At 41.8% G+C, this 57,671-nt stretch carries 47 protein-coding genes and 2 pseudogenes (1 of these 49 running past the window's edge); 33 read left to right on the top strand and 16 right to left on the bottom strand.

Annotation, left to right across the window (positions count from 1 at the left end):
- Positions 1 to 231: 231 nt before the first annotated feature.
- A complete protein-coding gene (locus KSK37_RS04415; RefSeq protein WP_217199686.1) occupies positions 232 to 981 on the top strand; it encodes a hypothetical protein in 750 nt (249 codons plus the stop codon).
- Between the two features lie 936 nt (positions 982 to 1,917).
- On the top strand, positions 1,918 to 2,340 hold the full coding sequence (locus KSK37_RS04410) for an META domain-containing protein (RefSeq protein WP_246566219.1): 423 nt from the start codon (positions 1,918 to 1,920) through the stop codon (positions 2,338 to 2,340).
- A 487-nt stretch (positions 2,341 to 2,827) separates the two neighbouring features.
- Here the strand turns inward: KSK37_RS04410 and KSK37_RS04405 are convergent, their stop codons facing one another.
- The gene (locus KSK37_RS04405; protein ID WP_088360230.1) at positions 2,828 to 3,271 is read right to left on the bottom strand and encodes an endonuclease domain-containing protein; all 444 of its coding nucleotides are present in this window, start codon (positions 3,269 to 3,271) and stop codon (positions 2,828 to 2,830) included.
- A gap of 663 nt (positions 3,272 to 3,934) precedes the next feature.
- Here KSK37_RS04405 and KSK37_RS04400 point away from each other — a divergent pair.
- Positions 3,935 to 5,644: a hypothetical protein gene (locus KSK37_RS04400; protein ID WP_217199682.1), complete on the top strand. Its 1,710-nt coding sequence runs from the start codon at positions 3,935 to 3,937 to the stop codon at positions 5,642 to 5,644.
- A 61-nt stretch (positions 5,645 to 5,705) separates the two neighbouring features.
- On the opposite strand, the gene KSK37_RS04395 is transcribed toward KSK37_RS04400, so the two are convergent.
- Positions 5,706 to 5,894, bottom strand: coding sequence for a hypothetical protein (locus tag KSK37_RS04395; RefSeq protein ID WP_217199680.1), 189 nt, complete (start codon positions 5,892 to 5,894; stop codon positions 5,706 to 5,708).
- A 143-nt stretch (positions 5,895 to 6,037) separates the two neighbouring features.
- On the opposite strand from KSK37_RS04395, the gene KSK37_RS04390 reads away from it, so the two are divergent.
- The 8 genes and pseudogenes from KSK37_RS04390 (at position 6,038) to KSK37_RS04355 (ending at position 14,492) form a co-directional block, all read left to right on the top strand.
- A complete protein-coding gene (locus KSK37_RS04390) occupies positions 6,038 to 6,280 on the top strand; it encodes a hypothetical protein (RefSeq protein ID WP_217199679.1) in 243 nt (80 codons plus the stop codon).
- A 121-nt stretch (positions 6,281 to 6,401) separates the two neighbouring features.
- A pseudogene (locus KSK37_RS04385) lies at positions 6,402 to 6,566 on the top strand (helix-turn-helix domain-containing protein); the annotation flags it as partial.
- Between the two features lie 126 nt (positions 6,567 to 6,692).
- Positions 6,693 to 7,886, top strand: coding sequence for a DNA (cytosine-5-)-methyltransferase (gene dcm, locus KSK37_RS04380; protein WP_217199676.1), 1,194 nt, complete (start codon positions 6,693 to 6,695; stop codon positions 7,884 to 7,886).
- A 3-nt stretch (positions 7,887 to 7,889) separates the two neighbouring features.
- On the top strand, positions 7,890 to 9,200 hold the full coding sequence (locus tag KSK37_RS04375; protein WP_217199675.1) for an MvaI/BcnI family restriction endonuclease: 1,311 nt from the start codon (positions 7,890 to 7,892) through the stop codon (positions 9,198 to 9,200).
- Between the two features lie 17 nt (positions 9,201 to 9,217).
- The gene (locus KSK37_RS04370; RefSeq protein WP_217199674.1) at positions 9,218 to 9,643 is read left to right on the top strand and encodes a very short patch repair endonuclease; all 426 of its coding nucleotides are present in this window, start codon (positions 9,218 to 9,220) and stop codon (positions 9,641 to 9,643) included.
- A gap of 364 nt (positions 9,644 to 10,007) precedes the next feature.
- Positions 10,008 to 11,066 (top strand): DNA cytosine methyltransferase, encoded by a 1,059-nt coding sequence (locus KSK37_RS04365; RefSeq protein ID WP_217199673.1) that lies wholly within the window; start codon positions 10,008 to 10,010, stop codon positions 11,064 to 11,066.
- The gene (locus KSK37_RS04360) at positions 11,063 to 13,165 is read left to right on the top strand and encodes an ATP-binding protein (RefSeq protein ID WP_217199672.1); all 2,103 of its coding nucleotides are present in this window, start codon (positions 11,063 to 11,065) and stop codon (positions 13,163 to 13,165) included. Before KSK37_RS04365 ends, KSK37_RS04360 begins: the two co-directional genes overlap by 4 nt.
- On the top strand, positions 13,074 to 14,492 hold the full coding sequence (locus KSK37_RS04355) for a hypothetical protein (RefSeq protein WP_217200089.1): 1,419 nt from the start codon (positions 13,074 to 13,076) through the stop codon (positions 14,490 to 14,492). Before KSK37_RS04360 ends, KSK37_RS04355 begins: the two co-directional genes overlap by 92 nt.
- A gap of 247 nt (positions 14,493 to 14,739) precedes the next feature.
- Here KSK37_RS04355 and KSK37_RS04350 read toward each other — a convergent pair whose 3' ends face one another.
- The 3 genes from KSK37_RS04350 to KSK37_RS04340 all read right to left on the bottom strand — a co-directional run bounded on the left by KSK37_RS04350 (position 14,740) and on the right by KSK37_RS04340 (position 18,167).
- Positions 14,740 to 16,653: an ATP-binding protein gene (locus KSK37_RS04350; RefSeq protein ID WP_217199670.1), complete on the bottom strand. Its 1,914-nt coding sequence runs from the start codon at positions 16,651 to 16,653 to the stop codon at positions 14,740 to 14,742.
- Positions 16,654 to 16,775: 122 nt separating this feature from the next.
- The gene (locus tag KSK37_RS04345) at positions 16,776 to 17,453 is read right to left on the bottom strand and encodes a DUF6904 family protein (protein ID WP_217199668.1); all 678 of its coding nucleotides are present in this window, start codon (positions 17,451 to 17,453) and stop codon (positions 16,776 to 16,778) included.
- A gap of 192 nt (positions 17,454 to 17,645) precedes the next feature.
- Positions 17,646 to 18,167: a helix-turn-helix domain-containing protein gene (locus KSK37_RS04340; protein ID WP_217199666.1), complete on the bottom strand. Its 522-nt coding sequence runs from the start codon at positions 18,165 to 18,167 to the stop codon at positions 17,646 to 17,648.
- A gap of 849 nt (positions 18,168 to 19,016) precedes the next feature.
- On the opposite strand from KSK37_RS04340, the gene KSK37_RS14140 reads away from it, so the two are divergent.
- The 5 genes from KSK37_RS14140 (at position 19,017) to KSK37_RS04320 (ending at position 27,155) form a co-directional block, all read left to right on the top strand.
- On the top strand, positions 19,017 to 19,148 hold the full coding sequence (locus KSK37_RS14140; protein ID WP_281418147.1) for a hypothetical protein: 132 nt from the start codon (positions 19,017 to 19,019) through the stop codon (positions 19,146 to 19,148).
- 1,210 nt (positions 19,149 to 20,358) lie between these two features.
- On the top strand, positions 20,359 to 20,511 hold the full coding sequence (locus tag KSK37_RS04335) for a hypothetical protein (RefSeq protein ID WP_179209411.1): 153 nt from the start codon (positions 20,359 to 20,361) through the stop codon (positions 20,509 to 20,511).
- Between the two features lie 774 nt (positions 20,512 to 21,285).
- Positions 21,286 to 22,575 (top strand): TlpA family protein disulfide reductase, encoded by a 1,290-nt coding sequence (locus KSK37_RS04330; protein ID WP_217199664.1) that lies wholly within the window; start codon positions 21,286 to 21,288, stop codon positions 22,573 to 22,575.
- Positions 22,576 to 22,588: 13 nt separating this feature from the next.
- Positions 22,589 to 25,801 (top strand): SusC/RagA family TonB-linked outer membrane protein, encoded by a 3,213-nt coding sequence (locus tag KSK37_RS04325; RefSeq protein WP_217199662.1) that lies wholly within the window; start codon positions 22,589 to 22,591, stop codon positions 25,799 to 25,801.
- 10 nt (positions 25,802 to 25,811) lie between these two features.
- Positions 25,812 to 27,155, top strand: a complete 1,344-nt coding sequence (locus tag KSK37_RS04320) for a RagB/SusD family nutrient uptake outer membrane protein (RefSeq protein WP_088360249.1) — start codon at positions 25,812 to 25,814, stop codon at positions 27,153 to 27,155.
- Between the two features lie 50 nt (positions 27,156 to 27,205).
- On the opposite strand, the gene KSK37_RS04315 is transcribed toward KSK37_RS04320, so the two are convergent.
- The 3 genes from KSK37_RS04315 to KSK37_RS04305 form a co-directional block, all read right to left on the bottom strand.
- Positions 27,206 to 27,529, bottom strand: a complete 324-nt coding sequence (locus KSK37_RS04315; protein ID WP_217199660.1) for a hypothetical protein — start codon at positions 27,527 to 27,529, stop codon at positions 27,206 to 27,208.
- Between the two features lie 181 nt (positions 27,530 to 27,710).
- Positions 27,711 to 28,169, bottom strand: coding sequence for a MauE/DoxX family redox-associated membrane protein (locus KSK37_RS04310; protein WP_217199659.1), 459 nt, complete (start codon positions 28,167 to 28,169; stop codon positions 27,711 to 27,713).
- A 175-nt stretch (positions 28,170 to 28,344) separates the two neighbouring features.
- A complete protein-coding gene (locus KSK37_RS04305) occupies positions 28,345 to 29,139 on the bottom strand; it encodes a hypothetical protein (RefSeq protein WP_217199658.1) in 795 nt (264 codons plus the stop codon).
- 650 nt (positions 29,140 to 29,789) lie between these two features.
- On the opposite strand from KSK37_RS04305, the gene KSK37_RS04300 reads away from it, so the two are divergent.
- The 3 genes from KSK37_RS04300 (at position 29,790) to KSK37_RS04290 (ending at position 33,035) form a co-directional block, all read left to right on the top strand.
- A complete protein-coding gene (locus tag KSK37_RS04300) occupies positions 29,790 to 31,475 on the top strand; it encodes a helix-turn-helix domain-containing protein (RefSeq protein WP_217199657.1) in 1,686 nt (561 codons plus the stop codon).
- A gap of 89 nt (positions 31,476 to 31,564) precedes the next feature.
- Positions 31,565 to 32,167, top strand: a complete 603-nt coding sequence (locus KSK37_RS04295; protein ID WP_217199656.1) for a hypothetical protein — start codon at positions 31,565 to 31,567, stop codon at positions 32,165 to 32,167.
- Positions 32,168 to 32,393: 226 nt separating this feature from the next.
- Positions 32,394 to 33,035 (top strand): hypothetical protein, encoded by a 642-nt coding sequence (locus KSK37_RS04290; protein ID WP_217199654.1) that lies wholly within the window; start codon positions 32,394 to 32,396, stop codon positions 33,033 to 33,035.
- Between the two features lie 248 nt (positions 33,036 to 33,283).
- Here the strand turns inward: KSK37_RS04290 and KSK37_RS04285 are convergent, their stop codons facing one another.
- Together KSK37_RS04285 and KSK37_RS04280 are read right to left on the bottom strand one after the other, a co-directional pair.
- Positions 33,284 to 34,390 (bottom strand): IS91 family transposase, encoded by a 1,107-nt coding sequence (locus KSK37_RS04285; protein ID WP_425513997.1) that lies wholly within the window; start codon positions 34,388 to 34,390, stop codon positions 33,284 to 33,286.
- Entirely contained in the window at positions 34,374 to 35,243 is an 870-nt protein-coding gene (locus tag KSK37_RS04280) for a tyrosine-type recombinase/integrase (RefSeq protein ID WP_425514004.1), read from the bottom strand. Before KSK37_RS04280 ends, KSK37_RS04285 begins: the two co-directional genes overlap by 17 nt.
- A 369-nt stretch (positions 35,244 to 35,612) precedes the next feature.
- Here KSK37_RS04280 and KSK37_RS04275 point away from each other — a divergent pair, with 369 nt between their 5' ends.
- Entirely contained in the window at positions 35,613 to 36,008 is a 396-nt protein-coding gene (locus tag KSK37_RS04275) for a hypothetical protein (protein ID WP_217199650.1), read from the top strand.
- 12 nt (positions 36,009 to 36,020) lie between these two features.
- Positions 36,021 to 36,131, top strand: a pseudogene (locus KSK37_RS14190) (Fic family protein); the annotation flags it as partial.
- 487 nt (positions 36,132 to 36,618) lie between these two features.
- Here KSK37_RS14190 and KSK37_RS04270 read toward each other — a convergent pair.
- Entirely contained in the window at positions 36,619 to 38,334 is a 1,716-nt protein-coding gene (locus tag KSK37_RS04270) for a T9SS-dependent choice-of-anchor J family protein (RefSeq protein WP_217199648.1), read from the bottom strand.
- Between the two features lie 469 nt (positions 38,335 to 38,803).
- Positions 38,804 to 39,820: a T9SS type A sorting domain-containing protein gene (locus tag KSK37_RS04265; RefSeq protein WP_217199646.1), complete on the bottom strand. Its 1,017-nt coding sequence runs from the start codon at positions 39,818 to 39,820 to the stop codon at positions 38,804 to 38,806.
- Positions 39,821 to 40,228: 408 nt separating this feature from the next.
- On the opposite strand from KSK37_RS04265, the gene KSK37_RS04260 reads away from it, so the two are divergent.
- Together KSK37_RS04260 and KSK37_RS04255 are read left to right on the top strand one after the other, a co-directional pair.
- Positions 40,229 to 40,777, top strand: a complete 549-nt coding sequence (locus KSK37_RS04260) for a dihydrofolate reductase family protein (RefSeq protein WP_217199644.1) — start codon at positions 40,229 to 40,231, stop codon at positions 40,775 to 40,777.
- A gap of 207 nt (positions 40,778 to 40,984) precedes the next feature.
- Positions 40,985 to 41,683 carry a DUF1826 domain-containing protein gene (locus tag KSK37_RS04255; protein ID WP_217199642.1) on the top strand — a complete coding sequence of 233 codons (699 nt, stop codon included), beginning with the start codon at positions 40,985 to 40,987 and terminating at the stop codon, positions 41,681 to 41,683.
- 83 nt (positions 41,684 to 41,766) lie between these two features.
- Here KSK37_RS04255 and KSK37_RS04250 read toward each other — a convergent pair whose 3' ends face one another.
- Complete coding sequence (locus tag KSK37_RS04250) at positions 41,767 to 44,517, bottom strand: T9SS-dependent choice-of-anchor J family protein (protein ID WP_217199641.1); 2,751 nt, start codon at positions 44,515 to 44,517, stop codon at positions 41,767 to 41,769.
- Positions 44,518 to 44,970: 453 nt separating this feature from the next.
- On the opposite strand from KSK37_RS04250, the gene KSK37_RS04245 reads away from it, so the two are divergent.
- Positions 44,971 to 45,423, top strand: coding sequence for a VOC family protein (locus KSK37_RS04245; RefSeq protein ID WP_217199638.1), 453 nt, complete (start codon positions 44,971 to 44,973; stop codon positions 45,421 to 45,423).
- Positions 45,424 to 45,498: 75 nt separating this feature from the next.
- Here KSK37_RS04245 and KSK37_RS04240 read toward each other — a convergent pair whose 3' ends face one another.
- Positions 45,499 to 45,960: an Lrp/AsnC family transcriptional regulator gene (locus tag KSK37_RS04240; protein WP_217199636.1), complete on the bottom strand. Its 462-nt coding sequence runs from the start codon at positions 45,958 to 45,960 to the stop codon at positions 45,499 to 45,501.
- Positions 45,961 to 46,116: 156 nt separating this feature from the next.
- Between KSK37_RS04240 and KSK37_RS04235 the strand changes: the two genes are divergently transcribed.
- The 4 genes from KSK37_RS04235 (at position 46,117) to KSK37_RS04220 (ending at position 51,015) form a co-directional block, all read left to right on the top strand.
- Positions 46,117 to 47,334 carry an aminotransferase class I/II-fold pyridoxal phosphate-dependent enzyme gene (locus KSK37_RS04235; protein WP_217199634.1) on the top strand — a complete coding sequence of 406 codons (1,218 nt, stop codon included), beginning with the start codon at positions 46,117 to 46,119 and terminating at the stop codon, positions 47,332 to 47,334.
- A gap of 247 nt (positions 47,335 to 47,581) precedes the next feature.
- A complete protein-coding gene (locus KSK37_RS04230; protein ID WP_088360442.1) occupies positions 47,582 to 48,370 on the top strand; it encodes an SDR family oxidoreductase in 789 nt (262 codons plus the stop codon).
- 525 nt (positions 48,371 to 48,895) lie between these two features.
- The gene (locus KSK37_RS04225) at positions 48,896 to 49,267 is read left to right on the top strand and encodes a hypothetical protein (RefSeq protein ID WP_217199631.1); all 372 of its coding nucleotides are present in this window, start codon (positions 48,896 to 48,898) and stop codon (positions 49,265 to 49,267) included.
- Between the two features lie 542 nt (positions 49,268 to 49,809).
- Positions 49,810 to 51,015, top strand: coding sequence for an amidohydrolase (locus tag KSK37_RS04220; protein ID WP_246566217.1), 1,206 nt, complete (start codon positions 49,810 to 49,812; stop codon positions 51,013 to 51,015).
- 93 nt (positions 51,016 to 51,108) lie between these two features.
- Here KSK37_RS04220 and KSK37_RS04215 read toward each other — a convergent pair whose 3' ends face one another.
- Positions 51,109 to 51,519: a VOC family protein gene (locus KSK37_RS04215; protein WP_217199629.1), complete on the bottom strand. Its 411-nt coding sequence runs from the start codon at positions 51,517 to 51,519 to the stop codon at positions 51,109 to 51,111.
- A 591-nt stretch (positions 51,520 to 52,110) separates the two neighbouring features.
- Here KSK37_RS04215 and KSK37_RS04210 point away from each other — a divergent pair.
- The 3 genes from KSK37_RS04210 to KSK37_RS04200 all read left to right on the top strand — a co-directional run bounded on the left by KSK37_RS04210 (position 52,111) and on the right by KSK37_RS04200 (position 55,601).
- A complete protein-coding gene (locus KSK37_RS04210) occupies positions 52,111 to 52,650 on the top strand; it encodes a tRNA methyl transferase PRC-barrel domain-containing protein (RefSeq protein ID WP_217199627.1) in 540 nt (179 codons plus the stop codon).
- A 12-nt stretch (positions 52,651 to 52,662) separates the two neighbouring features.
- Positions 52,663 to 54,444: an endonuclease gene (locus KSK37_RS04205; RefSeq protein WP_217199626.1), complete on the top strand. Its 1,782-nt coding sequence runs from the start codon at positions 52,663 to 52,665 to the stop codon at positions 54,442 to 54,444.
- Between the two features lie 494 nt (positions 54,445 to 54,938).
- A complete protein-coding gene (locus KSK37_RS04200; protein WP_217199625.1) occupies positions 54,939 to 55,601 on the top strand; it encodes a hypothetical protein in 663 nt (220 codons plus the stop codon).
- A gap of 83 nt (positions 55,602 to 55,684) precedes the next feature.
- On the opposite strand, the gene KSK37_RS04195 is transcribed toward KSK37_RS04200, so the two are convergent.
- Entirely contained in the window at positions 55,685 to 56,452 is a 768-nt protein-coding gene (locus tag KSK37_RS04195; protein ID WP_088360408.1) for a sulfite exporter TauE/SafE family protein, read from the bottom strand.
- A 194-nt stretch (positions 56,453 to 56,646) separates the two neighbouring features.
- Between KSK37_RS04195 and KSK37_RS04190 the strand changes: the two genes are divergently transcribed.
- Together KSK37_RS04190 and KSK37_RS04185 are read left to right on the top strand one after the other, a co-directional pair.
- On the top strand, positions 56,647 to 57,606 hold the full coding sequence (locus KSK37_RS04190; protein WP_088360440.1) for an NAD-dependent epimerase/dehydratase family protein: 960 nt from the start codon (positions 56,647 to 56,649) through the stop codon (positions 57,604 to 57,606).
- Between the two features lie 45 nt (positions 57,607 to 57,651).
- Positions 57,652 to 57,671, top strand: the start of a protein-coding gene (locus KSK37_RS04185; protein WP_217199624.1) for a hypothetical protein. The gene runs 283 nt beyond the window's last position; only the first 20 of its 303 coding nucleotides appear in the window; it begins with the start codon at positions 57,652 to 57,654; the stop codon falls past the right edge of the window.

Here is a 57,671-nt window from a genome sequence, read left to right as displayed (position 1 = left end):
ATTTTCCAGCCGAGATGATCCGGGATGCTTTACTATGGTCGGGTGGTCAACTGTTTGATCATCTTTGGGTTATGTTCATAAAAATGTGTAATTTGGCTTGTCAGATTATTTTTTTTAACAGCATGAAGTCATTTTCTATGAAGGGAAGATGGTTGTCCCTTAAGACAGACCGGAATCTGGCCGGGATGAGCGAGAGGAGAGAGGTGATTCATTTAAACAAAACACATTCTTATGGCAAAGCTAATTGGTCCCGAAGTGGTGACAGGTACGTATGATGGTGTTAACTATTATATCCGGGAGGGTGAAGCTCTGGCACGAATGGCCGGTGGCGGTTTTACCCGAGAGCGCATCCTGAAAGGCCAAAACATGGAGCGGGTGAAAGAAAGCTATACGGAGTTTGCGGGCTGTTCCAAAGTGAACCGGGCTTTTAAAACAGCGGTGAAGCCTTTTCTTTCCGGATACCGGGACGGTACGCTGCACCGCAGACTGATGCAGCTTTTTTTAAAAATTAAAGACGCAGACCTCTGTTCTGAGCGGGGGAAACGGTCTGTCCATCAGGGTATTTCCTCACCTGAAGGGGAAGCGCTTCTGAAGGATTTTATTTTTACGCCGAAACGGGCAGCGCTTTTTGCCTGTCCCTATCTGTTTGACCGGGAGACGCTGACTTTCAGTGTACAGGGCTTTAATATTCATCAGGCCGGCTTTCCGGAGACTACATCCCGTATACAGGTGACTGTTGGTGTTGTGCGGCTCGATTTTGAATCGTTTGCCTTTCAACAGGTGATCAGTGATTCCTTTGTTATTGACCGTGAATCTCCGGATGCGTCTTTTGAGATCGCTCTGGAAGCACTGCCTGAAGGCAGCGGACTGCTGTTCGCGGTGGCCAGGGTATCTTTTGAGGAGATTGTAGGGGGTGAAAGGGTGGTGATGATGAGTGAGGATGGGGTGGGGATTGAGGTGATGGAGGTGTGGAACCAATGACTGATCTTGGGAACCCAGTATAGATTACTTGAAGATTAAAGAAGCTTTAATATCGGCGAATTTTCGATTTCAAGATTTTTTTGTTTCATTCCGGTTAATGTTTGAGCGGAACAGACGATCCGCTGAGGTTTGATCGCCAAATTGTTTCTTTTACTTTTTGCTTCCTCTTTTATATTTTTTCAATGGAATCAGCGAACCGTTTTCAACGGTTTGTCTTGACGCAAAAAGTAACAAAAAAGTCAAGACTGGATTTATTTGCCTCATCTTTATTTATATTTTTATTGGAATCGGCGAACCTCCTTCGTCGGTTTGCCTCATCCTTGTTATATTTTTATTGGAAGAATCGGCGATCCGTCTATGACGGATTCTTAACGCAAATAACTCCTAGGTCGGGGTTTTTTCACTTTTCAGGAGATCAATTCTCCAGCCGATGCCTGAGGTTCTCGAAGGCGAAACTCCTTCGTCGTTTTGCCTCCTCTTTTCTTAATGTTTTAGTGGAATAGACGTTCCGCCTAGGGCTGATTACTAAATTGTTTCTATTACTTTTTGTCTTAACACAAAAAGTAACAAAAAAGTCAAGACTGGATCTTTTTGCTAAAAAATTGCTATTTCTTCTAAGAAAATCCCCAGAACTCGGGCGGATCGGAAGATTATGGCCCTAAGGGAAATTTTTTGCCGCCACTCAAACAAGGGGGATTTTTATGTTTGCTAATTGTTAGGAACGTTTCGGAAGAAATATCAATTTTTCTTCACGAAAAAATCTCCTAAGTCGGGTTTTCTGGAGATCAATTCACCACCCGATGCCTGAGGTTCTCGAAGGCAGAGGGGCTTCGAGAACCTCAGACACCGGTTCCTGACCCTTCGACCGGAAGTGCGGGACTTTAGCATGGTTATTGCGTGAGGGAAGTTATGAAAATAAATGTACCATTACCTATTATGAAAAAGCAAGTTTTATTACTCCTCGGGATCCTGTCATTAATTTTGATTTCCTGCAGTACGAGTACGGTTGTGAAGGATCAGAAATTATATGCCAATGCCTGGGAACTCGAATACATCACGGGACCGAGAATTACTTTCCAGGGATTATTTCCGGATACGAAACCTAAAATTCAGTTTATAGCAGGATCGGATATGATCACCGGTAACAGCGGATGCAACGGGTATGCTACCCGATTTACACTGAAGGGAGATATGATCTCTTTTGCTGATCCTCAACTCTCAACGATGATGTATTGTGGAGATGGGGAAGCTGTTTTCCGCAAGACAATGAAACAAATCGACCGTTATAGAATAACCGACGGAAAACTGGAATTTCTGACGGGAGACGTCGTCATGATGAGATTTAAACCGGCGCTGTAACTATTTAACGCATTTAAAAAGAGCAGGAAAATTAATTCCTGCTCTTTTTTTTTGGAGGTCACTGAGTTCCACCTGTTATCCGAACAGGGCTTTAAATATCTTGGGTTTTTTCCCGTGCTAAAACCACCCCGACCTTCCGGCAAGCCGTAAGGCCACCCCTCCAGCGGAGGGGAATATGCAGTTTTTTTATTGTAGGGAGGGATGAAAAAGAAACTTTCGTCTTTTCTCCCGCTAAAAACCACCCCGACCTTACTGCAAAGCCGTAAGACCACCCCTCCGGAGGAGGGGAATACGCAGTTCTTCTTTTGGAATGAAGGAATTAAAAAACAACTTACGGTTATTTTTTCTCAAAAGTTATATTACCGTTTTCGGGTATTATTCGGAATGTATCCTGATATTTCTTTGTGTTACTGTCTTTTATAATAGAACGTGATATTCCCCTCCCTTGGAGGGGTACCGGTACGCAAGAGGCGTAGCGGTGGGGTGGTTATTCCTTCCCATCATTATTTTCCGCATTTTTTATCCCATATTTCAAAATAATAAAATCTTCCAGATCTTTTAGGACCACCATCATGTTGTATAAGATATCATGGTTTGAAACACGGAAAACATTTAATCCATAAAGTTCCAAATCCAGCTGGCGTTTTTTATCGTATTCCGCAGTGTAATCATGAATCCATCCGTCGATTTCCACGACCAGTCCTAAGTCTTTTACATAGAAATCGACAATATAATTCCCGATAATCCTTTGTCGGTCGAAATCAATGCCGTGGAAGATTCCACGATGCACCTGTCTCCAGAACAGTACTTCACAGAGGATCCCGGCTTTCCGTTTTCCGGAAACCAGAGGTTTTAGCTTTGCGTTGTAGGGCAGATGCTCAACCCTGTGCTTTTGGATAGGTATTCCCCGAATGTAAGTTAAGGCTTCCATGACATTTATTTATAAAGATAAGTAATGGAAATTAATGAAAGCGGACGGTTTAACGTATGGTAGAGGCCACCCCTCCGGAGGAGGGGAATATGCGGTTCTTCTTTTGTGGGGTGGGATAAAAAAGAACTTTGCGTTTTCTCCCGGTAAAAAACCACCCCGTCCTCCGCCAGGGCGGATGACACCCCTCCGGAGGAGGGGAATATGCGTTTTTTCTTTTGTGGGGCGGGATAAAAAAGAACTTTGCGTTTACTCCCGGTAAAAGACTACCCCGTCCTCCGCCAGGGCGGATGACACCCCTCCGGAGGAGGGGAATAAGCGGTTCTTCTTTTGGAATGACGGAATTAAAAACAACTTACAGTTATTTTTTCTAAAAAGTTATAGTACCGTTTTCGGCTATACATCCCTGTCATTGATTATGTCGAATCTTTTAGATTATGAACACTAACCGGTCCGTTCCCACCAACTTGGACACCCCCTTTTCCGGTAAGTTATCAGTTCATTGTTTTATTTTGGATATTAATACTGACAAAATTAAGAGGTTTTAAATGGGATTTGTTTAATTATTTTAAGAAACAGGTGCAGAATGTTATGGTTAGCACCGTAGTTTTGTATATTTACCAAAACGTATAAAGTTCTGTATATAAAAAACCAAATGAATTCAGTATGAAAAAAAATTCCCTTCTTGTCTTTTTTGCGCTCAGTTTCGCAATAGGTTTCACCGCCAAAGCCCAGGTGGGCATCAACACTACAATGCCGCACGCCAGTGCCGCGCTTGATATTGTCTCTGAGGACAAAGGCATGCTCGTGCCGCGGCTTAGTTTGGTACAGCGCGGCAATATCAGCGCGCCCGCCAACGGATTGCTTATTTACCAGACCGATAATACCCCCGGTTTTTATTTTTATTCAGCCAGCCAGTGGCAGCGGCTCGCCGGTACCGGTGACGCAGCGGGCAATTATGTGGACTTAAGCACCGATCAAACTATTGTCGGTAAAAAAACTTTCAACTCAGATATTAAGGTTAATGGACATACGGTTGGAAGAGGAGGTGGACAAACTGCTACAAATTTATCCATAGGTGCAAACGCTCTTGCTACCAATACCACGGGTTACACCAATACTGCAGTTGGCCATCTAGCGCTATACAGCAATACAACAGGTTATGCAAACACTGCAACAGGTTCTAATTCGCTTGTTTCCAATACGACAGGAAATAATAATTCCGCTGTAGGGAATAATGCACTTCTTCTAAACAGTACAGGTTCCTATAATACGGCGGCAGGTACTGACGCCCTCTATAATAATACATCCGGAATTCAAAATACTGCAACCGGTTCCCGAAGTCTTTATCAAAACAGTACCGGCATTTTTAATACTGCAAATGGCTTTCAGTCTCTTTTTCGAAATACGACGGGCAGTTATAATACGGGTCTTGGATTTAACGCCCTTTCTGCCAATACAATTGGCCATCAAAATACTGCAAGTGGTTTTAGTGCGCTTACTTATAATACTTCAGGAAATAACAATACGGCCAGCGGATTCTCTGCGCTTTTTGCAAATACAACAGGTTTTAATAATACTGCAATCGGTATGCAGGCACTTTATAGTAATACAACAGGACAGAATAACACCGCACTTGGCAACTACGCGGACGTAACTGTGGGCACTATAACCAACGCGACCGCCATAGGTTATAGGGCTATGGTAGATGCCAGCAATAAAGTACAGATTGGCGATATATCCATTACCGCTGTAAAATTAGGTGGTAACTCCGCTGTGCTGGAGACTTCTCAGATTAAACTGACCGGAGGATCACCGGGCGCCAACAAAGTGCTTACTTCAGATGCTGCAGGTTTGGCGACCTGGCAAACCCCGGCTACAGGTACCACCATTTCCAGAAAACGTTCGGTTATTTTAGATGTTGCAAGTTTGGATGCCACGGCCGCTTTATCTGCTGTTCCGGGTACGAAAAAAATGATAGGCGGATGGCAGCGGCCTGTTCTCTCGCTTCCTGAAGGAAGCATTACGCAGTTCCAAACCCAAATTCCCATACCGGCAGACTGGAACGGCAGTTCTTCTTTTACCATGACCGTTCTTTACTCGTCGCCTACTACTTCGGCTAACTTTTCTGTCGCCTTCTCCTATGCGGCTACGGGAATAGATGATTCTACTGTGGTGCCTATACCGCTTATTTCTACGGTGGCTCCGGAAAGTCTTACTACTGCCAATGGTTTAATGGAGGTGAGCTATAATATACCCGCGAAAGCAACAGATAAACTTTTATTTATCTGGTTCAGACGCGGACAGAATCCTTCTGCCGACACTTCCACCAGCGAGATGCATATCCACGGCGTGCGCATTGATTATTTTGATTAAAAACAAAGGATTATGATTAGATTAACGGTACCTGCACATCAATGCACAGTACTGATCAGCATTAAACAGCCTGCATTTCGCAGGCTGTTTTTTGATGTTGTGGAGTAAATTTCTTCCGGATTTCAGAGCTTCCCAGTAAAACAGTTCTGAAAATTTCAGTTCTGTCCTCAGGAGTCAGTTCATTAAGTTTTTCGGTGTCGCGGAAAAACTTCATGAACGCTTTCGGGGTTATGTTTTCAGTGGTTTCCATGTATTAGGCTTTAATCTTAGTGTTCATCATATTGCAAATCTGGTGAATATTTCATATATTTGACATATAAAACACTGATAATCTGAAATTTATCAGTACAGTTGTCAAAATATTGAACTTAATAACCATTAAATAGTTTAGTCATGAATACGTATCTAAGTGAACAGCAAAAACTGAGTCATCCTTACTACAGGATCATGGAACTGAAGGGTGATGAACTGCACAGCCAATTGAACTCCTGGTCAAGGTCTGAACTGATCGACTGGCTGTGCTGGAATGACAGGAATGGCGTATACACCGACGAAGACTCTTTAAGGGAATTCGGAAATATACTCAGTAAAGATAGAGCAATTGACATAATCACAGAAATGATTAACGAACCTTAATCAATCAATGAAAAACAAAACTGATTTTCTGTTGAAGTCTACCTTACTGCCTGCCGTTTCAAGACAGGCCAGTTTATCAGGAAATCCGGGAAAAACGCACTTTAGTTAGGAACAGTTAGCGGAAAAAATGCAGATCACCCGGGCCACAATTTCCAAAAGAGAAAGCGGGGATTTCAACGGCAGTATTGATTATCTCTCCAAATTCGCATCCCTTCTGGATTTTGAAATTTATTCTGCAGCATTCTCAGCGGAGCATTGGATTTTTTTTGTTTGTAAAGTGACGTAATATCATTCTTCTTTTTTCAGAAAGTTTTCCGATTCCAGAGACCATAAGAAGACCTGTGAAGTTATAACTGTTAAAAATCAAACCCCCTACAGAGATTAAAAAAAAAATTCCGAAATTGCGTGCAGTATGAGCAAGAAATATTCGAAAATAAAAGAGAGCCTGAAATTTGAAGTTGTAAAGGAAACTGAAAACAACCTGGCATATCTCACGCATTATTTTCAGAACCATAAGAACGGGACCTCTCCGTATTATAAGCCTTTGGCCGAAAAACACCTGTATAATATTCATGAAAAACTAAATTTAGTCGCGGAGCCAGATTTTCAGACATATCTGCCCATCGAGTGGGATATACCATTTCCACCTGTTAAAAATCCGAAGTTCAGTTTTATCGATCTCTTCGCGGGAATTGGGGGCATAAGGCTTGCTTTTCAGAATTTGGGAGGCAAATGCGTATTCACAAGCGAGTGGGATAAATTTTCAAAGATGACCTACGATGCCAATTTTGGAAAAGTTCCGTTTGGTGATATTACACAGATATCAGAAGAAAACATTCCGGATCACGATGTCCTTCTGGCCGGTTTTCCGTGTCAGCCTTTTTCCATTGCAGGCGTTTCAAAAAAGAATTCACTCGGGAAAGCACACGGTTTTTTGGATGAAACTCAGGGGACGTTGTTTTTCGATGTTGCAAGGATAATTAAACATAAAAGGCCCAAAGCCTTCTTACTGGAAAATGTCAAAAATCTCATCTCCCATGATAAGGGAAATACATTCAGGATTATAAAGGAAACATTAAATGAAATCGGTTACAGTGTACATTATAAAGTGCTGGACGGAAAGTATTTTGTGCCTCAGCACCGGGAGCGTATCATGATCGTAGGTTTTGACAGAGATGTTTTCGGAGGAGAGGAAAATTTTGAGTTTCCCGAAATGCCCGATATAAAATACAGGATTAAAGACATTCTGGAAGAGGAAGTGGACCCTAAATATACCTTATCGGATAAGTTATGGAATTACCTGCAGGAATATGCAAAAAAACATAAAGCCAAAGGAAACGGTTTCGGTTTCGGGCTGACTGATTTAGACGGAATATCACGCACGATGAGCGCCAGGTATTATAAAGACGGTGCAGAAATTTTAATTCCGCAGGAAGGAAAGAATCCAAGAAGGCTTATTCCCCGAGAATGTGCCAGGTTACAGGGGTTTCCGGACAGTTTTATAATACCTGTGTCAGACAATCAGGCGTACAAACAGTTTGGAAATTCGGTGGTGACCCCGCTCATACAGGCTGTAGGGAAACAGATTACAAAAGTTATACTGTAAAATATGAATCTGCAGAATTTAAAATCGGTCTTTGCAGACTCCGGCTGCGAAAAGATTTATATAAAACATCTGTCAGCCAATGACAATTCCAAAAATCAGGTTTATCTTGGCGGCAGTTTTGAAATTCTGAATATTTTACCCATCACTGAAATTATAAATGAGGAGGCTGGTGACTGGAACAAGGAAAGGTTTAAAGCTAAAATAGATTTTTCCTGGATCAGTGAAGGCGGTAATATATTTCCTGCGCCCAAATCGCAGCTGATTCTCTATCCCAAATATCCTGAAGTTAGATTTTCCGGCTTTCTGGCAGGTGCCGAAAATGCGCCTTCCGGATTAATGACACAGCGTCTTCCGGACAGACTGCTGTTCATTTCAGTAACACGCGACGGAAAAATACTGGGATATGTTGCAGCGCCTGATTCACTGATTGCGGCTGAATTCAGTTCAGAAAAAGTCGCCGATCAGCATGGGGTCTTTAAGGTTATCGAACTTCCGGCAGTTAAGAACAGCAGAATCCGCCTTATACATGAGCTACTCCGCATCCATGAAAAGGGCTGGATCAGGTCAAAGAGGCTGGACAGAAACGGCAATATTCTGCCGTGCGAATCTTCCAACTGCGGTGGATATACTCTGGAGGCAGAACTTGGAATCACACCGAACGGATATTCCGAACCTGACTTTCTGGGCTGGGAAATAAAACAGTTTGGAGTGACAAACTTTTCCAGGGTAAACTCTCAGGTAATCACCCTGATGACCCCCGAGCCTACAGCGGGCATTTATAAGTCTGAAGGTGCAGAGGCATTCCTGAGAAAATACGGATATGCAGACAGAACAGGCCGGGAAGACAGAATAAATTTTGGAGGCGTCCACAAAGCGGGAGTACGCCACAGTTTAACGGATCTTGAGATGCAGTTGATAGGATTCGACAGCGAATCCGGTAAAATCCGGAATACGGACGGCAGAATTGCTTTGGTTGACCGTGCCGGAAATGAAACGGCTTCCTGGAGTTTCTCATCAATGCTGCTGCACTGGAACAGGAAACACAGTCAGGCATGCTATGTGCCGTCTCTATCTGCAAAGGAGCCGGAAAGGCAGTATCAATACGGAAGCAATATTATTCTCGGCAGCGGAACGGATTTTCAACTGTTCCTGCAGCAGATGGATGCCGGGAACATTTATTATGATCCGGGCATCAAAATGGAAAAAGCATCATCGAGGCCGGTCATCAAAAAGAGAAGTCAGTTCAGAATAAACTCCGGATTTCTTAAGAATCTGTATAAGGAAAACACAGTTCTGGATATGCTTAATCTATAAAATACCGTTATTGCTTAATGGCAGACAGACATACGGAAGAACAGCGAAGTTACAACATGAGCAGAATCAAAGGTGCCAATACAAAACCGGAGATTCTGCTCAGAAAAAGACTGTTTGCTGAAGGTTTCCGGTACCGGATAAACGATAAAAAACTGCCTGGTAAGCCCGATATCGTTTTAAAAAAGTACAGAACCGTCATTTTTGTTAACGGCTGCTTCTGGCACGGGCATCAAAACTGTAAATATTTTGTTATTCCCAACACACGCACGGAATTCTGGATGAATAAAATTAACGGCAATATTGATCGTGATTTAAAAAATGAAGAGGCACTGATCAAACTCGGTTGGAAGGTGATTACCGTTTGGGAATGCGATCTGAAGAAAACAATGCTGGAAGATACCGTTCAAAGAATTACTGACCGACTTCTGACAAGTAGTCTGTAAGTATAGCAGACTTTTCTTTCTGATACAGAAAATATATAATAAATCTTTTTACCGCTGTCATGAACCTACTCGTTATTTTATAGCAATTTTAAAATAGATCCTTGAAACTTCCTGGTATGTTTTCTCAAAGTATCCTCCACTCACAGAAACGGTAAATTTAATTCAGCAAAATGTATTGTTTTTTTATAAAAATAATGGAATATAGAGCACCAAGATCCAATGCAGGACTCATATTATCAAAAAAAAAGTAAAACTTAACAGTAATTTACCTCCTATATTAACAAATTTTATGAGAAATCGCAGTTGTCTGCGTTTTGAATCCTTTTTTTACATATTTTTGTGATTAATGGAAAAATTCGTATGAATGTCAAATAAAAGAATTAAAGCTGTCGATTTTTTTTGTTCTGGAGGAGGAATGAGTTTTGGAATGCAGGAGGCTGGAATAGAAATTCTTGCAGGCATTGACTTTGATGAAAAATGTAAGGATACTTATGAAGCTAATATTAAAGGTGCTGAATTCATTCATGAAGACGTTTTTAATTTAAAAGAAGAGCAGCTTGAAGAAAAACTTTGTTTAAAAAGAGATGATGATGACCTTCTCTTAATTGGCTGTAGCCCCTGCCAGTTTTGGAGTATTATAAATACGGATAAAACAAAGTCAGCTAAATCAAAAAACCTTTTGATAGAATTCTCCCGTTTTGTAAAATATTTTCGTCCCGGATATGTTGTTGTCGAGAATGTTCCAGGTGTTTTGAGAAGAAAAGAAGAAAGCGGTTTAGATGAATTCATTGACTGGCTAAAAAATAACGGCTATGAAAATCCACATTTCAAAGTCCATAATGTAAATGATTATGGTGTTCCGCAAAACCGCAAAAGGTTTACATTAATTGCAACCCGTATTTCTCAGGATGAAATTAAGCCTTTAGAACTAGGAGGGAAAAAAGCTGTTGTAAGGGATTTTTTAGGTACGGATAAGGGGTTTTCTAAAATAGCGCCTGGACATAAGGATGATTCAGATTTTCTTCATACCGTTCCGAATATTAGTGATCTCAATAAAAGAAGACTGCAAAAAGTAGATAAAGACGGAGGTGACAGACTGGGATTTGCAGATGACCCAGAGTTACAGTTAAACTGTTTTGAAGGGAAAGATGACTCTTTCAAAGACACGTTTGGACGCTTATGGTGGAATAAACCTGCTCCGACAATTACTACCAAGTTTTTCAGTATTTCTAACGGTAGATTTGTACATCCGGAAGAAGACAGGGCTTTATCTATAAGAGAGGGAGCCACATTGCAGTCCTTTCCGTTAACCTATAAGTTCAAAGGAACAAGTGTTGCAAATATAGCCAGAATGATTGGTAATGCCGTACCACCTAAATATGCTACTGCGATTGGAAAGGCAATAATAAAAAATCATAAATGAAAGTAAATTTCTCAATATCACCACGTATTTTATCACATCTTGGAGAAGATCTGATAAAAAATGAGAGCATTGCTTTGTTTGAGTTGATAAAAAACTCATACGATGCTTGTGCGAAGCATTGTATTGTTGATTTTAACTTCCAAGACGGAAAATTAAGGTCACTTACTATTGAAGATGATGGTTTCGGGATGAGTAGTAAGATTATCAAAACTGTATGGCTTGTAGTAGGAACTGATAACAAAAAGAAAAAGCTTGAACCAAACGAATGTGGGAGAATACCCTTAGGTGAAAAGGGTATCGGAAGATTGAGTATCCATAAGTTAGGAAATAAAATAACATTGATTTCCAAAACAAAGGGAAATAATGAGATTGAATTATCTATTGACTGGAATAAACTCTCAAGTGCTAAAGATATTAATGACTTTCCCATACAATTAATTGAAAATGTAAAACCAAAAACATTTTTAAATTCCGTAGGAACCAAAATAATCGTAGAAGATCTTAAAACGGATTGGGATAGACGCCAACTTCGAGAAGTTCATAGAAATATTACTTCTCTTAATAGCCCGTTTTCTGATGGTAATGATACATTTAGTGTTTTAGCAAAAAGTAATTCAAATGTTTTTGAAGGATTACCTGATTTTGAAGATATAAAAAATAATGCTCTTTATTTTGGTCATTGTAAGATGCATGGCGGAGAAATCGTTGAATTTAAATATGAGTTTAAACCATGGAGTTCGCTTGACAGAGTTGATTCGGGAAGAAAGTTTGAATTGAAAGACTTACTTGATGAAGACAAAATAATTAAAAAATGGAATTCAGATACAAGGAAATTTGAAGATATTGATCTGGACGAGAGTAAAGTAGGTACTATCGAATTTGATCTAATAATTTTTGATACTGATGCCCAAATATTCAGCTATGTAAATACCGAAAAAAAATCATTAAAAGATTACTTAAGAGAAAACGGAGGTGTAAGGGTTTATAGAGATGGTGTACGAGTTTACAACTATGGAGAAAGAGATAATGATTGGTTAGGTATTGACTTAAAAAGAGTTCACAGGGTTGGGGGAAACGTTAGTAATAATATTGTTATTGGTTCCGTTAAAATCAAAAGAGATTCCAGTACCGGACTTGTTGAGAAGACAAACAGAGAGGGTTTTATTGAAAATGAACATTATTTTGATTTTGTAGAAGCCGTAAATTATGCTCTCTCTTTGATGGTAAGAGAAAGAAATATAGATAAAACCTTACTTACAACTTTATATAAAAAGCATCGCTCCATTGAACCAGTATTATCTGATCTAAATGAGGTAATGACACTTGTGGAAGAGAAGGTCAATGATAAAGAAATAAAAGATGAAATCTTAAAATATTTGTACAGAGTTAACGATCAGTATAAAGAAGTAAAAGAAGTCCTTATCAAAAGTGCAAATGCAGGATTAAATTTGGGAATTGTAATTCACGAATTAGATAAATTGATTGCTGAACTTACAGGTTGTATTGAACGAAATGATAAAGATAAAGCAATTAGAATTTCTCTTTCACTAGAGAAAATTATACGAGGATATTCTGCAATGTTGAAAAAATCAGATATCCGATTAAATTCTTTACGTGAAATTGTTTCAATTGCTTTAGATAATTACGAGTTCCGATTTTTAGACCATTCGATTAATATTATTTCTAACTGGAAAAATTCAAGTCTGGAAGCCTATTTAGCAAAAGCAGAGGCTATCTCAGTTGTTACGAATTTATTAGATAATTCTATTTTTTGGCTTAGTTATGCCAGAAAATCTGACAGATATATTTCTGTTTTTATCACTGAACAAATTAAAGGTTATAACTCAATTATTGTCTCAGATAATGGCCCTGGATTTAGTTTGCCTTTGGATGTAGCTGTAGAACCGTTTCAAACAGGAAAGCCTCATAATATTGGTTCCGGATTAGGTCTTCACGTAGCCAAGGAAATGATGATGGCAATGAAAGGTAAATTGTTATTAATATCAGATGAAAATGAGATTGATTTTCCAAAACCTGTTAAGGATAATAAGGTCACTAAAGCAATTGTTGCTCTCTGTTTTCCAAAAGAAAAACAATAAAGATATAAGAAGAAGTATGTTGCAAGAATTTATTACAAGCGCATTAGTTATTGATGACGACTTTGAAGAAGTTAAAGATTTGATCTCTTATTTGGAAGATGAAAAAGATATCTGGGCAAGATATTTTTCTCCTTCCGATATCGAATCAAAAACAAATTCCTTTAATAACAGAAAGATAATTTTTCTTGATTTGTATTTGGATGACTCAAGAAGCAGCACAGACAATATTGCTTTAATTAGAAAATATTTTAAATCAATAATAGGAGAGAATTTTGGTGCTTATGGAATTGTCTTATGGACAAAGCACACTAATCATTTTGAAGATTTTTGTGATAAAATATTTCAAAAAAATAATCCATTTACACTTCCTTTGTTTGTCATACCTCTAGATAAAACAAAATATAAACGGCAAGGAAATTATCAGGGAGTTCTAGAGGAGTTAGAGGAGAAATTGAAGAAAGATGTTGCTTCCTCATTTTTTGTTGAATGGAACAAGGCAGTAAAAATAGGATCTGATAACACTATTACAACCTTATATAATTTGTTCGATACCAATGATAAAAAAAATAAACATTTAGAAGCTGTTTTATATTCGTTAGCACTGAATTTTACCGGAATACCAAAAAACAATGTAGAAAACTATGATCTACAGAAGGATTTGATAAAATCTTTGATGGACACATTACAGTTCGAAATAACTAATTCTTACAGTGGGGTTAAAGAATTGTTTACACAACAGAATAACCTTCAGTTTAATGAAACACCTGATGAAAAATCTAAAGTATTTTCAAAGCTAAATTCATTATTGCTCCTAGATTTACAAAACTTGTCTCAAAATTCTCCTATTCCAGGGAATGTTTATGAGATAATTGATCAAACCTCACCACTTTACATAAAAGAATTGATCTATAAAAAGAATAATGAAGACATAGATATTCATTCAGATTTTAAAGATTTGAAAAAACGAAGGATATGTATAGAAATAACACCTCCTTGCGATTTCGCCCAAAACAAAAAGCAATCACTTTCAAGAATTGTTGGAGGATTGCAAATGGACTTTAGTAAAGAAATCTTGAAGGGAAATAACAGTCCATATAAAACTGATAATTTTTATACTTTCTTATATCCCGTAAGTATTGAAGGATTTGAAAAGCCTCAGATGATCATTTTTGACTTTTATAGATTTCAGACAATTAATGAAAGTGACTTAAAAAATAAAGATAAGTTCAAAATAATCATGAAAACTAAGGATAAACTTTTTGCAGATGTTCTACAAAAATTATCTTCACACACAGCCAGATTGGGTATAGCCGTTTTATATCCGTAAAGATTTTTTCTTGATATTGCAAGATTACGGTGTGATTGCTACCTACGAGAGTATAGAAAATTTGTGTTTTTGATTTAAAAACTCACAATTTGACGCAAATAAAATTGCAGAATTAAAAGTTATTGGCTACAATTGGATAAACTTCAAAGTGGAATTCTTCCTCTTCTTTACAATCAGTGCTATTTAAAACAAAATATTCTTTCGAGTTATTATAAAAACTTTCAAAAAAAGTCTATCGCGCTGTTTATTATAAGGCAAATTTCGACTGACGGTGATATAGTTCCATCCCAGGAATGTCGTCGTACCTTTCGTTCAGCCTTTTTCTTAAGTTAAAAAGTCTGGCTTCTGCCGTATCTACGATTTGAGAAAATAAGCAGATTTGAACCTTGCCGTTTTCCTTTCCATGTTCATCTTTAATAGACTGTATTGGCTGAATTTTCTCACTAAACGTTTCTCCCACAACAAATGCGTTTATATAAGGCATTCCTATAATAGTTCCGCTACCAAGAAAATCTTCTACATAATTTACGGCTTGATTTCGCTCATCTCTACTTAATTTAAAACCACCTCTTTTTAACTCAATTATGAGAATTCTGTCTGTGGTATTAAGTTGACTCTCATTATCAATCTTTTGGGTGCCTGTTATCGAAAAGGTTGAGTCTCCTTTAACAACGATATCAGGTCTCTTTCTGTAATTTTTAAATACCTCCTTATTGATTTTATTCCCGAATACTTTTTCAATCGTTGTGTGTAGTTGGTTATTCGAAGAATATTCTGGAGAATCAAATTCAGGTCCAAATATCCATCTAGCACTCGCAATCAAAGGATGCAAAACATGAAGCTCATCAACACTTTTGTCATTCCCTAATTTTCTGATAGCCTCAATTACAGAAATTCTGTTGTCAATTTCATCAAGGACTGTAAGTGCATCTTTAATAGACCATTTATCAAGCAATTGATTCAAACCGTCGATATCCTCATCGGTAAGTACAGACAGTTTGAGCAAAAGCTCACTACCACTTCTAGTTTTTTCTAAACTAATAACGGTCTCTACCGCTAAATTTATTGCTTCTTGTCTTGCTGTAGGATTATTTAGCGCTAATTTTTCTATAACTTCATTGAATTCATATTTTCCAAGAGGACTTAATGAACCGTATTCTTCTCTGTACTCATCTTTAATTTGTTTTGTAGTTTCTTCAATATTTTCTAATGCAATCCTCGAAAACATTTTTTGGACTATTTCATCTACTTTATCAAAAACCTTATCAAGCTCTTTTTGATTCTTAAAACCAGTCCAATCTTCCCTAATGTATTCTGCTAAGTCATTTGTTTCAACAACAACTGAATATCTTTTAGCATGCTTTGTTCGACCGTCAAGAACCATGTTTTTTCCTACTATCCAAGACGGTTCTCCGACCAGACGACCTCCTTGCCAAAATGCGATACCTTGATATAGAGTTGATTTTCTACTTTTTTTAGAATCTATTAGGTGAATTTTCAGCTTAATTTTGTCAATGTTCGCCTCTTCAGTAAAAAGTAGACCATTATGCTCTTCTAATTGAATGGTTTGTCTATTGATAGAAACGGTAAATTTTGGATCGTGAAGGAATCTAGCTGAGATTACTTCCAAGATTTGCTCGGCTTTGGGGAGATTTTTTTGAACTTGTACAACAAGTTTTGTTCCTGTGGTTTTTGAATTTTTGAAATTTTCCGATTTAATGATGAAAGGTTCCTTTTCGCTTTTTGTTGTAATAACAAAATGTGATTCCTTTCCCTCCTTGTTTGTGATGACCTCGTATATTTCATTAAAACAAAGCATTCCATGTCTTCCAACTCCATTTCGTCCGTATGCATATCTTTGCAGATCAATGCCCTTAGGAAACGTAACTTTTTTACCTTGATGTTTAATTCTGTTATAGCCTAATTTCATCCACCGGTTATAAAATTCCTCTGTGGTAAGTCCAACTCCATTATCTTCAATAATCAAGTTTTGGCCTTTCTCTTCAGGAATAAAAATATCTACCGTAGTTGCACCAGCATCCCAAGCATTTGCAACTAGCTCTGTCAATGCGATTTCTGGCGAATTAGCAAGGTTTCCTAATGTTCTGATTAGGTAATCTTCCTCAAATAATAAACCTTGTACAATGTTTTCGTTATTCATTTAGATTTGTTTTTTATAAATATTGAGGGAATATTTATCCATAAGCAAAGTACTAATTATTTAGTATATAATATTTATGAAGTACTCTATAAACAAAAAGTCACAACTCTCTTTCTATTTTTTTACCATTTCAAATTTTCATAATCAAAATCATCATCGCTTAATTCAAGTTCTGATATTTCACAGTTTAATTTTTTTGCTTCTTCTTCTAAAAATTTTAAATAGTCCTTATATTCATCTGTATAATAAACCCCTCTTTTTAATAAGTCGGGCAATTTTCTAAAAGCTCTTTTTCCGCCGCCAAGAATAAAAAAATCTAAATTTACGCTCCTCATACATTGATAAATATGATTATTTCCTCCGTATAATCCATCTTCTATAAATCCAATTAAGTTCTTAGCTCCAATTTCATCATAACTAATCATAGCTTTTTCCAGCCAAAATTCGATTAATAGAATTTGTGAAATATCAAATTTGTTAGTTTCACAATATCTCATATTGAATTTTAACGCAGTTAATGAAAACAGAAAATGTACCCAAGATATTTGGACACCATAATGTTTTTGTTCTTCAAAAGAAAAATGACTACTATTTCTCTTAAGTCTATTTCCGTCTTTTGATTTCCGTATCTCATAAGAAAAACCACTAATTAGATTATCTCTATTGTCGAATCCTTTTTTAGTTAATTTATCTTTGTTATTCCAAAATTTACCAATAACATTATAGAAATTGCTTAAATCGTCGTATGTTCCCCATACTTCTACTCCTAAACCTCCTTTGGTAGGAATTATGTATATCATTTTGAGTTCTGTTTAAAATTTACAAACTTTTATATAGAATAAAATAAGCATGTTCACTTAGAAATAATGCATATTTACCAATGTGTTTTTTTCTTGAAGTCTAGAATACAAACAACTTTTCAATCCCAATTACGGTTTCCCGTAAAAGCAAAAAATGTAGATAGAAGAAATGTTTCTATTTGCATGATATAATTACTTAATCTTTTGGTACACCTTCTCTTTGCCACGTTTTTGTCCAGTAAAGGCGATAACATTCCTAAATGCTTCTCTAGAAATTGCGTCCGTGACCCTCGTTGTTTTTATAAAATCCCTAACTTCTATTGGCAGCATTTTCCAAATGTCAGAAGAAGTAAATTGCTCAGAAAGTTTATTAGAGTTTAGAATTGTCATGATTCTTTCGGGTAGATTAATATCGGTTTTTGCAATTGAAATAATTTTATCCTTATTTAACAATGCGATTGCTCTAGTGGCGTTGGGTAGATTTTTGATTTCCGGAATTGTTGTACTAGGATTAATGAAGTCCCAAAGTTTTATTCCATATGCTTGAGCAATATAGTTTGTCTTATCAAAATCAATGTTGCCCTTTGCTATTTCTATTGCGCTATAAGCACTTTGGGTTAATCCAGAGAGTTTTGCAATTTCATTCTGCGTAAACTTATAATGTTCACGGTATTGTTTTATTATAGCCCTGATTCTATTGTTTTCTGTAATCAAAATCTTTAATTGTTAAATATTGTAAGTAAAATTTGCTTATTACGATTTAATTTGTATCTTTGTTTCAGTTAGTTATAGATATTCTATGAGTAACTAATGAGTTCCGCCAAACTAAACGACCAATTTTAAGACACGGAACCCAAGGGAATTTAATTCCCCGTTGATTTTGTACATTTGCAAAATGCGGGGGATAGTCCCTTGCTGGAAGCTGTGTCTGTGGCGCTTGGTCGTGCCCGTTTGGCAGTGGAAGGTAAGGGGTTATCCTCCGCTATTTTATTTATAGCACTTTTCTTTGGACTCATAATTTAAAAATCTAAACGATATTATGAGAACGACATTTACCTACTTTCCTCCTTAAAATTAGAAACGTGAAGGTTCTCACCACCAGTCTCCCGATACCCATCAGGAGATAAAAGAACGCCAACGCTCCTCACTGCCGTGAGAGGGTAAGGTTTTGTGCAGCCCAATGCCACACAGAATCTTTTCAATACAACAGCCCTTAAGCACACCAAAGCCCTTTGATGGAGCCTGAGTGTAGGAGTAAGGAACTTTAAAAACTGGTACGTTAAAAATAGGTTGTTTATTCCGATTATACAAATGAAGATGAAAGGTGGGTGAAGTGGGAGAGTGTTGGTTTTTTGAAATGCTGGGTGCTGGATGCTGGAAGCTGGATGTTTGGCTTTTGCTGCGCAAAAGAGATTCCTCGCTTTGCTCGGAATGACAGAGGAGATTCCTCGCTTTGCTCGGAATGACAGGTATGCTGGGTGCGGGGTGATGGAAGCTGGATGTTTTGCTTTCGCTTTGCGAAAGAGATTCCTCGCTTCGCTCGGAATGATAACTCCGCCTGGAATGACAGGGATCATTCTGAATGACATGAACAATGGTTACCCGCCATTGCGGCCCCAGGGCTTACTGACGAAATATGCTGGCTATAAAGTGTCGGAAACGGAAAAACATCCGGCATCCAATCCAAGATCTTAAATATGAAAACAGCAATAATCATCACCGATACCTCATAAAGAGAACCTTACATTCATATCAATTCTCTTCAGAAGGATTTGTTCTTAGCGGGAAAGCGTTTTTAATTGATGTTGCTTTCCCCTAAGGCAATCCGAGGGATATCATGAGTAATTAGTAATGAGCAATAAGTAATTAGTAATGAGCAATAAGTAATGAGTAATGAGCAATAAGTAAAGGTTCCGGTGGCTGAGCGCAGTCGAAGCCACATTGAAGGTGATTTCGGCTCAGCTCAATCGCCAAGGAGTTTAGAAGTAGATAAGAAAGGATTGGTCTTTAGCGGGAAAGCTATTTTATTTTTCATCATTTGTGTTTCGCTTTCCCCTAAGGCAATCCGAGGGTATTCCATCAGTAATGAGTAATGAGTAATGAGTAATAAGTAATGGTTCCGGTGGCTGAGCGGGGCCGAAGCCAGAGACAGGGAAAAGCCCAACGTAAAAAAGAGCCATGGGTAAAAGCATTACCTGACAGAAAACAGGGATGCTCCGTAGATGCTTCATGGATGCTTCATGGATAGCTCATGAGGAGTTCATGAAAAGTATTTGAGAATTTCCACCATAAAAGAGCAGTGAAGATGAAGGGTAGATTTTCATTCTTTTTTCCTTGATGAAAAAAGAAACAAAAAAATCAAGACTTGGATTTATTGCCTCATCCTTATTGTTTTTTTAACGGAATCGGCGAAACTCGTACTTCGTTTTGCTAAAAGGGCTTTAGTTCTTTTGACTTCGTCGAACCACTGCGTTAGGTTTGCCTTGATGCAAAATGAACCAAAAAATCAAGACTGGATCTTTTTGCTAAAAAACTGCTGTTTCTTCCAGGAAAATCCCCAAATTGACTCTCTTCGGTCGTCGAACCGCAAGCGGTTTCGGGCGGTCGGAAGTAGAGCGGCGCTGCGTGAAGTGTATTGCCACCACTCAAACAGGGGGATTTTTATACCTGCTGAGTGTAAAGGAAGTTTCGGAAGAAACATCAGTTTTTCTTCACGCAAAAATCTCCTAGGTCGGGGGTTTTATCGGGAGGCATGTAATAATTATCATAGAAGACCCGTAGGTCGGTGGTTTTTTATTGAAAGCGGGATTTATAACGTAATATTTAAATAATGTAACCTCTGATATTTAAAATAATGGAAAGCAATATTTATCAATAGATCAACTCTTCTTGAAAGAAAAAAACCATGAAAACACTTAAGATTTACAACATCATCGCTTCAATACTGATCGTTTTATTGGCAGTTTGGGTGGTGGAGCTCAGAAAGGAGATCAAGGAAACTAATGAGCTGCTCGATCTGTGTGCAGAACGGTTTTATGAAGAAGTAAATACAGAGTGATGTAGGTTTGGATGTAATGCAGGTTTAAAAGGATTGGTCGTTAGCGGGAAAGCAGTTTTTATTTTTCATCATTTGTGTTTCGCTTTCCCCTAAGGCAATCCGGGATTTCATTCTTTTTTCCTTGATGAAAAAAGAAACAAAAAAATCAAGACTTGGATCTTTTTGCTAAAAAATTCCAATTATTTCTAAGAAAATCCCCAGAACTCGGGCGGAAAGATAATAGGTTCTTTTGTATTAAGTCCATTGCCGCCACTCAAACAGGGGGGATTTTTATGCCTGACAGTTGAAGATTTTTTCAGGAAATAATTAAAATTTTTCTTAACGCAAAAATCTCCTAGGTCAATTTAAAAAAATCTCCGATGTGAAAAGAGGGTATAATAGAAAAAAAACAAGCAAAAATATAAAGGATGTGTCTTTAGCGGGAGAGTGCCCCTCTTCATAGGTTTCTACACCGCTCTCCCCTAAGGCAATCCGAGGGATATCATGAGCAATGAGTAATGAGTAATGAGTAATGAGTAATGGTTTCGGTGGCTGAGTGAAGCCGAAGCCACAGGCAGGGAAAAAGATAAAAGTAAAAAGATAAAAGTAAAAAGAAACAAGTAAAAAGCAGATGATGTGATGATGGTTTGAATGATGAGTACCCTGGAATCCAGCATCCAAGACCCAACATCCAGCAAAATAAAAAGCCCTTTCCCTAAAGTTTGCAGACCCGACAGGAAAGAGCAGTACTAATGATCAGTACAAAAATGAACTAACCAATTAAAAAACAAAACTATGAAAAAAAAGTTTTGCAGGGGAATCCTTTCCCTGTTATTCCTGGCAATGCTGTTCCTGCAGGTTCCTGCGCAGCTCAAAGCCTTAAAGATTGGGGCCGCCGTCCCCGATGAAGTGTGGAGCACCCCGCTTCAGATCGTCAACAGCCCGCAGAAAACCATGACACTGGGGGCCGAGAAAGAAAAACTGATCCTACTGGACTTTTGGAATACCTGGTGCAGCGCGTGCCTGCAGGGATTCCCGAAGATGGAAGCCCTGCAGAAACAATACGGAGACCGGGTGAAAATAATCCCTGTGACCAGCCAGGACCGGCCTGCTCTGGAGAAGTTTTTCGCATCGAAAAACGGACAGCGGTTCGCATCGCTACATTCGGTGGTGGGTGATCAGCTCTTGAAGAAGCTGTTTCCACATGTGGGTGTTCCCTTTGTCGTATGGATCAGAGACGGTAAGCTACTGAACACTACGGATGGTGATCAGGTAACCGAAAATACGGTTGCGGAAATACTCCGAGGTAGCCAGTCGTCCCTGCAGACCGTAGTGCAGCGGGATGATGATGGACCGCTGATGATATCGCCCGACCTTACTCTCGAAAAAGGTTTTGTACTGAATCACTATACTTTTTTTGGTAAAGGCAGAATGAGAGGACTCGCATCCGGTACCAGATTTCATCGGGAGCACGGCAAAACCTATGGAAGACAATTTACCAATCTTTCTTTACTGGAGATTTACCGAGCAGTTGCTCAGGAAATATTTAATCAGCAAGGCGAAAAACTGAATGTGAAACGCATCATTAATTTGGTTAATCAACCTGAAGCTATTGATTTTACGACTGACGCTGCGATGGAGTCCCGATTGTACACAGTCGACTATCTGGTTCCTAAAACAGAGTCGGATTCGCTTTATCCCCGAATGTTGAGGATGATTAATGAAAATACAAACTATACCGCCACTATTCAGAAAAAAGCGATGCGTTGCCTGGTGCTCAAAAGGACCTCTTCTAAAGATAAGATCGCAACAAAGGGCGGGGTGTTTATTGATGCTTTCCTAAAAAGTCCTTCAGTATTGCAGAACGCTACGCTGGACTTTATGCTTTCTCCGATAAATGCCACAAAAGATCTTACCCCGCTTCCTGTTATTGACGAGACGGGTTATAAAGGGAAGGTAGATCTTCATTTTTCTGCGGTAAAAGACTTACAAATGCTGCAGAAAGAACTCGCTGCCTACGATCTGGCTCTGGAAGAGACCGCACGTGAGCTGACCGTACTCGTTATTCAAGATAAAAAACTTTAAAACCAAGCCTATTATGAAAAAACTTTTATTATTACCCCTGATCTGCAGCAGCATGATGAGCCTGGCACAGCAGCACCAGCTGAATGGGGTAGTGCTGGACGGCACCACGAAAAAGCCTGTCCCCGGAATCAGGATCTATGTTCCCGAAACAAAACTTGTCACTCTTACCGACGGTGAAGGGCGATTCAGCTTTACGGTGGGAGATAACAGGATAAAATCGATAGCCATCGTTCTTTCAGGTGAAGGCTACAAAAGAAGCCACATTAATACCGGCCTCCCAAAGCAGGAAACGCTTACCGTGTATCTTGATCCCCACATCACCGATATCGAAGAAATAAGTCTGTCGACCGGATATCAGAAAATACCAAAGGAAAGGGCGACAGGTTCTTTCTCTTCGGTAAGCAGCCAACTCCTGCAGCAACAGGTGACGACCAATATCATGGACCGGCTTCCCGCTATAACGAGCGGACTGAGTGTGAGTACAGGCCTCACGGAAAAAGGACAACTCATGATCAGGGGACTCAGTACTTTGCAGGGTCCCAAAACTCCGTTGATCGTTGTAGATCATTTCCCTTATGAGGGAGACCTCAGCCGTATCAATCCCAATATGGTAGAAAATATTACTGTTCTGAAAGATGCTGCTGCATCGAGTATTTGGGGTGCCAAAGCGGCAAATGGCGTTATTGTGATTACGACAAAAGGAGCAAGATTCAATCAGCCTCTTTCTGTAGAGTTTACTGCATTCACAACCTTAGGTTCCAAACCGGATTTCGGCTACAGCAAACCGATCTCAAGTTCAGATTTTATCGACGTGGAAATGCAGCTTTTTAAAAACGGCTACTATAACAGCGATATCAATTCCTCCAATCATCCGGTACTGACTCCGGTCGTAGATTTGTTGAACAGAGAAAAGAAGGGTTTGATTACTCATGAAGATGCCATGCAACAGATTGACAGGCTCCGTTTGGCAGATGTACGCGACCAATATCGTAAATATATGTACCTCCCGATGGAAAACCGGCAATATGCGGTGAATATTGCGGGGGGCTTTCCGAACTTTTCCTGGACTTCCTTTGTTGGCTTCGACGACAATACCGGAAACCTCGGAGAGAAATACCAACGGTTGAACACGAGATTTCAAAATGTCTGGAAACCCACAGACCGGTTGACCCTCCTCACAGGTGTTCAGTTTACCAATACGGATTCTAAAAGTGGAAGAAGCGCCTATAACACCATCAGCATGAAAGGAAACTGGAAAGTTCCTTATTTGGAGTTTGCCGACAGCGCGGGGAATCCGCTCATCGTAAATGCAGATTATGACCAAAACTACAAGAACAGCCTTGCCAGTAAGGGATTGCTCGACTGGAATTATTATCCGCTTACCGACTGGCAACATAATTACGCCAAAAACAACACGAATGAAATCGTCATCAATGCCGGATTGAATTATAAACTGCTTAAAGGGCTTGATGCTGACGTTAAATACCAGTACCAAAACCTCAACGGGCAGACCTCAACGCTGAGAGACGGGGATAGCTACAGTACCAGACATCTGATCAATACCTTTGCTGCGCTGAATACCGACGGAACTGCGAAATTTGTCATCCCCAAAGGTGGTATTTTCGATAAGGGGAATACCCAGACCGCAATTAATAATTTCAGGGGGCAGCTTAACTACAATACCACTTTTGGGCAACATCAGATTTCTGCTATTGCAGGAGGGGAAACCCGCTCTACGGTTACGGAATACGAAGCGAACCGGTTTTATGGATACAATTCCAATGACAGATCCAGTGCTGTAGTAGATTACACCCACGACTATCCGAATTTTGTTACAGGAGATTATAATTTTATCCCCAAAAATGCATCGCTGCGCGGAACGCGTCTCAATTTCTTATCTTTTTATGCCAATGGAGCTTATACTTTTGATAAGCGATATACCATATCCGGTAGTGTGAGAAGGGATGCAAGCAATCTCTTCGGACTCAAAACAAACGAGCAGTGGAATCCGTTCTGGTCGGCCGGGCTTGCCTGGAACTTATCAAACGAGAAATTTTACCACCTGAAATGGCTGCCCCTGGTAAAAGTACGTGGGTCCTATGGTTATAATGGAAATATAGATCCTGCTATGGTTGCTGTAACCACGATTTCCTATGATCCAGATTTATCGATGTACACGGGAGGGCCCACTGCGAGAATTGATCAGTATTTTAATCCCAAACTTCGTTGGGAAATGCTCGGAATCATGAATGTAGGGATTGATTTTGAAATGAGAAACCGCCGCATTTCGGGTTCTTTTGAATATTACGCCAAAAAAGGCCGGAATTTATTCGGACGGGCACCCATCGATTACACCACCGGAATTACCACTCTGCTTTGGAATGTCGCAGGGATGAATGGACATGGTGTAGATGTGGTTCTCAACACGAAGAACATTGATCGGATCTTCAAATGGAACACCATTTTTAATTTCAGCCATAACAAGGACGAAGTGACGGACTATTATCTTCCCAACACTTTAGCAAGTAATTTTGTGCCCGCAGCAGGTACAACGGCCCCGATTTCGGGTATCGTCGGTTTGCCCGTGTATTCGGTCTTTGCCTACAAATGGGCAGGTCTGGATCCCAATACCGGCGAGGCGAGAGGGTATCTTAATGGAGAAATCAGTAAAGATTACACGAAAATAATGGCTTCCAACAAAGGAATTGAAGACCTGCAGTTCTTTGGGTCGGCAGTTCCTACAAATTTTGGCTCCTTCATCAATTCCCTGCAATACAGGCAGTTCAGTTGTGATATCGGTATTACCTACAAATTAGGATATTGGTTCCGCAGGAATTCCATTAATTACACCACCCTCATCACCGGTCGGGACGGGCATAGTGATTTTGCGAAAAGATGGAAGAAGCCCGGTGATGAACTTGTCACCGATGTACCGTCTGCAGCATTCGTTTCAAACTCTTCAAGGGATGCATTCTACAATGGCTCAGAAGTATTGGTGGAGAAGGGAGATCACATCCGGTTACAGTATTTCAATCTTGGATACAACTTTAAGCAGGAAGTCCTCAGTGATCTGAACATTAAGAGTCTGCATCTCTACTGCTCGCTCAGCAATCTGGGGCTTATCTGGAAAGCAAATAAAGCGGATATAGATCCTGACTACAACTGGGGAACCTACTCGCTGAAACCCGTTACAACCTACTCATTAGGCCTTCGTGCCCAATTTTAAAACTATTATTATGAAAAATAAAATTGTTCTGTTAATTTTGATCTCTTTGCTGAATTCAGTCACCGCATGCAGAGAGTTTTTAGAAGAAAAGTCGGATACGAAGCTCGTTACTCCTGAAACGCTTCAGGATAATCAGGCACTTTTAGACCGGATTTCTAATGTGTTAGGTGACAACAGCATCAGCGGAGAAATTTCCGCCGATGACATCTATATGAGCGACAGCGATTATAACGGCGTCTCGTATGAAGCAGATAAAAGACTGTATACATGGCAACCCGATCTCGTAGCGAGGGGAAGTGGAAACGACTGGAGAAGCTGCTTCAGCAGAATAAATACGTGTAATACCGTACTGCATAATCTGGACCAGTACCAGATTGCCAATGCCGAAAATGTAAGAGGGCAGGCCCTGACCATCCGTGCCTCGGTGTATTTGGAAGCCACCCAAATCTGGTGTCTTGCCTATAACAAAAATACTGCTAATACCGATTGGGGACTCCCGCTGAGGTTAAGTCCGGACGTTAATATTCCGTCCGTCCGGTCCACTTTACAGCAGACTTACGACCAGATCACAACTGATTTGCACGCGGCTGTGGCGCTTTTACCCAATCAACAGGTTTCGCCGGCCCGCGCATCCAAAGCAACCGCACTGGGAGTTCTCGCACGGGCATATCTGTACAAAGGAGATTATGCTAATGCCCTGCTGTATGCAAATACTGCTTTAGCAATACATCCTCAACTCATGAATTTTAATCAGCTCAATACGACAGATTCCTATCCCATAAAAGAAATGAATGTAGAGGTACTGTTGCCCACTTTTATTGCTTATTCTCCTGTACTGGGGACAAACGTCGCAAAAATCCCCGCATCTTTATATCAGTTGTATAATAACAATGATTTAAGAAAGGCCGTATATTTTAAAAGCAATGCCGTGGGAGAAATACTTTTCAAAGGCAATTATACAGGTAATTCCACAAGATCTTCGGTATTGGCAACGGATGAACTGTATTTAATTGCTGCGGAGAGCTACGCCCAGCTCAATGATCTTGATAAAGCGATGATGAAACTGAATCAGCTATTGGTTCAGCGGTGGAAATCAGGAACGTTTGTCAATTTTAGCGCAAGCAACAAGGCCGAAGCTCTGGATATAATTTACAGAGAACGGCGTAAAGAACTGCTGTTTCGCGGAATCCGATGGGCGGATCTTAAAAGGTATAACCGCGATGGAAGAAATATTACTTTACAACGCACGGTCAACGGTCAAACATATATTTTACCTCCTAATGACCTGCGATATGCCATAGCCATTCCCGAGGATATAATTAAGCTCACAGGGATGCCTCAAAATCCCCGATAATATGAAAAGGCGGGAATTGTTTCCCGCCCTTTTTAATAAATCCCTCTTTATTACGGAGCAGATTTTCTGTTCACTGAAATGTCCAGCACTTCTTCATTGTCCCTGGAACCAAGTACATCCGAAAGAGAGCTGTTTTCGGGAACAATTACCTTACAGGGTCTTACACCTGAAGTCACACAACCTATTCCTGCACTCGTTGAGGTGGTCCAGTTGCTGACGTTATGAAATGCACCTTCACTCATATCGTCGCTGTTATAAAAATAAGCGGTGTCATTTGCTTTTTTCTCTGCCACTTTATACGACATGGTAATTCCTGCTGTTAAAAGCGCTGCTGCCAACATCATGTTGGTTTTTATAAATTGTAAATGTTTCATTTTTGTGGTCTTTTTACTGAAAAAGATTACCTTAAAAACTTTAAGTTTAAAATTAATTCGGGTAGTCTGCCTTCTAAGCAGACGGTCGTCTTCGACGCATTGCGGTTCGTCAACCGTTCTGCGTTTCGTGATGCAGACAGGAATTCACTGTTTGCAAAGTTCACTGAATGCCTAGGACATTCTACTCTGAAAAGGATGCATCCTTTTCATTTTTTTTATTTTGATCTCTACCTGTCCTCATGCTGATAATGCCAACAAGAGCGGTGATCATTAATCCTATATTTAAAATCAAATTGCCTTTCCAGCTCATCTTTTCAAACAGCCCAATGCAGGTGCAGGGAGGGTTTTTACTGTAGAGGAGGATTCCCCCGATATACCCTGCAAAGACAGTAAGCATCCCAAAAGTAATCCATAAGCCCCATAACCGGAGTGGGCGGTAACAGAACAGGACTACGGTGAACGTCTGCAATGCAATAATGCCGTAAGCTAGAGGTTCTCCGTATCCCTCAAGTCCCGGTGACTGCCCCAGCTGATCCCGGAAGTTTTTGAAACCGGTGGCTTTGCTCATTGCTGCATAGGAAAAGAGAAGCGCGAAGAAGAGGCTTATGGCAATAGTCAGTATTTTTATCAGATTTTTCATGACCGCTGTTTGATGATGTAAAATTGCGACATCCCTTTTTCAAATACATGTACTTTAGTGGCAGAAGTATGTATAATAATGACATTTATATGTATAATAAAGACATTCTTATGTGTAATATTTACGTTTATATGTATAATAGTGTCAACAGAATGATAAAGTCGACGCGGTAAAGTTAATGCTGCAGCGCGATCCGGGGGATCCGGTGGAACGGGAAATGGTATGTTCTGTGGAACAAAGTATAGAGCTGATGGTAGCTTGCAAAGCCATTTTTATAGGCAATTTCCTTATAGCTCAACGAACTCAGCAGGAGGTCTTCGAGAACAGGAATCATTTTGATTTTAAGATAATGATGGTAAAAGGAACTTTCAAAAAACGAAGTGCTGTCTTTCTGAAACTGACGGTAAGAAAGGCCTCTGCTGTTCACAAAAACCTCTAAAGTCGCGTACTCATCAGGCTCATACCTTTCCAGCAGTTTCAGCAGGTAACGGTACCGGCTATTTCCTATCGATGCCGCAGGTCTGGGGTAAACCGTTTGATGAGTCACAACGGAAATGGTGTAGTGGTACTGCTTTTTGGTCACCACTCCTATAAAAATATGAATTTCTCCCGAGTTGATCTGCTGAACATGAATGGGCACAAAAAACCGGTCTTTGGACACCGATTCCGCCATGCGTTGATAAGCTTCAGTGAGCAGTTTCACAATCTCGAGGTACTCCCCACTGGAAGTAAGCTGTTCTTCATCCTGATAGGTAAAGATGAAGCCGTGATGGTAATATTGGGTTTGTTGATTCAAAAAATGCAGGGACTGAAACAACCCTATATAGTGCTGAACAATTTCTTTAGTTTGCGATAAAACAGTCTCATTGGTAAAATACTTCCGTTCCGGTGATGAATCACAGAGTTCACAGTACCGCTCCAATGCTTTTTTCAGATGCTTTTGTAAAAGATCAAGATGATAAGTGTTCATGGCGATAAGGGGATAGGAGGAGACTCCTGCGCCAAGTGCACCTGAAAGTACTCGAAATCCAACATCCTGCTGGCAGAAGCATCAATGAACAGGAGGATGAAAAAGAAACTTGCCGCAAGGGGGATTGTTTTTGTCAGGGGTTTCATGTTGATGTATTTTAATGATTTTTCAATGCGTGGTTCTGTTTAGAGAAAATGGAGTCTCTGTTCCTCAATTCTAAAGCTAAATTAGAAGGGTATTTTGAAAGAAAAAATAGAAGGGGGTGCTGATTTATAAACCGTTACACTTCGACTTCGCTCAGTGACCGGGTTTTTAATAGCAGATGGTTTTTTTATCGGATCATTACAGGGCTTATGCTGTAGTTGGGGTTGGCACTTCGGCGACGCTCAGTGACCGGTGACTTCGCTCAGTGACCGGTGGCTTTGCGCGGTGACCAATCCGTAGATTTAAAGAAGAGAAAAGCGTAACTGCAGATAAAAATGTGGAATGATTTATAAATCGTTCCACCAAAAAATGAGGTGCCATTGCTGTAGTCATGGCAGATACAGAAGATTTTAAACAGGGTGTTACCCAAGGGTTTGAATTTCACCGTTTTATATATTAAAAAGTACTAATTTTGAGAGAAAGAAGAATAGATAAAATGACGGATCATGCAGATGCTCAGACTGTTGATATTGCCTTTCCTGTTTTTTGCGGAACTCCTGGTTGCGCAAAAGGGCAGTCACGAGCCTTATGAGCGGATCATCAGAACGTATGCGCATATTCAGATTAACGATTCGGCTGCGTTGCCCCAGATCAGAGTTCTTATTGCGCTTGCAAAAAAGGAAAAAAATGCTGCCCAACTGACTAAGGCCTACCATGATGCGCTCCATTATACCCCGTCGGAAGATCTTAAACTCCGGTACGCGGACAGCGCCATAACGGCTGCACATTTTAGCTGCAAGGATGATCTGATTGCGACCGCCTATTTGGGGAAAGGAATTGTGTTTTATTTTAATTATAAAAGATACCGTCCCGCACTGCTGGAATACTTAAAAGCAATGCGTTATGCAGAAAAGACGGAAGATCATTATCTGATTCATAAGATCGGGTACCATCTTGGGCTGGTCAAAAGTTATTTGGGGGATCACTGTGATGCCATCCGTCATTTTGAATATGGTGCGGCCTATTTTCTGAGTGAAATGAAGAAAAATCCTCATCCCAATATTCTGCATAATATGAGGAAGGGCTACTATAACAGTATCCGGCAGATGGTGATTTGCCACCAGCATCTGAACAATGATAAAAAAGCCGACAGCCTGATCAGTATTGGGGAAAACGGAATCCCGTTGCACCCCGATTTTAAACTGGTAAGAAGCTACTTTCATCAGTTCCGGGGCACCTCAGAATTCCGGAAAGGGAATTACAGGCACAGCATTGAAGAGCTCGATATCGCACTTCCTGAAATTGAAAGAAACAGGGATTTTGCCTGGGCTTCTGTCATTTATTTTTATCAGGGTAAAAACCGCCTTCAGCTGGGGCAGCATCAAAAGGCCATTGGTCTCTTTAAGAAAGTGGATTCGGTGTACCGGCGCCAACAGTTTCTGTTTCCCGAGCTATGCGAAAATTACAGGCTTCTTATGCATGATGCACAGCACCGCAATCACATGAATGATGCCCTGTATTATTCCGATGTTCACCGCAAGCTGGAGAACCAAATTTCGGCGGATGTGATCTACCTTTCCTCGGTTCTTCATGCGGAAGGATTTAAATATGAAAAGGGGAGGCTCACCCAGAGCAAAAGAATTATGACCATTGGGTTGATACTGAGCCTTATGTTGATGGCCATCTTCTTTTATCAGTATTATCTGGAAAAGGAGACAGAAAAAAGATTTCGGATCATGATTGCGCCTTCCGCATTTTCCGGTGAAACTCCGTCCGCAAGTACGAAACGGAGAAAGGGGAAGTTTACGCTGCCACAGGAAATATACGACAGGATAAAGGAAAAAATGCAGGATTTTGAAGACGGGGAACAGTATCTTGATGCTGACCTGACTGAAAAAACACTGGCCGACCGGCTAAGGACCAACACGCAGTATCTCTCTGCCTTTATCAATATCAGCAAAGGGGTAAACTTCCGGACCTACCTCAATGAACTGCGCATCCGCTATATTGCAAAGCAGCTCTCTGAAAACCCGGAATACCTGAAGTACAACAATGAGGGCCTGGCAAGTAAGTGCGGGATGGGTTCACGCTCTACCTTTTCGAGGCATTTTTTCAAGATCTATGGTATGCCGCCTCAGGAATATGTAAAGAAATGCATCCGGGCAGACAGAGAACAGGAGAGGGACATCTAAACGTATCTAATTGGAAATAACACGCAGCCCAACTTTGCCAAAGTTCGAAACTTTGGCAAAGTTAAAAGTTGAAATTTAAAACACAAAACATGGAAATAAGGCTTGACAATTTAGAACCGGGTTGCCATTACCACATTTTTAACAGAGGAATCAATGGATGTAAAGTCTTCGAAAATGATGAAAACTGTATATTTTTTCTTCAAAAAGCAGAAGCGTACATCCTTCACGTCGCGGATGTATATGCTTACTGTCTAATGCCTAATCATTTTCATTTCATTCTAAGAATTAAAGATGATATTAACGGTAATAACTTTGCCAAAGTTCCAAACTTTGGCAAAGTTGAGACTGGATTACATGCGGAAAAATCTATCGCAAGTAAACAGATCGGAAAATTGATAAGCAGTTATACACAGGCATTTAATAAATATCACAACCGCCACGGATCATTGTTTGAAAGACCTTTTAAAAGAAAAAGAATTGAAACGGAGGATTATTTAATTAAAAGTATTATTTGCGTGCATCGGAATGTAATAGATCTTAATAGATCGCTGAATAATTATGATTTTTCATCATACAAAGCAATTGTTTCGGGAAAACAAACCCATGTTAGAAAAGAAACTGTTATCGAATGGTTTGATGATATTGAGAATTTTAAATTAATGCATCAACGGGATAGTGATTATGAATTTTAAACTGAAAATTCTGGAAGCCTTTAACTTTGCCAAAGTTCGAAACTTTGGCAAAGTTGACCGAACGCAGTTCAGAAGAATCTAGGATTGAGAAAAGCACTGGGGAAGAGTATTTACAGACAAATACATATTTCATGGGAAATACTTTGGAACAAATCAAATGTTGTTGTCGGCTTAAAAACTTTGTATATTTGAGAGTTACCTGCAATGTTGCAAAAAACCGCGTGAAATGGAAATTCTAAATCAACAGTTAACTCAAAGAGATATTTTAAATATTTTAATTGAACAGCATCGAATTTCAAGCAAATTGGATTTTGAAACAGATCCTGATGCTATCTTAACGTTCGACTCAACAATAAATTATTGGAGAAGTGCTGGGGATTTACTTCCTTGGAAACCCTTATCTGAATTCCTGAATGAATGCTTTGGAATTTCAGTTAGTGAAAGCAAATGGGAACAGGCATTAACGCCTTCTAGAAATAGAACGTTAAGAGATGTTTGCGAATTAATTGCTGAAAATTGCAAATATCAAGATATAAAACCAATAAGAATACTTGGAACTGAATGCTTAAGTGCATCCGTTTTTCTGACTTTGAAAAAATATCTAAAACGTAGAAATGTTGATGTTTCTAACATTAGACCTTCATCATTAATTACTCCATATTTGGAAAAATATTATTCGGAAATGTTAGAACAGATTGGAATTATTTCAAAGGGAAGGAAAATCTTTGAAGAATTTGCCTATAAACCGACAAGAAAACTAAATCTGTTGGAGCGACTAAATACTTTTGATAAATCTAGATACAGTTTCCAAACAGGAGAAATTTTAACTTTCAGAGATTTAACGATGAAAATAATCGAAACAAAATAAAAACACTGCAGGTAATAACTAAGCTTTCGTTTTGTCTGAAAGACAAGAAATGAAAGCCCGTTGAACGGAAGCTCCGGTGGCTTTTCAGCAGCATAATGGTCCTCTTATGGGGATGTCGTTTTTAGAATTTAGAGATACAAAGCAGTTTTTCAGAAGGACTGCTTTATTTGTGGCATTTGGTAGCCTTTGGAAGTGGTTTTCCGCGGTTTTTCTTCGCTGCAAAACACAGTTTCCCTTACCCGCAAAGCTTATTTCGCAGAGAAAGGTTGGGTGACGAAAAGAAAATCCTGTGGCGGACCGCGCTGCCCGAAAATGGCAATGGTGACCAGGTTTCCTTCTTTGCAACACCGGCATTTATTGAGCAAAGTCTTGGGTTTTGCTTCCGGAACCCGGATGTTTAAATCTGACTGTGAATTTTGCAGCTTCCCACGCTTCCAGCTGCTGCTTAAAATACCGTAATGCCGGATCCGCACAAACCTTTTGGGCAGGATATGAAGACTGAAGCGCCTGATAAACTCCACATGGGATAAAGTCATTTCTTTTTTTTCGCCGCCTTTCCGGTAATCTTTGTAGCCAAAACGGACCTGCTGATCCGTCACTTCTTTGATGCGGTGATTGCTGATGGCGACTTTGTAGGTGTATCTGCCTAAATATTCAATCACCTGTTTCGGGCCACCAAAAGGACGTTTTGCATAGACGACCCAGTTCTTGGTAAAGAGTTTATCCATTAAATTGGAATCTTTTACTCCCGAAGTTCTCAATAAAGCCACAAACTTTGCCCGGAATACTTTGCTCATCGCTTTTACAGAGAAGAGATATTTATCGGTTCGTACTTTCTTTTTCCACTTTCCGTGATGATCAATTCCGCCGCCAGGAACAATGCAGTGCAGGTGCGGATGCAAGCTCAGGTTCTGTCCCCACGTGTGAAGTATCGCAATCATTCCGAGCTGCATTCCTTCCGTTTTGCCAAACTGGTTTAATGTTGCCCAAGCTGCTTCAAACAATGTTTTGTAAATGAGTGTGGGATTTGCAATTGCCAAACCGTTCAGCTCTTCGGGAAGCGTGAAAACGAGATGATAATAGCTGCACGGGAGTAAATCCGCTTCGCGCTTCTGGATCCATTCTTCCCTTTTATGGCCCTGACACCCGGGACAATGCCGGTTCCTACAGGAGTTGTAACTGATGGAAAGATTTCCGCAACCGTCGCACGCATCGATATGACCGCCCAAAGCTGAAGTCCGGCAGTACGATAAAGCCCGAAGTGTTTTTTCCTGATGAACCGTAAAATTCTGAGTTGATAAACTGACTGCGCGCAGAACGTCGGCTACACTTCTGCCCTTACTTCGGGATTCCATTTTTGCGGTACAAAGCAAATACGGTATCCAAAGGACTGTGAGGCTTCTGATCCGAAAGCTGGCAGACATGAAGATATTCCATGGTCGATTCAATTCTTTCATGACCCAGAAGTTTTTGTACCATGATGATCGGAACGCCGTCTTCCAGCAGATGCGTGGCGTAGCTGTGTCGCAAAGTATGGGTGTGAACTTCTTTGGTGATGCCGGCTTTTTTGGAAATGGTTTTGATGACCCACTGAACGCCGCGCTGGCTGTAGCGGGAATCAAAGCCTGTAATTTTAGGAGTAAGAATGTCAATCTCTTCAATATTCCTGTTATGATTCCCATTGAATAAATACTGAACCGGATTCTCAACTTTAATAAAGGTTTTCAGTCCCCGAATTAAATGCTCGGACAAAGGCACATAGCGGTCTTTCCGGCCTTTACCCTGAACGATATGCAGCATCCTGCGGTCGAAGTCCAGATGCTGAAGTTCGATATTTCTTACTTCCATACAGCGCAGTCCGCAGCCGTAGATGAGCCCGATGAGCAGTTTGTGTTTCAGGAGTTCTGCTGTTTGAAGCATGCGCCAAACTTCCTGCCGGCTTAAAACAGTCGGCAGTTTATTTACTTTTGGAATAGCGGGAAGATGTAGAAAACTATAAGGCAAGCCTTCGGTCTTCAGCAGGAACCGCAGTCCGTAAACGGTGTGTTTGAAATAGGACTGAGAAGGGGTTTGGCTTCGTTGCTGGAGTTCAAACAAGTAATCTTTCACCTGTTCAGGATCCAGTTCCGTAGGCAAAGTTTTAAAGTGCAGCGCCAGGGCTGCCACATGCCGGGAATAATTATCAAAGGTTCTGGGGCTCCTGCCCAGGATGGAAATATTTCTTTCGAAACGTTGCAGGAGTTCGGCAAAACCGTTAACTTCGCTCGAAGCACGGTTCAGAAATTTGTTCGTTCTTAAATCCTCCGGGGATTTTTTTTTGTAGCCATAGTAAATGTTTTGATTGTTAAAAAAACAAAATTACTAAAACGGCGAATCGAAAAAGCTACCGGAGGTTTAGTTCAACAGAGTATTTCTATTAGCGGGTTGAAGTTTTCATCATGAAGATTTTCGCTAGTTGTTCATTTTGCGGTATTTACAAAAACCAGTTATAGATATTCCAATGCCCTTTGGAGTAGGGTTTAACTGACACAGGCGGCTCCGGTTTCCGCGCAGTGTAATCTGATTAACATAATTACAATGAAAAATATTTTCCTCATCCTCGCCTTCGCAGTAAGCACGTTTTCTGCAAAAGCACAAACCAAAGAAGAAACGGTACAAACCATTGATGCTTTGTATAAATCTGCATTTACGTTTGGGCAGATAAAGGTGGTATCGGTGGCGTGTGAAAACAACTTTCTGGTAAAAGTATTTTCGGACAGCGACACCGTGAAAACTGATTTGAAAGAGGTGAAAGTGCTCCGCATAGAACCGCATTATAACGGAGAAAAATGGCACATTATGTACACCGGTGTTTCGGGAAAAGGAAAAAATGAGGAGTACCTTTTAGGGCATATCAATGCTGAAGAAACTGCCCAAAAACTGAAAGTTTCGCTGGAACATTTAATAGCATTGGTGAAAAAGGAAAAATTTTAAAATATCGTTATAAGTCTTAAAGTGGAAAGCCTGACCGAAGAGCAAATAACTGCTTTAATTGAAAATAAAAGAGTTCTCCGTCCGGAAAAAGATATTTCGGAAGTTTTAAACGTTATTAAAGTTACCGGATCGCGATTAAGAAGACTTTTATGTTAATACAGATTCTTTAATCTATTTCATTCCGCTCACAAACCGCAGATTCGACGAAATGAATGACAGAGAGTATAGGCTAAAACATTGTCATTCTGATTCAGCAAAAAGATGCATGTCATTCTGAATGAAACGTAGTGCAGTGAAGAATCTCATCTCAAAACCAGATTCTTCATTTCCTTGCTTCTTCTCACAAACCGAAGATTCAACGAAATGAATGACAGAGAGTATAGGCTAAAACATTGTCATTCTGATTCAGCAAAACGATGCATGTCATTCTGAACGAAGCGTAGTGCAGTGAAGAATCTCATCTCAAAACCAGATTCTTCATTCCTTGATTCTTCTCAGCAACCGAAGATTCGACGTGGTCAATGACAGGCTGAGCAGTGAAGAAAACCGGGCATAAAAAAAACAAAGGTCACCTCACGGCGACCTTTGCTTATTTAAAGAAGAGCAGCTGTTATTTCTTAATAAACTTCACCTGCTTTTCACCTTTCCCGGTAGTGATTTTAAGCACATACAGGCCTGCAGGAAGCTGGCTTACCTCAAGCTGATCCAATGATCTGTTGGGTTGTATATTGACCAGTTTGCCGTCGGCAGCGTATACCTGAAGATTCAGCACTTTCTCCTTTGATGCAATTTTCAGAACATCGGTTACCGGATTAGGGTAGACGCTGATGAGCTGGGTCAGGTCTGCAGCGGAGGTTCCCAGAGTAGGATCCTGCTGCACTTCGAGTCTCAGGGCGTACGATTTAGCAAAACCGCTTCCGAAATCCTCATTGTGGGCCCAGGTGCCCAACGGGTTTGTCGGCCAGTTCACAAAAGTAGTTCCCGGCGTGAAGACATCGTTGGTCATGACAACTGCAAGCGTTTTATCGAGCTCCACAGCGGTAAGCACATAGGTACCCGGCGAAAGAACCAGCGGTGCGCCTGCAAAAGACAGGGTGGCGGTAAAGGCTGCGGTACCTGCAGTCTGGTTCGCCGTTTCTGCAATAATACTCTGCGGTTTGCCGGTGGCAGGATCAACATTCCATAAAGCCAGACGGTAGGTGGCTCCTTCTGTACTTTCTCCGAAACTCACGGTTGCTCCTGTGGCCACAGAGGTTACTTTCGTGGTGAACGCCTGTCCCAGATACCCCAGTGTACCGGCACCGATTCCTAAAGCACCGGCAGCAACACCGTTATCACGTGCCATCGTTGATTCAGTGATCTGGAATTCCAGCGATTCCTTCGTATTGTTGGCCGGGTTCTGATCCGGGGAAGCCAAAGCCACTTCGTAACGGACGCGGTATTTTCCCTTTGCCGGGACCGGCATTGGAGGAAAATCAGGTGTAGATTCCTGTTGCGGATTCAGCGTCATGGCGACTGACAGTACCGTAGCTGCCACCTGGTTCGTTTCGTCAACAAGACTGGCTTTGATTCTGGCATCCGTGAGCATAAGCGACCCCATATTTTTAATCGTGGCATTTAAAGGGATGCCACTGGCAGAATGCAAAAGCGGATACTGGGTGTATTCGTAATTTTTTACTGCAGTAATGGCTGCGTCAGTGTTCATTAAGACAGCAACTTCCACATCATCAATCACAAGAATAAATTTATCGGTCGAATTATTCCGGAAAGCGATTCTGAACGTCTTGTTTCTGTAATCATTAAGGCTGAGGGTTCTTTCGGTCCAGCTGCTGTTTTCTGCCGGTATGCTGAAAAGCTGCACCGAAGAGGTGAGCTGATTGCCCATCACGCCGGTTCCGCCAGTTGGCTCTGTAGGGTCGGGCATAATTCTCACCTCATATCCATCCGGAAAATCGGGGTCATAAGCCATCGCCTGCCATTTCAGAACCACATCAGCGGAAGTATCCGGGACCGTGATTTTCGGAGTCCACATCCAGTCATCTGCCTGTCCCGCGGGACTGTACCATGAGTTACTGAAGGCTACCGAATCGATAACATTGGTTTTAAAATCCTCTCTTCTTTCCCATGCCTCGTTCACATAGGCAACCTGACCGCTGGGGGATCTGTTATCAACATTCCTGAGCAGCCATCCCGGAGGAAATTTATAGGTGCCCGCTCCGCCGGCGGTAGATCCGCTGATCCCATCGAAAGTTTCTTTGAAAATAACCTGTGAATAGCTGAAAGTTCCCAGCAGAATCAACAGGAAAATTGATAGTCGTTTTTTCATAGTGATTGTTTTAAAAAATGTAGCGCTAAAAATACAGGCATTGATGAACCAAACCAAAAACAGGAGGGGGACAAATGGGGGACTAAGGGGGACAAAGTATTCTTACAAATAAGTGGTATTGAAAATCAGTCACTTAGCAATTGTTTAATGGTGGTAAATGGACCTTTAAACCGCTGACAGGATGAACTAAGATATTCGAAACTTTCAGCAGAAAGTGAAACAGACAGCGATGGATTCTTGAAACACTGTTTTAAAAATCCATTATAAATCACAATACATGAACAGATAATTCCGGATATTACCGTATCTCCTAAGCCTGGACATGTGAGAAAACACCTTATCCATCCCGATTGGAGATTCTGACCTGTGAAAAAACCTCCTTTAAACTGTTTTAAAAGAGGTTTTGTTACGTTAATATTTCAGATTAATACCAAAAATAGTAAAGGCGTCGAGGTAGTTACTTCTTTATTTAAAGCTTAATCAGTTTTGTAATCTTCGGACTTTCGTTGCTGTTAATTTTCAACAGATAATTTCCTTTTGGAAGATCAGAAACCTGATATTCATCAGCGCTTTTCAGTACTTTTACAGTTCTTGCGCTGGCATCCATTATTTCTACTGAGCTGATCGCCAGTTTTCCCGGATTACTGATTCTGAAATAGTCATTTACCGGATTAGGGTACACTTTTATTCTGTTATCATACTGCATTACTGCATCTGTTCCTAAACTACCCGTGGTGAAGGTAATGACAAAGGGCATATCCAAAGCATAATCCGGTGCCGAGGCAGGATTTCCTGCGTCGATGATTGAAGTCCATGTTCCATCGATGGCATTATATTGCTTTCCGTTAAAACCGGGTAACCCTCTAGTCCCTTCAATGGTAACCGGAGGTAAAAATCCCGCATTGGCAGTAACTGCATTCTGTAACTGATACTTAACCCAATAGGTTCCGGATCCTAAAGTAACCGGAGTACTGGCTGTAACCTTCCATATTTTTCGGGTAGTTCCGGGAGCTGAAGCAACCGGAACCGCACTGCTCCCGGTTCTGTACATATTGGAATCTACACTGGAAAGAAACCGATTGGCGGTATCGTCTCCAAAAACACTTACCGCACCCGTCACCGAAGGATCTGAACTGAATATATTAACTCTTACCGTATTGAAAGGAGAAGCACTTCCGGTATAACCGGTCTGGTACGCAAAAAAATCGATACGGGTAATATTCCATTGTGTATTGGCCGGAACAGTAAAATCGTCTGCAAGAAAAAAGCTTGCTGAAGCAGAACTGTACGTTCCGCCCAACCCCAGGCTGGTGTTAGCTTCCGCCGTATTTCCTGTATTATTTTGAAGTTCAGACCAGGTATAGCCTGCAGGAGCAGCAACACCGCTTTTTGAGGTAGCTCCTGTACTCAAACCTCCGTTATCATAGGTTTGGGCAAAAGTAAATGATGCTGCTAAAAATGCAGCGCTAAGTAAAAATTTTGTCATCGCGTAGTATTGAGGTTATTTTTCGTTTCAATGGGTAATACAGGACAGCTCCTTTGACCGTCGTCCCTTAGATGGATCATATTAATTAATCTGTTTAAAATATGGTTTAGAATGAATTTGACGCAAAATAAAGTAAGTTATCTCATACCGCCCATAGGGTATGGGGGGACAAATGGGGGACAAATGCAGAGTGCTCTAATAACCTCCACTCAATCAGGTGTTTGCTTTTAAAGTTTTTTGGCGCTGTTTTAACCGTCCGGCTGCGTGCGTATTTAAAAATCCTCATTTTTCAGGATTGGAAATGACGGTATTTTGTATCTTAGTCGGAGCATCTGTAGAAAAATTGAAGATCCTGCGCCGGGAAAATGTTCAGAACTGTAAAAAATCACGAATTCATAAAATCATCATATGAGAAAAGTAATTGCGGCCATCAACACGACCATGGACGGCGTTCTCGACCATACGGCGGGTCTTCCGGACGGAGAACTCCACCAGCATTATGCTGATCTTTTAGACCGGGCAGACGTCATCCTTTACGGAAGGATCACCTATCAGCTGATGCAGTACTGGCAGGCCCTGGTTAAAAATCCTTCGGGAGAGGAAACAGCCGACAACTTCGCCAGAGCGATAGACAGAATACACAAAACTGTTTTCTCACACCAACTTAAAACCACAGACTGGGAGAGTACGGAACTTGCCGCTCAGCCTCCTGAAGAACTGGTGAACGCACTGAAGCAGCAGCGGGGAGGAGACATTCTGGTGGGCAGCCGCAGTTTAATTTTACAGCTCATGAAACTGAATTTAATTGACGAGCTTCAACTCTGCATTCATCCCGTTATTGCAGGAAAAGGGAGGCTGTTATTTGAGGCTGTCGATGACCGAACTGTTTTTAAACTCTTAAAGACCAAAAGCTTTGGGAGTGGGGCAGTAACGCTTTATTATGAACCCATACGATAATGGCTGCCATGAGGGACCGGGCTTTCGATGCTGAGGAGAAGGGTATGAAATAATGGGGGCTTAGAGAGCCTCAGCCACCGGGCCTTCTTATAGGACAGTTTTTTCACCGATGCCTTGACTTCGAGAGCCTCAGCCACCGGAAAGCCTAAACCGAAAGAATTCTTACTTTTGCACATTATCCAGGGAATAAAATTCCAAACCCAAACCATGAACAGCAGTAAATCTGATCCCAGCCCATTCAAGACCGTATCCTCATTTTCCGAACTGGTCGGTACAGAATTCCAGGGAAATACAAATGCTGCCGCATGGAAAAGGAATCTGGAAGGAGATTTTAAGGAAATCGTTTCTCAGCTCCTGTTAAAAGAAAATATCACAGAGGTAACGCCTCAGGATCTTCTGTCACTTCACCTGTCTGATCATGGCAGCAGAGCCAGAGCCATCATCCTGAATGATCTGCAGTTATTAACCGGCTTTGGCGCATCACCTTCCCTTAACTTACTGAAATGTTATGAACGGGATGCCGAACTGGATTTCATTTCAACGGATGTGTATTCCTGGCACGTCGACCGTTCACCCGTGGCCACCGATACGTATCTGTGTACCTATTACGGTGCCGCAAGTGATCTCTTACCGAATGACCAGGCTGAACAGAAAATTCTGATTCCCGAAATCCGGGAAAAACTCAGGGAACTGCATGGCGGTCCTGACGGTGAATTTGAAGCTTTTCTGAAAGATTATTATTTTGACCTGCATTATCAGGCAAAAGTCGGTGCACAGCCTTTAAATTTAGGGCTGGGACATTTGTGGAGACTGGCGGTAGATCATCCGCAACAGCAGGTTTTACCCTGTGTTCACCGCGCACCTTTAGAAAATGACGGCGAATACCGGCTGCTGCTGATTTGCTGAGGTTAGAAAATCACAGCTCAGAATCATGAAAAAAAGCCACTGCAGAAACGCAGTGGCTTACCATTAAAGAGGTGAACTGAATTTTAGTTCTTAATAATCTTAACGGTCTGAATTCCTTTGTCCGTAAAAATCTGAAGAATATATACGCCTGCAGGTAATGAATGAACATCTGCTTTTCTTGCGCCATTCAGTGTTTTCTCCGCTGCTTTTCTTCCGTCAGCCGAGATCATTATAATCCTGTCAATTCTGTGATTTCCGCTGAAGTACAGGGTTTCTTTTACAGGGTTTGGATAAACCTGAATTTTCTGTGAACCTGCTTCCTGATTAGTTCCTAAAGATTCATTATATGCTTTCACTGCTAAAGAGGCCGAAGATTCGCATCCTGCAATACTCTGGGTGGCGTAATAAACCGTGTTATTTACAATGACTGTATTCACTGGAAGTTCATTAACATGATTGGCAGCGTCAGTTGCTGTGGCATACCACTTAATGTTGCTGCCCGTTACTGTTAAAACGCTAAGCGTATCTCCCGCATTGAAACTCTGTATTGCTTCACCGGTTGGGGCCGCAGTAGTTGATACAGTAAGTACAGCAGTGTTGGATACGGCCGGTGTACAGAGTCCTGTCGCGGTCATTCGGTATGCATAACCGTTCAGACCTGAGGTCACGCCGTTAATCGTCAGGGTAGCTGTTGTTGCCCCGGAATAGATTCCTCCGTTGGTGATGTCGGTAAATCCTGAACCCTGATTTACCTGCCACTGATATCCGGTAGCATTGCCTGCCACTGCTGAGAACGTTGCATTTGCCCCTGCACATACGGTACTTGCAGTTGGCTGGGTGGTTATTGCAGTTGCAGCATTTACGGTAAGTACTGCAGTGTTGGATACGGCCGGTATACAGAGTCCTGTCGCGGTCATTCGGTACGCATAGCCGTTCAGACCTGCGGTTACGCCGTTAATCGTCAGGGTAGCTGTTGTTGCTCCGGAGTAGATTCCACCGTTGGTGATGTCGGTAAACCCTGAACCCTGATTTACCTGCCACTGATATCCGGTCGCATTGCCTGCCGCAGCTGAGAACGTTGCATTTGCCCCTGCACATACGGTACTTGCGGTTGGTTGGGTGGTAATTGCAGTCACCGCATTTACAGTAAGTACTGCAGTGTTGGATACGGCCGGTGTACAGAGTCCTGTCGCGGTCATTCGGTATGCATAACCGTTCAGACCTGAGGTCACTCCGTTAATCGTCAGGGTAGCTGTTGTTGCTCCGGAGTAGATTCCTCCGTTGGTGATGTCGGTAAACCCTGAACCCTGATTTACCTGCCACTGATATCCGGTAGCATTGCCTGCCGCTGCTGAGAACGTTGCGTTTTCCCCTGCACATACGGTATTTGCGGTGGGTTGGGTGGTAATTGCAGTTGCAGCATTTACAGTAAGTACTGCAGTGTTGGATACGGCCGGTGTACAGAGTCCTGTCGCGGTCATTCTGTATGTATAACCGTTCAGACCTGAGGTCACTCCGTTAATCGTGAGGGTAGCTGTTGTTGCTCCGGAGTAGATTCCTCCGTTGGTGATGTCGGTAAATCCTGAACCCTGATTTACCTGCCACTGATATCCGGTAGCATTGCCTGCTGCCGCAGAGAACGATACGTTTTCCCCTGCACATACGGTATTTGCTGTGGGCTGGGTAGTTATTACAGAAGCCGCATTCACAGTTACCGTTTTACTCACCGAATAAGAACAGCCATAAGGATCAGTATAATCATAAGTAATGACCTGGGTGCCGACTGCAGGATCAAACTGACCTCCCGATACTCCTGTTCCACTATAGGTGCCTCCGGCAGGGAAACCTTCGGACAGGGTATAGAGGCCACTGTTGGTACACAGTACCGGGAAGTCGGAAAGAGCAGCTACGTTGCTGCGGCACAGCACCGTAACTGAGTAACTTGCCGACCCGGAGCAGCCGCTCGCATCACTCACCGTAACGGTAAAATTGAATGTTCCGGTAGCGGTAGGCGTTCCGGATACAGTTCCTGATGGGGAAAGCGATAATCCCGGTGGAAGTGCTCCTGCTGTAACGGCAAAATTCGGTGCGCCCAGTGCTCCCGTCTGCGAAATCACGGTAGAGAATGCGGTACCGGCCTGTGCTCCGGGCAGTGCTCCTGAGGAAGTCATGGTAAACGCAGGGCAGACATACGGAGTATAAACAACATTGTCAAGTCCGATATAATCGGAGTTGGTCCCGGTGGGCCCCCCTGATGTTATAAAATACCTGAAAGCAATACGGCCTGAAGTGGGCGCGGGTAAGCCGGAAATGGTAACCGTATACTGTGTCCACTGCTTTGGATAGCCCCCGACTGTCAGGCTGGGGTTAATGCTGAGCAGAACTGTGGTAAAATCTCCGACAGCCGTTGCACCGGTGCCGACATTGGTACTGGCACCGTTGGTACTCAGACGCACTTCCATACGGTCCGGATAGTCCTGTCCGACATCATACTTGCGCGTAAAAAATTGAATAACATCTCCGTTCCTGAAGGTTCTGTTGGGAGTAACAAGCCAGTTGCTGATGGTTCCATTACCTGCTGTACTGTTGAAATTACAGGCGATATAGGAGTTATCTGCTCCGTTATAGGAGGGGAAAGGACCACCGCCTGAGGGAGGGTTTCCCTGAAACCATACGCCGTTGGATCCGGCCGGCGCACTGTTGTTCTGCTGAAACCAGCCGCTGCCGGTAAGCGTTGTAATGTTGTCAAAATTCTCTGTAAACGACTGGGCCGATACTGTTTCCGCGCAGAAAAGCAATAAGGGCAGTAATAATTTTAAATAAATTTTTCTCATAAGTTATAGTTAAGGTTTTATCATGGTTTGCTGCATCGGAAAAATCTGACATCCATCGTCCTGTATTTTCATGGTCTGACCAATAGCGGGTGAAAGGTATAGAGAATCTCCCTTTACACTGAAAAACAGAGGGGGGACAAATGGGGGACAAATTATTTTTGACCATACAGTTTTCTGTAAATCAGGATATTATGATACTTCTTTTCAATGAACGTCGGCTTTTAAAAAAATATTGATCTTGAGAGATAATGCGCTGAAAATCTGCTCCCCGCTCTTGGCAGTGCAGACCGAAATTCCATGACCAGAACATTTTTCCGATTAAACGGTTCCATGAATATTTCTTATCTTTAATCAGTAACAGGGCGGTTAAAATAACAATTTTCTGTTTCTGGCAAATAAGGGTATGGAGAGGTCAGTTCCTACAAACAGCAAACCGGCAAAACATCTTACATCATGAAAAAAAATCAGTTATTAAGAATGGATAATGTAGGAATAGCAGTTGAGAATCTTGACGCCGCTGTTTCTTTTTTTCTCGAGCTCGGCCTGGAACTGGAAGGCAGAACCGTTATCGGGGGTGAATGGTCAGGCAGGGTAACAGGTTTGCCTGACCAATCCGTAGAAATTGCCATGATGGTCACTCCGGACGGGCACAGCCGGCTTGAGCTTTCCACATGGATCCGTCCGGAAGTGGCTGAAGACCACAGGAACACTCCGGTGAATTCTTTAGGCTATCTGCGCGTCATGTTTGCGGTAGCTGATCTGGATGACACGCTGAGCCGCCTCTATCGGCTCGGTGCACAGCTTGTAGCGGAAGTGGTTCAGTATGGAAATTCGTACCGGCTCTGTTATATCCGCGGACCCGAAGGTGTTTTAATCGGTCTCGCTGAGCCGCTTCTGGGGCAATAGTGGGATTAAATAAAGTTCTGGAGCAGATCATAATAGAGTGATTTTTCCCCACCAAACCAACAACTGGAAAATCTCTTATTCCAGACTCACCGCCGTCGTACTCTTCACTTCTTTGATCATAAAAGAACTGTGGGTACTGGCGATGTGCTGCAGACCGGTGAGTTTGGTCACCATAAATTCCCGGTAATCCTGAATGTCTTTTACACTGATTTTAAGGATGTAATCGTAATCGCCGCTGACATGGAAACATTCCATGACTTCGGAAAAGCGGGCAATTTCCTTTTCAAACTGGGTAATATAGTCTTTGCTGTGGCGGCTGAGCTTCACATGGCATAACACGATGAAATCTTTCTGAACGAGTTTCTTGTCTACCAGTGCCACATATTTATGGATGATTTTCTGCTTTTCCAGTTTTTTAATCCTCTCAAAAACAGCGGTTACCGAAAGATCAAGTTCGGTGGCAAGAGCTTTCGTGGTTCTTTTAGAATCAAGCTGCAGTAAAAACAGCAGTTTTTTATCTTTTTCATCCAGGTTCATCTGAAAATTATTTGGTCAGGATATCATTTATAATTTCAAATATAGAATTTAATTCTGAAATGAATCTAAATATCAGGTTTAAATTCGGTTTACTGATAAATTACTTGTTTGAAAGTCAGGAAGGATGGAGATTTATAGAAAATAAAAACAAGACCTATGGAAAATTTTGATGCCGCAACTGCAATTCAGGATCTGCAGTATTTTGGCGAATTTGGCGGGGTAAACCCTTCTATTTCTGACAGTTCAACCTATACCTTCCTCTCTGCAAAAACAATGTCCGATACCTTTGAAGGCAATACGGAGGGCTGTTATCTCTACTCCAGGCATTCTTCGCCAAGCAACCTTTACCTCTCGGAGGCGCTTGCCAAACTGGAAGGGTATGAAAACGCAAATGTTACCGCATCAGGAATGGGTGCGATAACTTCCGTCCTGCTTCAGCTGTGTAAAAGCGGCGACCATATTGTTTCGAGCAGAACGATTTATGGCGGAACCTACGCTTTTATGAAAAACTTTTTACCGGGATTCCAGATCGGGACTTCGTTTGTAGACATTACTTATCTGGAGAAGGTTGAAAATGCGATCACGGACCGGACCAAAATGATCTACTGCGAAACGGTGAGCAACCCGCTGCTGGAGATCGCCGACCTGAAAGCACTTTCAAAGCTGGCTAAAAAATACAATCTGAAACTGGTGGTGGATAATACCTTTTCTCCACTTTCTGTTTCCCCGAAACTGTTGGGAGCTGATATCACGGTACACAGTCTGACGAAATTTATCAACGGCAGCAGTGATGCAGTAGGCGGGGTGATCTGCGGAAGCTCTGATTTTATCAATGCCCTGAAAGACGTTAACAGCGGCGCATGTATGCTGCTGGGACCAACCATGGACAGTTTGCGGGCGGCAAGTATTCTGAAGAATTTAAGAACGCTTCACCTGAGAATAGCGAAACACAGTGAAAACGCGCTTTATCTTGCCCAGCGCTGGGAAGAGGACGGCCTGAACGTAAAGTATCCCGGACTGGAAAGCCACAGACAGCATGAACTTTATAAAAGCATGATGCAGGGTAATTACGGTTTTGGCGGTTTGATTGCGCTGGATCTGAAAACGGTGGAGAAAGCCAATGAAGTGATGGAGATGATGCAGCAGGAAAACCTGGGTTATCTGGCGGTAAGTTTAGGATTTTACAAAACCCTTTTCTCGGCATCAGGAAGTTCTACCTCCTCTGAGATTCCGGAGGATGAACAGAAAGAAATGGGACTTTCACCAGGATTGATCCGTTTCTCCATCGGTCTTGATCATGATATTGAAAGAACGTACGAAAAGATGAAAGCATGCATGCGGAAGGCAGGGGTGCTTTCTGCGGTAGCAGTTTAAAAACTGTTTCTATCAATATGACTTATCATAAAACGGTTTCTCCAGGAGGGAAACCGTTTTTCGTATTATATTAGACTGTTCTTATAGGCTTTAGAAGAAGTTTTCTCCCGAGAACGCAGTAGTTAATTTGGTATAGTGGCGTGTCATTCCTACTGTTTAAGTTCATAAAGATGAAAATTCAGTATATTTATTGTTGGATTTTATTTTTAAGATGCACATTAAACAGAAAACTTTTAAAACAAATGCTATGAAGATTGACATTAGTTCCAGAAATGCGCTCGTGGGAGCGGCAACCCAGGGCATCGGGGCCGGTATTGCAGAAGCGCTTGCAGAATGCGGTGCCAATGTAACAGTGATGGCCCGTAACGCGGAAAAACTCAAAATCTTCGCAGCTTCTCTTCCCGTGGTGAATGAAAATCAGAAACACCGGTATCTGGTGGCCGACTTTTCAGATTTTGAGGCATTTAGAAAAGTAATCTCAGTATATTTCAGTGAAAACAAGGTGGATATTCTGGTAAACAACACCAATGGCCCTGAGGCAGGGATGGCTTTGGGACAGAAAACGGAGGACTTTCAGTCCGCTTTTGACCTTCTTTTTAAAACGGTGTGTGAAACCACGACGCTTGCATTGCCTCACATGATGCAGCAGAAGCACGGCCGCATTATTAATGTGTCGTCCTTATCCGTAAAAGAGCCGATTGATAATCTGGTGCTTTCCAATACCATCCGTTCTGCGGTGGCAGCCTGGGCACAAACGCTTTCGAATGAAGTGGCCGCCAACGGGATTACCGTAAACAATATCCTCACCGGTTATTTCGATACGGAAAGGATCACTAAGCTGATCAGTATAGAAGCTCTGGAAAAAAACATTCCGGCGGAGGAAATAAGAAAAGCCAGGGAAAGCAGAATTCCCATGAAAAGACTTGGCAAACCTGAAGAATACGGCCATCTGGCAGCTTTTCTGGCTTCTGATTACGCATCCTATCTTACTGGCACCAATATCCCGCTGGATGGAGGGCTGCATCATGCTTACTAGTGATTGTAGCCGAAGAGCATACTCAGAAGTTCAGTATGCTTTCTGTTCTTTTGCATTCCCTGAATCCTTTGTGCCTTTGTGGTTACACCTGCTTGCCAGTGATTGCAGCCACAGCGTATACTCAGAGTTTCAGTATTCTCTCTGATCTTTTGTACTGTGTTTAAATACTTCAAATTTTTGTGCCTTTGTGCTTAAATTTAAATGCGAAGTTTTTCTAAAGAGAAACGGATGTTTCATGGAACACCGTGCAATCGGTAATATAAGTAACAAAAAATGCCCCGCCAGGCCGGCGGGGCAACTCATGATTTGCAAGGAAAACTCCTCTTTTTTAACTACTAAAAAGTCATGAGTCCAAAGATAATCAATTTATTATAAATGGGTTACGGTTTTCTTTTTGAATATTCTGCTTCAGGGAAGCAATCCACGCCGCCTGTGCTGAGGAAGGAACAATGTCGCTGTGATACGGAGATAAAATTTGCTGATATTCCTGTAAAACAGTAGCTTAGCATTACTAAATTTAAAAACATGATGAAAGATTATTTTTATTCGGTGCTGACAGCGGCGCTGCTGTTCTGTCCCTTAGCGGTTAAATCCCAAAACAAAAACAATGCACCAAAACTGGGCAAATATGGCTGCACTTCCTCCCAATACAGCGGCGGATATTATCAGTACACGCCAAAAGGATCTTTTACTTTAAAAAAAGACGGGTCTTATACCTATTCCGGTTTTCAGAAACCAAGTAACGGTAAGTACACGGTGGATGAGAAAGGCAACCTCTATTTCAAAGGGGGATATCTGGATGGGGGAGAAGCTGAGAAAATTGACAGACCCGATAAGTTTTTTCTGGTATTCCCAACCATTCCTGATAACCGCTGGACCTGCGGATACACCCCTTAGGAATGCATAACACGAAGGTGTGAGCAAAAAAAACTCCGCCACATGGCAGAGTTTTTTTTATGGTAATAAAGCTAGATTTTACTTGTTAATAATCCAAAACAACGTCAGCTACACCTTTTACCGTTTTATTCTACGGTCATACAGCCTTTCTTAAATCTTTGAGGTTTAGAATTTAACATCAAAGCAACACAAAGGTTAGCGCGCTCCTTTTCGCTCCTTTTTTCTCCCTTAAAATTCATCAGCCTTTCTTAAATCTTTGTGGTTTAAAATTTAACTACAAAGCAATACGACGATCAGCACAATCCTTTTTGCTCTTTTATTTCCTTTTAAAACTCATACAGCTGTTGTTAGATGTGTATAGTTTCAAAATTTAAACAACAAAACAGCTCCTTTTTGCTCCTTTTTCTCCCTTAAAATTCATCAGCCTTTATTAAATCTTTGTGGTTTAAAATTTAACCCCAAAGCAACACAGCTTTTAGCCCTTTCTCATTGAAGAATAAAAAGTTAAATTTGCCTGTACACCTTTTTGATAACCAATGACCATGATGCACCCCGAAACTCACGAATTTACTGAGAATAGAAACGAGATACTCAAAGAGATCACCCAGCTGAGAAAAACACTGCACCGGCATCCCGAACTTTCAGGAAAGGAGAAAGAAACAGCGCAGCGCATCCAAGGGTTTATCTCCACCCACCATGATACGGAACTCATCACCGGTATTGGCGGTAACGGACTGGCAGCGGTATACCGCTTTTCGGATGACGGTCCTGTGGTGGTGATCCGTTGTGAACTGGATGCACTGCCGATCATGGAAGTCAATCAGTTTGAGCACCGTTCCGTGAACCCCGGGGTATCGCATAAATGTGGTCACGATGGGCATATGGCTGTTTTGGCCGGTGTCGCATTAATGCTGAAAGAAAAAAAACTGAAAAAGGGAAAGGTCGTATTGCTGTTTCAGCCTGCCGAAGAAAACGGAGAAGGAGCGCATGCAGTGCTTGAAAGCGGAGTCTTAAAAAACCTGAAGCCCGATTACTTCTTTGCCCTTCACAATCTTCCCGGCGAAAAGATGAATACGGTAATTGTTGTTGATCACTTTTTTTCTGCCTCCGTGCAGAGCGTCTGCATTTCACTGAAGGGAAAACAGTGCCACGCCTCCGAACCTGAAAACGGGATCAATCCCGCCGCTGCCTTGGCTAAAATTATTGACGCCCTCGCTGCCCTTAACGTTACTGATGAAACACAGAAAAATTTTGCACTGCTCACCCCGGTCCATCTCACCATGGGTGAAAAAGCGTATGGCATATCCGCCGGCAGCGGCGAGCTGCATTATACCCTGAGAACCTGGAGTGATGCGAAGATGGAAGAACTTAAAACTAAATTATCACACCTCGTCACCACTGTCAGCGACGCGCATGCGCTGGAACATGACATCAGCTGGTTCGATTATTTTCCGGCGTCAGTGAATGATCCTGAATGCAATCAACTCATCCGGAACGCTGCTGCAGGCCATGGACTTGAAGTAAAGGAAAGACCGCTGCCCTTTAAGTTTGGGGAAGATTTCGGCTGGTACTCCGCAAAGTATCCGTCGGCAATGTTCGGCCTCGGAGCAGGAGTGAATTCTCCAGCACTTCATCATCACGATTACGATTTCCCGGATGAAATCGCCGGGACAGGTATTGAGATGTTCTGCGGTATTATTGATCAGTTGCTGGGAGAAAAAGCTGAGCTTTCGCAAAAGACCGGGTAACCGGAAACGGCATTCACGGCATAATCATGATTGAAACACAAGTTCGCGCAGCTTAAAACGGGCGCGGAACCGGTTCGGGATATGTTATCGCGCTTACTTTTCGGAAGGGAATTTCGACATATCCATAAAGAAAATTTCCCAGGTATGTCCGTCGAAATCCTCGATGGTGCGCTCCTCCATAAAGCCGTGATCTCTCATTTCTACGGGTTCTGTTCCGCCTGCATTCAGTCCGCTGCTCATGATCCTGTTCATTTCGTCAGGGGATTCCACTGCTAATGAAAAAAGGGCAGAGAGTTGTGACCTGCTGTCGGCAACCGGTTTGGAAGCAAAGCCAGAGAATTTGTCATGGGTTAAAAGCATTACAAATATGTTTTCGCTCCATACCATACACTTTCCCGTGTCATCAGAAAACTGCGGGTTATTGGTAAATCCTAAAGCACTGTAAAAATCCACTGATTTCTGCAGGTCCTTTACCGGTAAATTGATAAAAATCTGTTTAGCCATCTTTTCTGTTTTTTTTGGTGAAGCGGATATTCTTTTTAGAAAGCCTATCCGTATTTTATTTCTTATTTCGGTACAGTCCTCACTGTTTTTTTTCGTCAGTGTCCATCCTGCGGTATGCTTTTAAAGAACAGCTTAATGTAAAGATACGTAATTTGTGGAATGTGCAGATATTTTATCTTTTTGGTAACAAATTTACAGCAGCTTGCATGATCTGTAATGTTTTCTGTCTTCTTCATGGGTTATTATTAACTTTCAGCCTGAAAAAATAAGGTTGAACTGCCTAAACCGGGTTTCAGCCTCTCCATTTGGGAGCTCTCATTTTAACATTTCTCTTCTTTTTTATCTTTAAGATGCTTATTTTATGGGAAGAGGAGGTAGGTGTTGGTTTAACTGTATAGTGTTGTTATTCAGTGTTTTAGCGGGTTGGTGATGATCTGAAAATTGGTGATTTGATCTGTTCTGAATACAAATATTTGAAACCTGATAATGCACACCTGTGGTTTCAAATAAAATACCTACTTTAGCTTCCCCTTATTTAGAAGGGAAAAGCTTTAAAAAAACTTAGACTCAGTGTCTTATCTTTAAATGGTAATGATCAATAAAGGACAGATTGTCGAAATTCCAGCCACGTCTCCTCTTTACAGTAAGCCGCAGCCTGAATTCAGTTCAAAAAAAGAAATGCTTTGCAGGTATTCCCGCAGAGTGTATTCTCTGTTTGACGGTTTCCTGGTCGGCGAACATTCAGGGATTGAGAATTTCATCCTGGGTCAGCGGAAAGGCATTAATGTGGGCGGCAAAAAAGCACCGCTTTATGTCATTGGAATCGACCGTGCAGAAAACCGCCTCTTTGTCGGGGAAGGCGAAATGCATCCCGGGCTCTGGACTTCTGTTCTTGCCTTTACTGAAAATGAACTGCACCTTCCTGAAGATCTTAAACACCTCGGTGAAGCCTCATTGCAGGGTATCAAGGTGGAGGTTTCCTCTTCAGTAATGGATAATGGTACAGCTGCTGTCCTCTATGTTTTCGGAACTGATGTTTTTCTTGAATTTGAACAGCCGGTTTCCATTGCCGTTCAGGATCATCCGTTCACCGTTACCCATCACAATAACATTATTGCAGAAAAAAAATAAATATATATTAACATGAAACTAAAATTATCTTTTTTAGTAAGTATTTTTTCATTCTTACTTTACGCGCAGAGTGCGCCGTCTTATTATTCAGGTGTTGATTTTACCCAAACCGGTAACGGCCTGAAAAGCCAGTTGGCAACCTTGATCACAACAACCCACACGCAGACGATCTCTTATTCTGCGGGGTTAGCTTCTCTTTTTAAAACAAGTGATGCAGATCCGGAAAACCCGGCCAATATTTTATTGATGTACGGCTCACAGAGTTCAGGAACTCACCAGAGAAGCCGTCCTTACAGCGGCCAGTGGAACCGCGAGCACGTGTACGCGAAATCAAAGGGAACCCCAAACCTGGGAACATCAGGTCCCGGAGCAGACGGACACCATTTGCGTCCTGCGGACAATACCCTGAACAGCACCAGAGGAAGTCTCCTGTTTGATGACGGAGCCGGTGCTGCCGCTTACAAAACAAGCCGTGGCGGATGGTACCCGGGTGACGAGTGGAAAGGGGATGTCGCAAGAATCCTCATGTACATGTATGTGAGATACGACGCCAGATGTCTGCCTTTAAACATTACCATGAACCCGAATACTTATTCGGCGGACTTCCCGGATATCCTTTTGAAATGGAATATCGAGGATCCGGTTTCAGATTTCGAAAGACAGAGAAACAATGTGGTTTTCGGTATTCAGCACAACAGAAACCCTTTTATCGATAACCCTTATTTGGCAACGCTGATCTGGAAAGGACCGGCTGCTCAGAATACCTGGCCTGATACTTTCAGCGGAGGAACTTCTTCTGACACCGAAGCACCTTCCGTGCCTGTTAATTTAGCTGTTACAGGAACTACCTCTTCTACGATCTCTTTAGCTTGGAATGCTTCTACAGATAACATTGCAGTTACAGGATATGATATTTATGTAAACGGGGTGTACAAATCTACAGTGTCCACCAACTCCGGAACAGTAACAGGATTGGCAGCTTCTACCACTTACTCATTCTATGTGGTGGCAAGAGATGCTGCAGGTAACAAATCTGCTAACAGTACCGCTGTTGACGGCACTACTGATGCAGACCAGGGCAATGGAGGCGGAACAGGGACAGGAACCACTTGTGGTACTGAAGACTTTGAAAAAATTCCTTCCACAGGAGGTACTCCTCCTGCATCTTCTTATGGCGACAGAACATGGTCGAATAACGGCATTGTGTGGACTGCAACCAATACAAGAACAGACACTCAGATTTATATCGACGGCACCAGCAACAAAGCCATCTGTATAAGAAAAGGTTCAGTAAAATCATCTGTTATTTCAGGAGGCATCGGTTCTCTAAGTGTTAAAACTTACCTTCCGTTTGCAGATAGTGCAGGAAACTACACCCTGAAAATCAATGGGGTAGTGAAAGGACAGATTCCTTATTCTAAAACTGCTAAAAACCAAATTATCGAAAACATCAATGTAGAAGGTAATGTAGTAATTGAACTGATTGACGAGAGCACCAGCAACCGTGTATCTTTCGACAATCTTTCATGGACCTGCTATGAAAAACTTGCGGCGGATGATGTAGCTGTTTCAAACAGAAAAATCACTGTTTATCCTAATCCGGTAAAAGGTCACGAATTCTTCATCAGCGGAATCGATAAAAATGAAACCGTAAAAGTTTACAGCGTAAACGGTCAGTTATTACAGACCATCAGCAACGTAAACAACAACGAAAAAGTGAATATGACTAAACTGCCGAAAGGAGTTTATTTTATTACCACAAAAACACAGTCTGCTAAAATTATTGTTGATTAATTTCACCAGCTAAACCAGACGGACTTATCAAGCCGGAAGATCTTTCTTCCGGCTTTTTTTTTGCACTAAATCTGTGCTGTAGATGGGGTATCCAAAGCAATCATCGGTTTTAAAAGAAAGATAAAAATGAAGGAGCATTATAAACGGAATCCTCCCGTCATAGTTCGGGATTGCTTCGGGAAATGTCCGGAAAAAAGGGCTGTTTTCCGAAGTTAGGTACAACAAAGGTGTGACAAAGGTAGAACAGTCATCGAACAGTGGTCGAACATACTACGGCGCAACTACGGGGCAACTACGGGTCAACCTCAGCAAAATGCGATCTGGAGAAGGGGGGAACGAATTTAATAGAAATAATTTGACCATATAATTACTGCGGCCAAAAATGTTATTCGCTGGTAATCAGTCAGATGTAAAGATAATAAAAATTAATCGCATTATAATTTTCTGCCGCTTTTTTTATAAATTTGAAACACTAACGTCCTGAACACACAGCCATGGGAAAAGTACATTCAATATTCGGGGTCACCGGAAAACTGGGCGAATACGTCTTCTATAAGCTGAACGGTAAAGAGATCGTGCGCCGGGCAGCGACAAAGAAAAAAGGACCCAAAACCTCCGCACAGCAAACCGTGGTAGAACACAATACCGAATTCGGGAAAGCTTCTGCAGCGGGCAAATTTCTGCGTACTGCATTAGCTGAGGAATGCGCCAAGCTGAACGACCGCTATCTTTATCAAAGGGTTTCCAAACTGATGCTGAGTCTTAAATCATGTGACCCTGCGCCCAACGGCCAGCGCACCGTAACAGGCGGACTTGCCACTCCTGAAGGCCGGTATTTGCTTGCCGGTTTCAACTTTCATCAAAAGCAGGTGAACTTTTCAAAACTGTTACAGGCCGTACGAATCGAAGGACAGCTAAATCTGAATTTTTCCTCCGCCCGAATACTTCCGGAAACCATTATTGAGCTGCAGCTTAATTTTGATACAGGAAAATTCCGGCGTCATGTGCATCCGTTTCCGGAAAACCATGAGCGGGGTACGCTGATGCTGAAAAAGCAGTTCCGCAGTAAAAAGGGATTCACCGATCTGCTGCTGATTTCAGGTGATGGCGGTCTGCAGGGAGTTGCGGTAACTGATAACCATCCTGAAAATGGCTAAAGTGGCGTATGCGCAAAAGCAAAAGAAACTTCCGGAAACAGGCACCTGCCCTTGGCGCTTATCAAACGCTTTATAAGCAAATGCTATTTAAACATCACCTCATACCCGAATCTTCCGATTGACAGAAAGATGACCAGGATAAACACATAGCGGATAAACCGGTTACCTCTTTTAATCGCCAGTTTGGCGCCCACAAATCCGCCCAGCGCGTTGCATACCGCCATGGGAAGTGCAATGGCCCAGATGATTTTTCCTTTCAGTAAGAACAGCGAAATAGAACCTGCATTGGTCGCAAGGTTAATCAGTTTAGCGTTGGTATTGGCATGAAGGAAATCCATTCCGAGGAGGGTTACAAAACCCAGAATAAAAAAGGTTCCTGCCCCGGGACCGATGAACCCGTCATAAAACCCCACTGCAACACTCACGATGCAACCGTTGATGACAGCGGTATGCCAGGGAATCTGCTTTTCTTTGGCCTGCCCGAAGTCTTTTTTAAAAAGCGTATAAACAGCCAGAGCGATCAGGATGAACAGCAGCACGGGTTTGATGAAATCATTGCTGACGACGGTTAATAGCTGTGAACCCAGAAATGCGCAGACAAACGCAATAAGTGCCATGAGACCGAAAAGCTTCCAGTTTATTTTAACATTTTTCAGGTACTGGCTGGTCGCGATAGCCGTACCGCTGAAAGCCGGGATCTTAAGGGTTCCGATGACCGTAGAAACGGGAAGATGCGGTAACAAAACCAAAGCCAGAGGAGTCTGAATGAGTCCGCCGCCTCCTACGATGGCATCAATAAATCCGGCACAGAATGCCGCGCCGCAGAGATAAAATAACAGTTCCGTTTCCAACAGTTTACAATTTTTGCAAAGGTAAGTTTTAAAAGCGGAAATCTAGTGGCAGCGCAGAGGTAAAGCATTTTACCTGTGAATGATATTTAATATTAATCTGTTTGTACAGTAATGGCATTTCTTCCCGGAATCCGTATATTTGGAATGCCAGGACATACTGTTACTGTTCATCAAAAAGCATTAAAAACATCACCATGCAGACCATCATTGGATCCGGAGGCGCTGTCGGAATACCGTTAGCCAAAGCCCTAAAGAAATTTACAGATCACATCCGTCTGGTTAGCCGGACCCCAAAAAAGGTGAACGAAACGGATGAGCTTTTTCCGCTGGATGTCAGTGACCTTTCTCAGATCGACAGCGCAGTGGCCGGGAGTGAAACGGTATACGTTGTCATCGGGTTCGAATACAAACTCAGCGTATGGCAGTATACATGGCCGCCATTTATGAAAGCAGTAATTAATGCCTGTAAAAAGCATCACGCCAAACTGGTCTTCTTTGATAATGTCTACATGTATGATTCATCTGCAATACCATTCATGACTGAGGATTCTCCCATCCACGCGCCCAGTAAAAAGGGGGCCGTAAGGCAGCAGCTCCATGAGATGATTATGAATGAAGTGAAAAATGGCAGTCTTACCGCCCTTATCGCAAGATCCGCTGATTTCTACGGCCCGGATAATAAAAACAGTACTTTGAATATGCTGGTTATTGATCAGCTTTTAAAAGGAAAGAAGGCGCAGGTATTGGGTGCCCCCGATAAAATTCATACCTATACGTACACTCCGGATGCTGCTGTGGCCACCGCGTTACTGGGAAATACCGCTGATGCCTATAACCAGGTTTGGCATGTACCTACAACAAAAGAGAAACTAACGAACCGGCAGTGGATTCAGTTAGTTGCGGAAGAACTGAAGGTAGAAGCTAAAATTCAGACCGTACCCGTCTGGCTGATCCGGATCCTCGGATTGTTTATGCCTGTCATGAGAGAACTTCCGGAAATGAATTATCAGAATGAACAGGATTATATCTTCGACAGCAGCAAATTTGAAAAACGGTTTGGTATTAGCGCAACAGCTCCCAAAGACGGCATAAGAATACTTATTGAAAATTTAAAGGGTAAGAAAAATGCCGTCACTTCATCGGAAACAGACTGAGACGGAGAACTTTTAATACTTAATATTCCTACATTAAAGATCAAAATGGAAAAGAAACTTTTTAC

Origin of the sequence: Kaistella soli (assembly GCF_019038595.1) — a bacterium.
GTDB classification, from domain to species: Bacteria; Bacteroidota; Bacteroidia; order Flavobacteriales; family Weeksellaceae; genus Kaistella; species Kaistella soli.
The sequence above is the reverse complement of the archived record's forward strand: the minus strand, read 5'-3'. Positions and strand labels throughout refer to the sequence as shown.

Excerpts from the sequence above, each read along its gene's own strand:
- KSK37_RS04320 (WP_088360249.1), top strand. The coding sequence starts at position 25,812 with ATGAAAAATAAAATTGTTCTGTTAATTTTGATCTCTTTGCTGAATTCA.
- KSK37_RS04250 (WP_217199641.1), bottom strand. The coding sequence starts at position 44,517 with ATGAGAAAAATTTATTTAAAATTATTACTGCCCTTATTGCTTTTCTGC.
- KSK37_RS04350 (WP_217199670.1), bottom strand. The coding sequence starts at position 16,653 with ATGAATAACGAAAACATTGTACAAGGTTTATTATTTGAGGAAGATTAC.
- dcm (WP_217199676.1), top strand. The coding sequence starts at position 6,693 with ATGAGCAAGAAATATTCGAAAATAAAAGAGAGCCTGAAATTTGAAGTT.
- KSK37_RS04325 (WP_217199662.1), top strand. The coding sequence starts at position 22,589 with ATGAAAAAACTTTTATTATTACCCCTGATCTGCAGCAGCATGATGAGC.
- KSK37_RS04225 (WP_217199631.1), top strand. The coding sequence starts at position 48,896 with ATGATGAAAGATTATTTTTATTCGGTGCTGACAGCGGCGCTGCTGTTC.
- KSK37_RS04270 (WP_217199648.1), bottom strand. The coding sequence starts at position 38,334 with ATGAAAAAACGACTATCAATTTTCCTGTTGATTCTGCTGGGAACTTTC.
- KSK37_RS04310 (WP_217199659.1), bottom strand. The coding sequence starts at position 28,169 with ATGAAAAATCTGATAAAAATACTGACTATTGCCATAAGCCTCTTCTTC.
- KSK37_RS04290 (WP_217199654.1), top strand. The coding sequence starts at position 32,394 with ATGGAAATTCTAAATCAACAGTTAACTCAAAGAGATATTTTAAATATT.
- KSK37_RS04345 (WP_217199668.1), bottom strand. The coding sequence starts at position 17,453 with ATGATATACATAATTCCTACCAAAGGAGGTTTAGGAGTAGAAGTATGG.
- KSK37_RS04275 (WP_217199650.1), top strand. The coding sequence starts at position 35,613 with ATGAAAAATATTTTCCTCATCCTCGCCTTCGCAGTAAGCACGTTTTCT.
- KSK37_RS04210 (WP_217199627.1), top strand. The coding sequence starts at position 52,111 with ATGATCAATAAAGGACAGATTGTCGAAATTCCAGCCACGTCTCCTCTT.
- KSK37_RS04370 (WP_217199674.1), top strand. The coding sequence starts at position 9,218 with ATGGCAGACAGACATACGGAAGAACAGCGAAGTTACAACATGAGCAGA.
- KSK37_RS04200 (WP_217199625.1), top strand. The coding sequence starts at position 54,939 with ATGGGAAAAGTACATTCAATATTCGGGGTCACCGGAAAACTGGGCGAA.
- KSK37_RS04360 (WP_217199672.1), top strand. The coding sequence starts at position 11,063 with ATGAAAGTAAATTTCTCAATATCACCACGTATTTTATCACATCTTGGA.
- KSK37_RS04375 (WP_217199675.1), top strand. The coding sequence starts at position 7,890 with ATGAATCTGCAGAATTTAAAATCGGTCTTTGCAGACTCCGGCTGCGAA.
- KSK37_RS04215 (WP_217199629.1), bottom strand. The coding sequence starts at position 51,519 with ATGGCTAAACAGATTTTTATCAATTTACCGGTAAAGGACCTGCAGAAA.
- KSK37_RS04265 (WP_217199646.1), bottom strand. The coding sequence starts at position 39,820 with ATGACAAAATTTTTACTTAGCGCTGCATTTTTAGCAGCATCATTTACT.
- KSK37_RS04245 (WP_217199638.1), top strand. The coding sequence starts at position 44,971 with ATGAAAAAAAATCAGTTATTAAGAATGGATAATGTAGGAATAGCAGTT.
- KSK37_RS04240 (WP_217199636.1), bottom strand. The coding sequence starts at position 45,960 with ATGAACCTGGATGAAAAAGATAAAAAACTGCTGTTTTTACTGCAGCTT.
- KSK37_RS04335 (WP_179209411.1), top strand. The coding sequence starts at position 20,359 with ATGAAAACACTTAAGATTTACAACATCATCGCTTCAATACTGATCGTT.
- KSK37_RS04255 (WP_217199642.1), top strand. The coding sequence starts at position 40,985 with ATGAACAGCAGTAAATCTGATCCCAGCCCATTCAAGACCGTATCCTCA.
- KSK37_RS04330 (WP_217199664.1), top strand. The coding sequence starts at position 21,286 with ATGAAAAAAAAGTTTTGCAGGGGAATCCTTTCCCTGTTATTCCTGGCA.
- KSK37_RS04190 (WP_088360440.1), top strand. The coding sequence starts at position 56,647 with ATGCAGACCATCATTGGATCCGGAGGCGCTGTCGGAATACCGTTAGCC.
- KSK37_RS04220 (WP_246566217.1), top strand. The coding sequence starts at position 49,810 with ATGATGCACCCCGAAACTCACGAATTTACTGAGAATAGAAACGAGATA.
- KSK37_RS04205 (WP_217199626.1), top strand. The coding sequence starts at position 52,663 with ATGAAACTAAAATTATCTTTTTTAGTAAGTATTTTTTCATTCTTACTT.
- KSK37_RS04405 (WP_088360230.1), bottom strand. The coding sequence starts at position 3,271 with ATGGAAGCCTTAACTTACATTCGGGGAATACCTATCCAAAAGCACAGG.
- KSK37_RS04395 (WP_217199680.1), bottom strand. The coding sequence starts at position 5,894 with ATGGAAACCACTGAAAACATAACCCCGAAAGCGTTCATGAAGTTTTTC.
- KSK37_RS04305 (WP_217199658.1), bottom strand. The coding sequence starts at position 29,139 with ATGAACACTTATCATCTTGATCTTTTACAAAAGCATCTGAAAAAAGCA.
- KSK37_RS14140 (WP_281418147.1), top strand. The coding sequence starts at position 19,017 with ATGACAGGGATCATTCTGAATGACATGAACAATGGTTACCCGCCATTG.
- KSK37_RS04300 (WP_217199657.1), top strand. The coding sequence starts at position 29,790 with ATGCAGATGCTCAGACTGTTGATATTGCCTTTCCTGTTTTTTGCGGAA.
- KSK37_RS04285 (WP_425513997.1), bottom strand. The coding sequence starts at position 34,390 with ATGGAATCCCGAAGTAAGGGCAGAAGTGTAGCCGACGTTCTGCGCGCA.
- KSK37_RS04235 (WP_217199634.1), top strand. The coding sequence starts at position 46,117 with ATGGAAAATTTTGATGCCGCAACTGCAATTCAGGATCTGCAGTATTTT.
- KSK37_RS04260 (WP_217199644.1), top strand. The coding sequence starts at position 40,229 with ATGAGAAAAGTAATTGCGGCCATCAACACGACCATGGACGGCGTTCTC.
- KSK37_RS04315 (WP_217199660.1), bottom strand. The coding sequence starts at position 27,529 with ATGAAACATTTACAATTTATAAAAACCAACATGATGTTGGCAGCAGCG.
- KSK37_RS04295 (WP_217199656.1), top strand. The coding sequence starts at position 31,565 with ATGGAAATAAGGCTTGACAATTTAGAACCGGGTTGCCATTACCACATT.
- KSK37_RS04355 (WP_217200089.1), top strand. The coding sequence starts at position 13,074 with ATGAAAATGAGATTGATTTTCCAAAACCTGTTAAGGATAATAAGGTCA.
- KSK37_RS04230 (WP_088360442.1), top strand. The coding sequence starts at position 47,582 with ATGAAGATTGACATTAGTTCCAGAAATGCGCTCGTGGGAGCGGCAACC.
- KSK37_RS04365 (WP_217199673.1), top strand. The coding sequence starts at position 10,008 with ATGTCAAATAAAAGAATTAAAGCTGTCGATTTTTTTTGTTCTGGAGGA.
- KSK37_RS04400 (WP_217199682.1), top strand. The coding sequence starts at position 3,935 with ATGAAAAAAAATTCCCTTCTTGTCTTTTTTGCGCTCAGTTTCGCAATA.
- KSK37_RS04390 (WP_217199679.1), top strand. The coding sequence starts at position 6,038 with ATGAATACGTATCTAAGTGAACAGCAAAAACTGAGTCATCCTTACTAC.
- KSK37_RS04410 (WP_246566219.1), top strand. The coding sequence starts at position 1,918 with ATGAAAAAGCAAGTTTTATTACTCCTCGGGATCCTGTCATTAATTTTG.
- KSK37_RS04415 (WP_217199686.1), top strand. The coding sequence starts at position 232 with ATGGCAAAGCTAATTGGTCCCGAAGTGGTGACAGGTACGTATGATGGT.